Raw genomic sequence first — 57671 nt, 5'->3', positions numbered from 1 at the left:
TTTCGCACTTCTGCCGGCCAATTATTGGTCGTGAATTCGCAACTGATTCACAGCATCCACACGCATAATACGCCCGAAATCCGGGCATTATCGGTCATCTATCCCTACGATTACGTGCGGCGGCTTTATCCTAAGATTGAGACCGAAATTATCGCAGTCAACGACCCACACCAGTTTACCAGTGCGCAACAAGCGATGTATCTGAACTTACAAGGACACTTTGACCAGCTTTATTTGGCCTTGCAACGGCCGAGCGCGGTGACCAATTTACGACTGGAAGCCGAAACGGCGCAAATCTTAGCAGATCTTTTAACTTATTTTACCAGCGCCAAAGCCAGTACCGGTGTGATGTACGGCAAGGATGCCCTGGCAGTCGAGCGCATCCAGAAGATCAGTACCTACGTGGCCCAGCATTACACCGAGCCCATCAGCTTAACGGACGTGGCCCAAAAGATCAACGTCACCAAGGAATATCTGACGCGCTTCTTCAAAAAGCAGATGGCCATGACGGTCGGCCAATACGTCAACCTGGTCCGAGCGCAACATGCATATGAAGACTTGCTTGGTGAGCGGGGCAACCTGACGACGATTGCCTCGATGAACGGCTTTGCCAGCACGCGGGCACTCAATCGCGCCTTCCAAACGGTGTATCATCAGTCCGCTGCCGAAATTTATAAAACGAAACATACTTGGGATTAGATTCCGGCATCAGTGAACTAGCAGGTTAACAATTGCACCTTGCACGAAAGGTGGTGGTCCATCATTAGCCCGCTGCTGTAATTTTCAAAGGGAGGCAAACTTGGTATCCGCGTCGACGGCTAAGGCGGACCAGCCAGCAGTGAAGCGTAAAGATTGGTGACTATCACGAGAAGGCACTCAAGCAACGAACCACAAACAAGCTAAGATTGAACGACTAATTGGTTGATTTCGCACTATCAACTGGTGAGTCGTTCTTTTATGATAAAGGCAATTAATGGAGGCGCTTACAATGACTGAAAAAGACTTAAAGCAAGCAATTATTGAATTACGGACCGCGTTTAAAACTAATGATGATGCACGTGATGCCGGTTTGCCACGAGAAGTCGCCGGTGTTGAACGGTTAGACGACCTGAGTTACGGTCCCGACCCAAAGTGGCACTTACTCGACTTGTATCGCCCGACGGATGCACCGCGGCCCTTACCCGTGATTATTAATATTCACGGTGGCGGCTGGTGCTATGGGACGAAGGAAACCTATCAATTTTACGGGTTAAACTGGGCACAACGGGGCTTTGCATTCGTCAATCCCAATTATCGCTTAGCGCCGGATGCCGTTTTCCCTGACGAATTGGATGATGTCGATCGTTATATCCACTGGGTGGCCGACCATGCCGATGAATATGGATTGGATCGGAATAATGTCTTCCTATTGGGTGATAGTGCCGGTGGTCAGATGGCTGAACAGTACGCCGCCATTTTGACCAATCCGGACTATCGCGATTTATTTGGCTATCAACTGACGGATTTGCATTTTCGGGCCGTCGTATTGAACAGTGTCGCCGCCTTTCCACTCGATGAAGGAATGGTCACGGGTGCGGTAGCCGCTTACTTCACGCCGGAAGCGATTCAGAAACAACGCAATCAAATCGAAGCCGAACGGTATATTCAAGCGAACTACTTGCCGACCTTCATTTGTACGGCGACGGAAGATTTTATTCGCAATAATTCGGCCAAACTCGACGGCTTTTTGACCGCGAAAGGGATCGAGCACGTCTTCAAAATGTATGGCGACGAAAAACATCCGCGCGGGCACGTCTTCTTAGTCAGTCAAAAGGATGACATTGCCAAGCAGGCGACGGATGATGAAATGGCCTTTTTGAACGCTCATCTGAGTAAATAGGAGGCGACGACCATGAAAGCAAAACAAGATCGATTTATTTTCAAGGCCTCACTGCTGTCAATCTCGTTATTTTTGATGATGGCGCCACAGATTGCATCGGCCTTACCGCCGATGTATCACGCGTTCAAAGGGGTACAGGCAGCCGGGGTGCAGACCTTATCGACGATTCCTAATTTCGGCATCGTTGCCGGCTTGCTGATCAGTCCGTTCATGGTGCGGTGGTTCCATGAACAAGCGACGATTATCATCGGCCTGTTAGTGACTTTGATTACCGGGACTTTTCCGATGTATGCGAGTGCTTACGTGCCAATTCTGATTTCACGTTTTCTGATTGGCCTGGGCATTGGATTGTTCAATTCGTTAGCGGTCAGCTTGATTCCGCAATTCTACAAACGGGATGAGGATGAGCTAGCGCGGATGATTGGCTACCAAAATGTGATGGGCAGTGTTGGTGCGGCGATTGCATCGTTCTTAGTGAGTTATTTAGTGACCATCAGCTGGCACGCGGCCTTTGCGATTTATTTGTTGGTGATTCCAGTTCTGATTCTATTTGCGCTGTTTGTACCGCTACCACACGCGGCGGCCGCTCGTCAGACCAACCAGACTGAAACAAAAGCGACCGGAAGTCACCAAATCAATCGGCCGGTGGTTGTTATTTCTATTTTGATGTTCTTAGTGTTTACGTTCTATATGCCATTTTCTTATGAATTACCGAGTCTGATCGTCAATGAAGGACTCGGAAATGCCAGTACCGCTGCTTTGATTGCCGGTTTATCAACCTTGGTCAGTATCCCAATCGGTGCCAGTTTTGGCTTCTTTTTCAAACGCTTACACGACCGCATCTTCCCGTTAGGCTTTGTCCTCGTGGCTGTCGGCTTCTTGCTGATTGCGATGGCAACTAACATCATCTTCCTGTTCATTGCCGTTATTATTTTAGGCTTTGGATTTGGCCTCGGCGTCCCTTATCTGTATAACTGGCTGGATTGGGCCGCACCTGAACAGTCGTTGAATCTGGCGACGACGATCGTCTTGGTACTCGTCAACATCGGGTGTTTTGTCTCGCCAACGATTATGGATGCCTTGGCTGGCGCGGTTGGCCATGGCACACCTCGTGGCATGATGGTGCTCAGTGGTGCCGCCTTCATCTGCATCGCCATTTACGCAGTTGGGCACTATCTGCATGTGCATCGCACCCAAGCAAACGTGGCGGGTGATTCACGTGACTAATCAATACCTGTGTTTTGATATTGGCGGCACGAACTTGAAGGCCGGACTACTCGATGCAAATGGGGGCCAGATTCAGCCGGCCACCAGCGTCCCGACGGCTCAGGATTTGGCCGCATTTTGGCAACAGCTGTTTGACATCGCTGACCAGTACGTCGGTCAGATTGCGGGCATTGCAGTTAGTGTTCCGGGCCAAGTTGATCCGCAGACTGGCATCGTTTATCATGGCGGTGCGTTGCCGTTTTTGGACCAATGCCCTTTACAACAAACTCTAGCGATGCGGTATCAGTTGCCAGTCGCCGTGGAAAATGACGGTAAGGCGGCGGCCCTCGCTGAAAATTGGCGGGGAAGTTTGCAGGGCTGCCAAAATGGCCTAGTCTTGGTACTCGGTACCGGTGTGGGTGGTGGCTTGATCATTCATAACCAGCTGTATCGCGGCAGTCATTTTCAGGCTGGCGAATTAAGTATGATGTTAGCGGCCAGCACATCTGCGCCCATTAAAATAACCGGGCAGACGGGTTCAGCAGTTGGGATGATCAGTGCGATTGCGCATGAATTGCAGCTGCCAGATGAACATGACGGTCGGCAAGTGTTTGCGGCGTTGGCAGCTGGTAACCCAAAGGCGCTGGAAATGTTCAACGCTTATGGTTGCCAAGTGGCTCAGATTATTTTAAACGTTCAAGCCGTAATGGACCTGAACGTAGTCGCGATCGGTGGTGGCATCAGTGCCCAACCGCGTGTGGTTCCCATGATTCAGCAGCAGTACGACGCACTACTCGAACAATTGCCAATGATTCGGGATACGTTATCACAACCCCGAATCGTGGCCGCTAAATTTCATAATCAGGCTAACCTGATTGGGGCGTTGGCGGCGCTGCTGGGGATGGCAACTGTTTAAGTAGGGTTGCAGGACACTAGTGATGCGATGCTAATTCGATGAGTGACGCTGGCTGTGGTCTTAATCTGCATGCAGCTTGGACTTGTTGAAGTATCTCCAGTCTGCGACTGAAGTTCAGTGGAGGAATGCTGCGACTGGTGAGTAACCCGTGCGTCAATGATTGGGCCAATCATTGCTGATGTTTTTGTTCAGAAAGTAAACCGCCACAACTACTAGAATGGTTAAATTGAAAGCCGACTAAAAATCTGCGTTTGAAGTGTCCGAAGCAGGCACTCCAACGCGGATTTTTAACGTGGCAATCTTTAGCTGCACGATGACCATCATCACACAGCGCAGTCAGTTTCAAAACAAACTATAAACCAAATAAATATTCAAAATCGTAATAATTCCCGCCAAGCCATACCCGAGCCAAGTCACAGCGGGGCGATTGACGTGCGCCCCCATCAGCTGTCGATTATTCGTTAACGCGACTAACGGCAATAAGGTGAAGGGCAGGGCGACGCTAAGCGCAACTTGCGCATAAATGATCAGATTTTCAAACGCGGCATCACTGAAGCCAACCATAAAGCCAATGATCAAGATTGGAATCAAGGTGACCGCCCGGGTCAATAGCCGCCGTTGCCAGAGCGGTAGGCGGATGTGCAAGTAGCCTTCCATGACGATTTGGCCGGCGAGCGTACTGGTGATCGACGAAATCAGGCCGGTGATGAGTAGCGCGAGTGCGAAGAGCCAGCTCATGAACGGACTCGCCAGTGCACCCACGATGGCCGGATTTTTCAACCCATTGAAGACCGCTTGCAGACTTGCCAGTGCAGTGGTGTGGCCGAAAAATAAGGTCCCACCGAGCACGAGTAGTAGCGCATTGATGAGAAAGGCGGCAATCAAATGAACCGTCGAGTCCCAGTTAGCAAAACGTAAGGCCTCGTTGACTTGCAGTGGGTCGTGATAATCGTAACGGCGACTCTGTGCGAGCGACGAGTGTAAGTATAAGTTATGCGGCATGATTGTTGCGCCTAAAATACCGAGGCTGAGCACCAGGGCGGTATGATTTTTAATAATCAAGCTATTTGGAACAAGCCCGAGCATCACTTGACCGACTTGGACGTGCGCGCGACCGACTTCCAGCCCGAAGATGATGCCGACACTAATGATTGCGGCTAAGACTAAGAATTCGACGCGTCGAATCCCAAAACGTAAGAATAGCAAAACCACGAGCACGTCCGCAATCGTCAGTAAAATTCCGGCTAATAATGGCAACCCAAATAATAGTTTCAATGCGATCGCCGTCCCGATGACGCCGGTCATATCAGTCGCCATCATCGCGACCTCATTTAATATCCAGAGCGCATAGCGGATGGGACGCGGCAACTTGGCCGCAATCGCCTGCGCTAAATCTTGTCGAGCGACGACGCCTAACTTGATGGCCAGCGCCTGCATGAACATCGCGACGATAATTGCCAGCGCCAGCACCGTCAGTAGGCGATACTGGAACTGACCGCCACCTGCCAACGAGGTCAGCCAGTTGCCCGGGTCCATGTAGCCGACTGCGACCAGCGCGCCGGGTCCGCTGTAAGCGAGAAATTTACGCCAAAATGCGGTCTGGTGCACGTCGGGGACGGCAACACTCTGATTGATTTCTTCCAAACTCTGGCGGCTACGTGGTTGCATGGGCACGCGCCTCCCACTTTTGAACCGCTAAATCAGCGAGTAACTGACTGAATTGGGGGTCCGTATTCATTGGTGGCACGAGTTCGAACCGGTCACCGCCGCTGGACTTGAAGGTCTGATAATTTTGAACATAATCCTCTTCTAAAGTTTCCAGACAGTCGACGACAAATGACGGGGTCGCAATCAACACGTTGCGTTTGCCAAGTTCGACCAGTTGCATCAGTTCATTGCGCAAGTAGGGTTTTAACCACGGCATTGGGCCAAACTTGGATTGATAGGCGGTGACGACCTTGTCCGCCGGTAATTCAGGCAGCTGCGCCAAGACGGCCGCGGTTGTCGCTTCACACTCCTTTTGATAAGGATCGCCGTGCCGAACCATCGCTGTCGGAATGCTGTGATAGCTGAAAATGACGGCATCAAAATCGTGCTGCTGATAGCTTTCCCAGACTTTAGCGGCGAGTAGTTGAATATACGTGGCGTTATCGTAGAAGTGGTCGATGAACGTATGTGGTAAACCGGTCGCTTCGACTTGCCGGTGAATGCCGCCATGGGTACTCTGCGTATACTGAGGAAACAGTGGCAGCACGATTGGTTGTTTACAGCCGTCCGCCACCATCGCCTGCAACGTCTCGCCAATGTCTGGTTGGCCATACGTCATCGCCAGTCGCACGTCCCAATCAGGGAGGTCAGCTTGGACCTGTTCACAGATTTTTTCACTATAAACGATCAGCGGTGACCCTGCCGGCAGCCAACTGTCTTGATAAAAGGTCGCCGAGCGCCATGAGCGTGTCGGTAAGATGATGCCGCGAAGCAATGGTTGCCACAGTGCAACTGGCATTTCGATGACGCTTGGGTCACTTAAGAATTCTTGTAAGTACGTTTTCACATCCTGCGTTGTCGGGGATGCTGGGGAGCCTAAGTTAACGAGTAATAATCCTGGATGCATTGAAACCCCTCCCATAATCTTGTTAAATTAATCATAGCATAATTAATCACTAGTATACGGGGTCAATTATTTATTAATTCGATTATCGTGTGATAACCAATTAGTCGTCCTGATTTGAAATTGCGGGGATACGGGCGGATGTGAGTGTGCGCGCGGATTGCTTGTCTGAGCCGCGCTGTGGTTAGGTCGTTCACCTTACAGATCTGATTTGGCAAGCTGCTTAGAGCTAACGAGAAAAGACCACGTCACTCAAGGTTGGATTACGGATGCAACTGAGCGTTGATGATGTGAGCACGTGTCGCAGACTAACTGTTCGTCTGCGCGTGTACGCCATCGTCCGATTACGGCGCCGACAAGCCGGATCAGGCGTGACAATCACAGCAGGTTTAAGGCCAGCGCGCACTGTTTTCAGTGGTGCTGAGCCGGCTACTTTTAAACGACAAAAACGGCAGCCGTTCCTCAATGAGAATGACTGCCGTTTGGTTGGTATGATAATATTAATTTCAAATCTTGAGCTTGAATTCGGCTGACAGCACGCATGCCATCACGGTCATTGACACGTTACTTCTCCGTATCCGTAGCCGGATGCCGTTTGAACTTGCGGCTGAGGTAATAGCCGAGGTAACAAATCGCCACGAATGGCACCGTATAGTAGAGGGCAATTCGCTGGTTAGGGTCGAACCAAATCAGCAAACAGGACAAGCCACTCAAAATGAACGCGAGCCACGGGACGACCGGATAACCCGGTGTCTTATAGGCTAACTTGTCTAACGATTGCCCGCTTTTGAGGTAAGCTTTGCGGAAGTTGATTTCAGATAAGGCAATTGCCATCCAGACGATGACCACCGCGAGACCTGAGATTGACACGAGGACCAGGTAGACTGAACCGGCAGCATAAACGCTGGAGAGTAGGGCTAAGATGCCGCCCAACATGCTGGTGATCAGGGCGACCAGTGGCACGTCGCGTTTGGTCGTCTTTTTGAAGACCTGCGGAATCGTGCCTTCGTTGGCCAGTGACCACAACATCCGCGTCGAGGCGTACAAGCCCGAGTTGGCCGCGGACATAATCGCCGTCAGCACGACGAAGTTCATTAAGTCGGCTGCATACGGAATCCCAATTTCTTTAAAAACGAGCACGAAGGGACTTTGTGTGACGCCGGCTTGTTTGTATGGAATCAGCGCAGCCATCTCGAACATACTGCCGACAAAGAAAATAATAAGGCGCCAAAGGGTGGTCTTGATGGCAGTCGGAATCGTGTGGGCGGGGTCCTTGGTTTCACCGGCCGTGATCCCAATCAGCTCGGTCCCTGAAAAGGCGAAGTTGACGGTCAGCATGGTGGTGAAGACGCCGCCAAAGCCGTTTGGAAACCAGCCGTTGCGCGTATAATTCGTTAGTAGCGGTGCGCTGGCATGCCCGTGCAGCGGTAATAGGCCAATCATTGCTAGGGCACCTAGCACGATAAAGACGACGATGGCGACTACTTTGATACTAGCAAACCAAAATTCGGCTTCGGCGAACCACCGAACGGAGAGCGCGTTGACCGTAAAAATCACGACCATGAAGACGAGGCTCCAGATCCAGGTGGCGATGTGCGGAAACCACGTTTGCATGATGAGCCCAGCGGCAGTGAATTCGGAACCGAGGGCAATCGTCCACGTCAGCCAATACAAGATGGCCACCGTGAAACCAGTGCCGGGGCCGATGTATTTTTTGGCATACACGTGAAAGGCCCCGGTATAGGGCATGGCGACTGAGAGTTCTCCCAGGCACAACATGACCAGGTACACCAGTACAGCGCCAATTGTATAGGCAATCAGCGTCCCAATCGGCCCGGCTTGATGAATCGTATAACCGGAACTTAAAAATAGTCCGGTCCCAATCACACCGCCCAGCGAAATCATGAGCACGTGGCGCGATTCCATCTGGCGGCTAAGGTGGGTTTGTTTTGACATAATGTTACGGCCTTCCTTACTTGCAGAATATATATGATTAGACTATGATTAGAAAATCAGCAATGCTCTAAGAATAACATAATTACAGCCAAGAAAGGAAGACAATCATTCGGATGATTTCATTAACTGATTTACTAACTAAGGGTCCAGTCGTCTCAGATGGCGCGATGGCTACCGAATTGGAAAAACGGGGCGTGGCGACCAACAGTGCGCTGTGGTCGGCAACGGCGATGCTTGATCACCCCGCAGCGATCCAAGCCGTCCACCAAAGTTACTTGGATGCTGGCGCGCAAATCATGACGACCAATACCTATCAGGCCAACGTGCCAGCCTTTGAACAGGCGGGGATTCCCGCTGAACAGGCGCGGCAACTGATTCAAAAGGCGGTCACTGTGGCCCACGATGCTCGGGATGCCAGTGCGGCCACTGGCGCTGTGATTGCCGGCAGTATTGGACCTTACGGGGCTTATCTCGCGGATGGTAGTGAGTACACTCGCGATTATCAGCTATCTCCAGCGGCCTATCAGGCATTTCATCAGGAACGACTCGAATTAATGATTGATGCGGGTGTTGATGTCTTAGCACTAGAAACAATGCCGCGACTAGATGAAGTTCAGGCACTAGTCGATCTGGTGACGACCCGGTGGCCTGATCAACCGTACTGGGTCAGCTTCAGTATCCGCGACCCACAAAGGTTATGTGATGGCACATCCTTAGCGACCGCCACACAGTGGGTCGCAGCCCAACCTAACGTGGTGGCCGTGGGGGTCAACTGTACCGCATTAGAAAATATCGAACCCGCCTTGAAAACGTTGCGGGCAGCAGTGACGATGCCACTGATTGTTTACCCCAATTCGGGTGACCAGTACGATCCAGTCACGAAGACCTGGCAGCCAACCGATTTAAGTCACCAGTTCGCGAGCTTTGTGCCTAAGTGGCTGGCAGCGGGTGCGCAGATCATTGGCGGCTGTTGTCGAACAACGCCAGCTGATATTGCGACCGTGGCGCAGGTGGTGGCGCACAGGTGAGTTCACGTGGTTAGGGTACGGATGCACGCTGGGTGATTTCCGTACCTGCTAAGTCATGCGTCTTGTTCATGAGAATTGTAAGCCGTGAGATTGAAAGTTTGGTCGATAATCATAAATCGATGATGGGTTAAGTCAGTCAACTGATAGTCACGGAGTACCATGTGCTCCCAAAAGCGGTGCAGGTCAGTTTAACTTGATTCGTTTTGGATGCAAATATAAATCAATGTCTATGATAACGATATGCAAATCGCATATTCTCTAAATCGGCACGATGTCCGGCAGTCTGTGTTGTCAGCACAGGCTGCTTTTCTGCGTCTTGTCAATTGATGTGCGGTTAGGGCGAGCCATCGCTGGTGGTCATTAGCATCTAAATGTGATACTGTAAAGATAGTATATGGTTATAATAGATAACCGGGTCAATGAATGTGGGCCGTGCAGGATGTTTGATTTGATTCAATCATTGTAATATGGGTTTCTAGCATAACCACACCGCATCAGAATTGTAGAGGGGATGGCAACGGATGTATTATTTTGTGGGTACTGGTTTGGGTCAAAAGCTAACGGGAATTGAGAAGGCGCAGCTGAATCGGTTGTCATTATTCGAGGCAGCTGGGCTTCAGGCCAAGTGTGTTTATGTGGATTATAATCCACGGTTGAATGAGCATGCCAAGCGCTTTGGTGCCCTGGGTAAATGCTTTAGTCTTTATGACTTTTTTCAAGAAACGATGCCCGAAATGGTTAAAGCCACAACGCATGATTGGCGAAATTACTGGCAATCGACGTGTCATTTTAAGCTCGTACGGGTGAGCAAGGCCAATGACTATCGAATTTTTGATGCGGAAGGTCGGTATTTGATGTATGCCCATTTCGTTGATCCAGATTTTCAGCAACTCGATTACGTTAATTATTTCGACAGTCATGGGGTCAAAGTTCGGCGTGAGTTTTATGATAATCGGGGCTTCTTAAGTCGCACTAGTTTTTTGGTGAAACACCAGGAGGTCCACACAGAAGTCTACTACAATCCACAGGGTCAGATTAAGTTGATCAAACAATACGATATTTCTCAGCCCGAGCCACGTTTACGACTAATCACGTTAAAAGATTACCATCACCGTGACTTTTTCTTTGATTCTGAACAGGCCTTGCAAACGTTCTTTTTTGATGAATTAGCGAATGCGGAAGATGTTTATTTTTGTGATCGCAATCGGCAAACGGCTGCTGCACTGAGTCAAACGAGATCAGAGGTTCGAGTCTGTTCAGTCCTACATAGTACCCATTTACGTGCGGGGGCGGATGTTGTGACTGGCCCGCTAAAATCGGTATATCGCTATGTCTTAACGCATCCCGACCAGTTTTACCGAATCATTGTTTCCACAGAGCATCAAAAGCGAGATTTACTAAAGCGGTATGATAACTTGCCACCGGTAGTTGTGATTCCAGTGGGTTATACGAACGAACATCCAATACAGCGAGCCGGGCGCAAACCTAACCGAATTATCAGTGTTGCACGTTACTCCCCAGAAAAGCAATTACCACATCAATTGGAATTAGTGCGGCGCCTTGTTCCTGAGTTTCCAGACTTGACCCTCCAATTGTTTGGGCATGGGTCCAAAATTGAACGACAAATGCGTCAGTTTATTCATACCAATCATTTGGAGCAGCACATCTTTATTCGCGGCTTTTTACCAGATTTGGCCGCTGAATACCAGCAGGCCAGTCTCGCGCTGATGACGAGTGTCGAAGAAGGCTTCTCGTTAGCGACGATGGAGGCTGAAAGCTATGGTGTGCCCGTCATCGGTTATCGTATCGCTTATGGTCCTGAGGATATTATCGAGGATGGCATCAATGGCTACTTAATCACCCCAGATGACATCGATGAACTCACTGATAAGGTCCGGTACTACTTGCAACACCCAGAGATTCACGAGCAATTTTTGGAGAACGCCTATCGTTCTTCGCAGCGGTTCAGTAAACAGTCGGTCATTGAAAAGTGGCGGCGGTTCACTCAGAATTTACAAACGAAAGCTTGAGCTAATTAAAACGCACGGTCAGCGGCATCAAACGGATGCGACTGTCCGTGCGTTTTTATGGCCTCAATCAATACAGCAAGAACATCAAAATCAGCTGAACCCCGACATTGATCATCAAATGGCGGCGTGTGCGGCCATACGACTGCTGACTGAACCAGACGGCAATCGTAATCAAAATTGCGAGGATCGTCTGCCAGGTCAACGGTTGTAAAAAGATGGTGATGACCAGCAGCGCACCAGTGATTGCGGAAATCAACTGATTGATTTGACGCTGATGGCTGAAGCTCGGGACGTAGAGGAACACGTAACTTGCTAACATGGGCACTAGTTTCCAGAGGAAGGTCGTGGACAAATAATTATTTTGCAGGTCAAAGACCGCCACTGGAATCGTGTAAGTCATAATGACGCCGAAAACGACCAGACCGAAGTAGTTTTGCATACCGAACCTGGGGACGGCCATGATGAGTAGCCATGCGCTACAAGTCAGTAAGAGATAGAGCAGTTCTGACTCCTTAGCGATGATATTGGTGAAGGCTAAGGCGACCGTAATCCCAATGGCAATCAGACTCCACTGCGGGGCGATGCGCCGGTCCAGGATGATGAAGACCGCCGCTGCGACAGCTAAGGTGTACCCAATCAGGGGGAGCTGCGCGGCTGAAAAGGTTGCCGTTTGAAATGACCGGCCGTAATCAAGCGCCGCCCACCAACTGATGATACTCTGGGCAATGGCATAGACGGCCAAAGCGACGTAATCGCGTTTGAGATGTAATTTTCCGATTCGAATCATTTTGTCAACACTCTCTAATTAAGATAATGCTTTAATCGTACCGGTCGGGGGTGCCGGCGTCAATAATTTCACGGAATTCTTTAAAAAAAACGGTGATTGTGATAACCTTATATAGTTATGAGCCGTTCCCGAAAGGATAAGTAACGTAAGTTTTATCGACTTACGATGCTTAGATGCCTTGTAACCGAAATTATCAAGGGGGAATTTATTGTGAGTGAAAGACACTTATTTACATCTGAATCAGTCTCTGAGGGTCATCCAGATAAGATTGCTGACCAAATCAGTGACGCCATCCTCGACGCCATGTTGGCGCAGGATCCGCAAGCACGGGTCGCCGTTGAAACCTCGGTGACGACTGGATTAGTGCTGGTCTTCGGTGAAGTTTCGACCAAGGCCTATGTTGATATTCAAAAGGTCGTGCGTGACACGATCAAGTCGATTGGCTACGTTGATGGTCAATACGGCTTTGACGGTGACAACTGTGCCGTCCTTGTCTCATTGGATGAACAATCACCAGATATCGCGCAAGGGGTCGATGACTCACTAGAGACGCGGACTGGCGATGCTGACCCATTAGATCAAATCGGTGCTGGTGATCAAGGGATGATGTTTGGCTATGCCATTAACGAAACCCCAGAATTGATGCCACTGCCCATCGCATTAAGCCATCGCTTGATGCGTAAAATCGCCGCATTGCGCAAGGCCGGTACAATCAAATGGTTGCGGCCAGATGCTAAGGCTCAAGTGACGGTTGAATATGACGAAGCCAATCAACCCCAACGGATCGACACGGTCGTCCTATCGACCCAGCATGATCCGGACGTTGACCTGGACACGATTCGTCAAACGGTCATCGAACAAGTCATCAAGGCAGAATTACCTGCTGAATTGTTGGACGACAAGACCAAGTACTTGGTCAACCCAACTGGTCGGTTCGTCATCGGGGGTCCTCAAGGGGATGCCGGTTTGACTGGTCGGAAAGTGATCGTTGATACGTACGGTGGTTTTGCCCATCATGGTGGTGGGGCCTTCTCTGGCAAGGATGCCACCAAGGTTGACCGTTCAGCGAGTTACGCGGCGCGCTACATTGCCAAAAATGTGGTTGCAGCGGGCTTAGCTGACCAAGTTGAAGTTCAGTTGGCTTATGCTATCGGGGTTGCAGAACCCGTTTCAATCGCCGTAGACACTGCCGGAACCGGTAAAGTCAGCGATGAAGCGTTGATTGCGGCTATCCGTAAGAACTTCGACCTGCGTCCAGCAGGTATCATTAAGATGCTTGACTTACAACGGCCAATTTATCGCCAAACGGCTGCATACGGCCACTTTGGTCGGACCGACATTGACTTACCATGGGAACACACGGATAAGGTCGATGCCTTAAAAGCAGAATTTAAATAACGCGGTAACGGTTCGCCGTTACGGTCTGTAGGTACTCGACGCTAAAAGCGACCTTTTATTCAGGGTCGCTTTTTTTTGCGGGCTACTTTTGTGAATGGTATTGACGGCAACAGAGAATAAAGGAGAATTAATGAACATGCAACAACGAAAAACGAATGTCGTGGCGGTGACGATTGCCATTTACGTCGCGACTTTTATGAGTGCGATTGAAGGGACCATCGTCTCGACGGCCTTACCGACGATCGTTGGGGACCTACATGGCGTGTCACTGATGAACTGGGTCTTTTCGATTTATTTACTGACCAACGCCATGATGACCCCAATTTATGGCAAACTAACGGACTTGGTTGGCCGTAAGCCGGTCATGCAAGCCGGCCTGATTATTTTTATCATCGGCTCAATGATGAGTGGGCTATCCAACTCGATGCCTGTGCTGATTTTTTGGCGCGCGATTCAAGGGATTGGTGCTGGGGCACTGATGCCAGTGTCAATGACGATCATTGCCGATATTTATTCGTTCGAACGTCGGGCCAAGGTACTGGGCTTCAATAGTTCGGCGTGGGGGATTGCCTCCGTATTGGCGCCACTGATTGGTGGGCTGATCGTCGATAAGTTGAGCTGGCACTGGATTTTCTTCATTAATGTGCCGGTCGGCCTGATCACACTGTTCCTATTCCAATTCTATCTACGCGAACCTAAGCGCCACAATGACGTCAAAATCGACTATCTTGGTAGCTGGTGGCTAATGCTCTTCCTACTATGCTTGATGTTGAGCTTCCAGTTGTTAGGTAACGCCACGATCAGTTGGACCGCGGTCATTGCAGCGTGGGTCATCAGTGCGTTAAGCTTGTGGCTATTTATTCGGCGCGAAAGTCGGACTGATGAACCCGTGATTTCGATGGACTTATTCAAGAATCGGACTTTTGTGATTCAAAACGCGGTGGCGGCGCTCGTGAGTGGCTTCTTAATGGCTGTGGAAGTCTACATTCCAACCTGGACGCAGGGGATTTTAGGCGTACCAGCCTCGTTAGCCGGATTTGCGGTGACACCGAGTTCATTGATGTGGATCGTTGGTTCATTTGTCACCGGCCGCTTGTTAGCTAAGTGGGCCCCACGGCGGATTCTCTATCTCAGTCTGGCATTCATCTTAGTCACCAGCATTTGCTTAGCTTGGCTGCCAGTCACGACTGCCTTCCCATGGTTCTTCCTTATCACGGCAATCGGTGGGATCGGCTTCGGAATCACGATTACCGCGACAACGGTGACGTCCCAGCATTTAGTCCCTGCAAAAAACGTTGGGGTGGCGACGTCGTTCAACACGCTGAGCCGGACGATTGGTCAAACGTTGATGATTTCCATCTTCGGGATCGCGTTGAACGTCGGCATGAACCAGGGGATTCAGCAGCACCCAGCGACGAACATGGCAATGCTGAACAAGTTAATTAATCCGCAAACGGCGACTGAATTACCACAACACTTATTGCCGACCTTGCATCGGATTCTCTACACCGGGCTACATTGGGTTTACCTGATTGGTCTGGGGTTAGTCATCTTGGCGTTATTAGTCAACAGTTTGGACCGCGGTGTTCAAAAAACGGCGGCCGAACATGCGGCGGATTTAAATCACAATCATGGTGAATTGTAAACGAGTGACTAGTAGACCAATTGCTTTTAGATTGAAATAATTGTGTGAAAGCATTACCAAATTTATCAGTATAAATAAATTTCAAGAAAAAATCACAAAAAATTCACAATTTATTTTGTAGAACCAGTATTAATAATATTTAAGTAAACTAACGAGTGTCATGGGCTTTTCAGCGCCTATGACACTCGTTTTCATTAATATTATTTATTTAATAAAAACATCATGCAGATAAATGGCGTGAGGGTAACAAGATTGACCCGGTTAACTATTGGCAATTGAACCTAATCATAGTATTATTAACTTAACATCAAACGGTTAATGGTGTATACCAATAACAATATATATGAATGCACGCTATCATATATGAATGGGTTTGATTAGGTTTAAAGAAGGAAGGCTAAACCATGAAATTTCTGAGACATAAATCTTTTAGAGGAGATCCGAAAGTCCACTACAAGATGTTCAAAGTTGGTCGTACTTGGGTATTTACGGCCATGGCATCTTTTGTATTGACTGGTGCACCACAATTGGTATCCCACGCGGACACGGTTGCGGCGGACACATCTAGTGATGCCACTAGCAGTACGACTAGTGCGGCGAGTTCGGAGTCGAGTTCATCGACCTCATCAGCAGCAAGTGCGGCGGCACTGGCTGCTGCCACGGCCAGCAGCTCGACTAGCGAGAGTACGTCAACGTCAAGTAGCTCGGCATCTTCTTCCAGTGAAACTGAGAGTAGCAGTAATTCCGATAGTAGTTCGTCAAGTAGTTCAACCAGTTCGAGTAGCTCTGCAGCGAGTTCGGCAAGTAGCACGAGTACGACTAGTGCCACGTCAACTTCCAGCACCGCAAGTAGCAGTGTAAGCAGCACGACGTCAACTTCAAGTGCAGCTAGTGACAGTAGCACTAGCGCTTCTAGTGCAAGTTCGAGCGAAACCACAAGTTCAACATCGAGCAGCTCTAGTTCAGACAGCAGTTCCAGTGCTGACACTAGTTCTAGCTCAACGGCCAGCTCCAGTTCAACCAGCACGTCCAGTGCAAGCACTTCAAGTTCAAGTTCTGCCAGTTCTAGTACTGCCACAAGTTCAGCATCGAGCAGCTAGGCGAGTTCGAGTACAGCGACTCAATATGCGACTATTGCGGCATATTCAGCTACAACGACCTCATCCAGCGCCAATACGGATAGTACGGCCGCAAATGCTGCATCATCCTCAGCTTCATTAGCTGATTCATACGCGACACTTGCAAGTAGCTATGCTAGTTTGGTCAACGACTTAACGACGCAAGCTGCAGTGAGCGCCGCCCAAAGTGCCTATCAAGAAGCAATCTACGCTGCTGACTTGGCACGCCACTATAATAGTTTGGCAAATATGTACTTAGATGCAAATGATAATGAGGTTGGTAACGCTGCAAGCAATGCCGTTAACTACGCAAAAGCGTCATCTTCGGCTACTTCGGCAATGACTGCAGCTAGTTCATACGCTGTAGCTGCTTCAACTGCCGCATCGACCGCCAGCAGTGCGGCAACGCAAGGGCTGGTTAGTTTAGCAAGCAGTACTTACACTGCTGCCTCTAGTGCAGCAAATACCGCAACGGAAGCTGCTAGTTCAGCTGCCGAAGCCGCTAATAGCGCTTACTTAGCAATGCAGTATGACAAGACCAGTACCACCGTTTCATCTGCGTATGCCGTTGCTTCTAGCACGGCCGCAGCTGCAGCTTCATCAGCTTATGCAGCCGTAAGTAGCGCCGCCGCCAACGATGATTATGAAGCCACCAGTACGGCCTATGTTGCAACGACCTCAGCCGCAACGACTGCAGTAAGTGCCGCAACAGCTGGGAGCACTGCCGCAAGTACGGCAACTTCAGCCGCGAGCCTTGCAAACAGTACGGCAATCAGCGATTTAGCAACTGCCGCTTCATCTAGTGCCACGGTTGCAAGTAGCGCGACGAGTACTGCTTCGAGCGCAGCCAGTGTTGCTGCTACTCAAACTGGGACGCAAGCGGCGGCTTATGCTTCTAGTGCCGCGACAGCAACTAGTTCAGCTTCATCAGCTTATGCTGTTGCTAGTTCCGTTGCAGTCGCTGCCGTTAGCGCCAGTGATCCTGGTACGGCTGATTCTTATGCTCGGGTTGCACAGTCTGCGTCATCATTGGCAAACAGTTACGCTGCAGTTGCAACTTCAAATGCCACTTTGGCTGCGAAGTTCTCAACTAATGTTAGTGGACAACAAACTGCGAGTTCAAATGCAACATTAACCACTTCAACGACTACGGAGAGTGTATCTGTTGGGGACACGATTAATATTACCAACTCACTTAATGTTGATACTGGTCTCTTGGGTGTTGCTGGATCCGCTACGTATACTTGGTATTATTCAACTGACGGCGCTGATTGGGTTGTGATTACTGGTGCTACTTCAAGTACTTATTCCACAACGATTAGAGATGCAGGAACCTATTATTACCAAGCGGTTGCTGCTGGTTCACTAAATGTAATTTCAAAATATCAGGCAGCTGGTAACGTGATCACCATTGTCGTTACGAATCCAGAAGGGACCTACACGGAAATTGCCAGCAGCTATGCAAGTACCGCAAGTAGCGCTGCTTCAACTGCGACTTCACAAGCTAATGCAGCCAGTGACGCCATCAGTTTGGCCAATTCTTCCGCTAACTTGACGGGTTCATTGGCAACTTACTATACGTCGCAAGCAACTTCTTCATATAATGTTGCTAATTCGTATGCTTCATCAGCAGCTATGATGGCTAGTTCAGCAGCTTCAACCAGTGCCTTGGCTTCTTCCTATGAAGCTGAAGGTGCATACTCCAGTGCCAGCTTCGAGGCATCGGTCGCTGCAAGTTATGCCAGCTATGTAACAGGTTTTTCAAGCCTTGCAAGTAGCGCTGCTTCTGCCGCCATGGCTAGCCTCAACACGGCGCTTGAAAATGCTGTTACTGAAGATAATGATTCCTCAGCGGCAGACTATCTAGGTTCGAGTTACGCTAACTTGGCTTCATCATCTGCAACCGAAGCAGGGAGTCAAGCCTCATTAGCTGCATCGTATGCCGCTAATGCCGCTAACGCTTACAACGTTGCGGGATCATCGTTTAATACGAGTGCCACTAGCAGTTATAGTACGGCAGCTAGTTCGGCTGCAGCCGCAGCTAGCTCATACGCAGCCGCAGCCAGTGATGCCGCTAGTTTGGCCGCATCGTATGCTGCAGATGGTGAGTATAAATCAGCTGCTTTGCAACAAAGCTATGCCGCACTACGCTTGACTTATGCGACTGATCAAGTTGCTGCAGCTTCAAGTGCCGCCAGTGCAATGACTGAGACAGTTGTTGAAGCGCAGTCTAGTTACTACAACTCAATTGCAACTGCAGCTTCAAGTGCTGCCAGTGCAGCTTCTTCAGCCGCGACGACCGCCTCGAGCGTTGCAAGTTCATTGGGTGCCAAATACACGTCAAACACGGTGTTGGGTAGCTCATATGTTGCCGACACGAATAGTTACGCAACCAGTACTTTAGGGGCTGCCGCAGCTGCAACATCTGCAGCCGCAATGGCAACTCAGTATACCAGTCAAGCTTCCTCAGCAGTTGCTGCGGGTGACTATGCTGCTGCAAGTTCGTATGTCACCAATGCTTCAGCTGCAGCGAGTGAAGCAACTTCCTATGCTGCTCTTGCAACAAGTTATGCGGCACTTGGCTCCACGGCCGCTTCTTCAGCAGTCGCTTATTCGAATGATACCAGTTCACTGCAATCATCAAACATAGGCGATGCAATCAGTATCTGGGGTATCACCATTTCGGGTGGGGTGACCTCGCAGCCGTCAACAGTTACGTCAACGGTTACTGGGGGAACTGTAACATTATCAGCCGCAACTGCAACTGGTTTGTTCTCCGTGGCCACTACTTCGTCAGGAACTTGGTATGTACAGATTAATGGGACTTGGCGGACATTGTCCTATGCCACTAGTAACGGTTATGTAACGCTTGTCTCAAGCAGCTCGTCAAATAATGCGACGACCAATACGAGTTCAATCACGTTTACGGTTCCAAATACCGGAACATTGCTATTCCAGTATGTTTCAAACTATTCATTCCTTGGAATCGTCGGCACAACCACGTTTGCAAGTAACATTGCAGAAGTTGACATTTACGAGAGTGATATTCCAGCAACGGATATCAGCATCTCAGGTGATGATTACGTTGTTAACCCAACGACGAGTTCGACTTCAAGTAGCTCAGTGACAAGTCAATATACCTCAACGACTAATCCATCGAACGCGACTGGCGAAATCACATGGACAACTAGTGATTCTAGTGTTGCAACGATCGATGATTCTGGACTTTTGACCGTTGTTGCTGATGGTACGGTGACGATCACCGTAACAATCACAAATGCGGATGGGACAACCTATTCGGCTTCGAAGACCGTTACGATCGGTAATGGACTTGATGACGAAACTGCCGATGCAGGTAGTGATCTTACCTGGACACCAAACGGTAGTTATACCAGCGATACTGGTGATAGCACGTTTACGTATCAATGGTACTATTCTTCAACTGCTGATGGCACTGGTACCGCATTGAGTGGCCAAACTAGTGCGGAGTTACAGTTGGATGACTTAACGACTAGCGAATCCGGTTACTACTATCTAGTTATCACAGGTACCAGTGGTTCAACGACTTCGACAGTAACATTAGGCCGGGCATATTTGACCGTTAACGCAGTTCAAACTTCAGCAGCTGATTCCGCTGCAAGTGAAGCAGCTGACTACGCTAACCAAGCCACAGAATACGGATCGGTTGCGAGTTCATATGCGACTGTTGCTAACGAATACGCAAGCAGCAATTCAACTGCTAGTTCTTATGCTGAACAAGCAGCTGCAGCTGCATCCGAAGCACAATCAGCTGCAACCGCAGCTTCAACTGCAGCTTCAAATGCGGCAACCGCTCAATCAAGCGCTGATTCCGCAGAAGCTGCTGGTGACAATTCAGCCGCTTCAAGCTATGCAGAAGAAGCTAAGTCAAAAGCTTCCGAAGCTTCAGAGGCTAAGAAGAAGGCTTCCAGTGCTGCGGATGATGCAGGGTACTATGCTGATTTAGCTGCTAATGTTGTTGAGGATGATTCTGACTCGGATAGTGATTCAGATTCAGACAGCGATTCGGATAGCGACAGTGATTCCGACTCGGACAGCGACTCAGATTCTGACAGTGATTCAGATTCCGATAGCGACTCAGACTCAGACAGCGATTCCGATTCCGATAGTGATTCAGATTCAGACAGCGATTCCGACTCCGACAGCGATTCAGATTCTGACAATGACTCAGACTTCGATAGTGACTCGGATTCCGACAGTGATTCCGACTCAGACAGCGATTCCGATTCTGACAGCGACTCGGATTCCGACAGCGATTCAGATTCCGACAGCGATTCAGATTCCGACAGCGACTCGGATTCCGACAGTGACTCAGACTCGGACAGCGATTCCGACTCCGATAGTGACTCGGACTCAGACAGCGACTCAGATTCGGATAGTGACTCTGACTCGGATAGCGATTCTGACTCGGATTCCGATAGTGACTCAGATTCCGACAGTGATTCCGACTCGGACAGCGACTCAGACTCCGACAGCGACTCAGACTCTGACAGCGACTCAGACTCTGACAGCGATTCGGATAGCGACAGCGATTCAGATTCTGACAGCGACTCAGATTCTGACAGTGACTCGGATTCCGATAGTGATTCCGATTCGGATAGCGACTCAGATAGCGACAGCGATTCCGACTCCGACAGCGATTCTGACTCAGATAGTGACTCGGATTCGGACAGTGACTCAGATAGCGACAGCGATTCAGATTCCGACAGTGACTCAGATAGCGACAGCGATTCCGACTCCGATAGCGATTCTGATTCTGACAGCGACTCAGACTCCGACAGCGATTCAGATTCGGACAGCGATTCCGACTCCGACAGTGACTCCGACAGCGATTCCGATTCGGACAGCGATTCCGATTCTGATAGCGACTCAGACTCTGACAGTGATTCCGACTCAGACAGTGACTCTGACTCAGATAGTGATTCAGATTCCGACAGCGATAGCGACTCAGATTCCGATAGCGACTCAGATTCGGATAGCGACAGCGATTCTGACTCAGATAGCGACTCAGATAGCGACTCAGATAGCGACAGCGATTCCGACTCAGACAGCGATTCCGATTCGGACAGTGACTCAGATAGCGACAGCGATTCCGACTCCGACAGCGATTCTGACTCAGATAGTGACTCGGATTCGGACAGCGATTCCGATTCCGATAGTGACTCGGATAGCGACAGTGACTCAGATAGCGACAGCGATTCCGACTCGGACAGTGATTCGGATAGCGACAGCGACTCAGACAGCGATTCAGATTCCGATAGTGATTCGGATAGCGACAGCGACTCGGATTCGGACAGCGATTCAGACTCGGACAGTGATTCAGATAGCGACAGCGACAGCGACTCCGACTCAGATTCCGACAGTGACTCGGATTCCGACAGCGATTCCGATTCTGACAGTGATTCTGACTCCGACAGCGATTCTGACTCCGACAGCGATTCCGATTCAGACAGTGACTCAGACTCGGATAGTGATTCCGACTCCGACAGTGACTCAGATAGCGACAGCGATTCTGACTCGGACAGCGATTCCGATTCTGACAGCGACTCCGACTCGGACAGCGACTCAGATAGCGACAGCGATTCCGACTCTGACAGTGATTCAGATTCTGACAGTGATTCAGATTCTGACAGTGATTCAGATTCAGACAGCGATTCCGACTCCGACAGCGATTCCGATTCGGACAGTGACTCAGACTCCGATAGTGACTCGGATTCCGACAGCGATTCAGATTCTGACAGCGACTCGGATTCCGACAGTGACTCAGACTCGGACAGTGATTCAGATAGCGACAGCGATTCAGACTCGGATAGTGATTCCGATTCTGACAGCGACTCAGATAGCGATAGCGACTCGGATTCCGACAGCGATTCAGACTCCGATAGTGATTCAGATTCAGACAGCGACTCAGATTCTGATAGTGATTCTGATTCGGACAGCGACTCCGATTCGGATAGCGACTCGGACTCAGACAGCGATTCCGACTCCGACAGTGATTCGATTCAGATTCCGATAGTGACTCGGATTCCGACAGCGATTCAGACTCCGATAGTGATTCAGATAGCGACAGCGATTCAGACTCTGACAGTGATTCAGATTCTGACAGCGATTCCGATTCGGACAGTGACTCAGACTCCGACAGCGACTCAGATTCCGACAGTGATTCTGACTCGGACAGCGACTCCGATTCCGATAGTGACTCGGATTCCGACAGTGATTCCGACTCCGACAGCGATTCAGACTCTGACAGCGATTCCGATTCAGACAGTGATTCCGACTCGGACAGCGATTCCGATTCTGACAGCGATTCAGATAGCGACAGCGATTCTGACTCGGATAGTGACTCGGATTCTGACAGCGATTCCGACTCCGACAGTGACTCAGATTCCGATAGCGACAGTGATTCCGATTCCAACAGCAACACCGGATCTGGTTCTGGCAACAATTCCGGCAGTAACTCCGGTAGTGGATCGGATACTGAGACTGACTCAGATAGTAGCTCATCTGACTCGAACAGTGGCTCGACTAGTGGAACAAACAATACCGGTTCAACGACGAATACTGGTTCTTCTACTACTAGTTCAAACAGTAGTACTTCAACTGGAACGTCAAATGGTACCGTGGCTTCAAGTTCAACTAACTCGACGTCGGCTTCAAGCGCTAGTGCATCAACTGTAGCTGCAACGAGTGGTGTTTCAGCCACAGCTGCTACGTTGGCAGTTGCATCGCCATCAAGTGATGGTGCAGCAACCACGTCAACGACTGCTGCAACTCCAGTAGCTTATGCGGCTGCAAGTGCGCAGAGTACGGCAACCACTGATTCTGAAGATGGGACGACTTCAACATCATCTGACTCAGACACTAAGGGCTCAGATAGTGATGATTCGGATACGGATGATAAGTCCACTGATACCGACAGTACGAATGATAAAGTTGGTACAGGCAATACAGATGAGAATGGCAAGACTGCATCTGACACAAGCAATAACGCTGGAACGATCTTTGGCGGGTTGCTTACAGCAGCTGCAGCGGCCGGACTCGGCTGGTGGTTCTTCTTGTTCGGCCGTCGTCGTAAGAAAGATGATGACGAAGATGAGGATCAACAAAAATAGTTTAAATTCAAAGTAACTTTGTTAGCACTGTAAACGAAACTCGGTGTAAAATTAAACTATTGACCAAAGCGGGCTGAATAGGCCCGTTTTGGCATACATATAAAATATAAAAGAGGTCGTAACATGCAGAAATCAGTTGTGAAAAAGCTAAAACAGGCGCTTATTGATATTGGTAATCTACAGAATGATGCAAGTCAAAAAGTGACTTTGGCATTGTCAGTTTCAGACAAGCGACATCGTGCGAGTGTGAAATTTTATCGTGGTGATACATTTAACGATGTTTGGCAATCCATCGCAAAGGTACTGGGCGCAACGTCAAATAATAGTTGGGTGCGCTTGGATATCGTGCAAGGAACTCAAGTGCTAGCACGTAAACTTTTTGAAGAAAAGCTTTTCAAGATTACTAAAATGAACTTTTGGCGCTATGGCGTTAGTTTTGACGCTGATTTTAGGACGGCATTGCTTGAAACCGAAATTAACGGCCAAGCATTCTTCAAACCAAGCAAGGAGTCTCGCGTTGGTGACGGACATGCTAATTCATGGGCTGATTACGATCGCATTGCCGATTATCTGAAGACGCGTGAGCCGGATTTGGACGTCGATATTGCGCAGGCGTCACATGTGTGGAGTTTTACGACAAGTGGGGTGTTCTTTGACGGCCAGCAGATTCATACGCTAGAAACGGATGGCTATCTGGAAAAAGGCATCCGCAAGATCACCAATGAACGTGAGACAATTAACCAGGTCATTTCCGAGGGTGAATCTTATTTAATGCGTCAGCTTGATGATGCCGGAAAGTTTGTCTACGGATACTTTCCAGCATTACAACGTGTGTTGACCAGCTATAATTATTTGCGTCACTTTTCGACCGTCTATGCGCTACTGGAGGCCGCTGAACAGACAAAGCGTTCAGCAGATTTTCCACGAATTAAACGAGCGCTGCAGTGGGGCATCGATCATTCACTTCTTAAAGTGGATGACGCCGTGTATTTGAGCGATAAGGACGAATTGAAGCTGGGCAGTCAAGCGATGTTAATTCTGGCACTTTGCAAGTATCAGGAATTATCGCTGGATCGAACTTTTGCACCAGTTCTGCAGCAGGCGTTCAATGGCATTAAGAAATTCTGGAACTCCGAGACTGGCTTTATCCATGTGCTAAACGAGGACTTAACGCTCAAATCCGGATTCCGAATTATCTATTATGATGGTGAAGCCGTGTTTGCTTTATGTCGGTTGTATGAGTTACAACCCAATGATGAGACGAAGCAGTTGGTTCGTGAAATGTTAGATCGAATGGTCGCTAACGATTATGGTCAGTTCCACGATCACTGGATTGCTTATGCCATCAATGAAGCACTTTCGGTATTTCCAGACAACCAAGATTATATGAAGTTGGGCATCAAGAATGTGTTTACGCATTTTAACTATATTAAGAACCGGGTCCATGCTTCGCCAACCTTGCTAGAGTTATTGGATGCTTCCCAAAAAATGGTGGACCGCATTCAACGTTCTGGAAACGACGAATTGTTGGCTGATTATGAGGTTCCAGTTCTTCATCAATTGATGCATCGTCGGGCCCTTTATGAGATTCAAGCCGGTGCTTGGCTACCAGAAATTGCGATGTATTTGTATCGGCCGGAAAAATTCGTCGGTGGCTTTTATGCCCGTGATGATAATTTCCGTACCCGAATTGACGACTCTGAGCATTTTCTTTCAGGTCTGGTTAATTATTACAACTACACATATCGACAAGCATAATGTGAACGGAAGAAAGGGTGGACTGTATGTTTTACTTTATCAATGAATATATTTTGGGTAAGAACTCGAGCGTTGAACACGCGGCAATTAATCGGGTGAAACTCTTCAATCATCATAAGGCACCAGCGAAAATCGTGACGAAGATGTATGATCGGTTATTACATCAAACGATGGGTACTTTTGGATTAGCCAATGAGCAAGTACTCAATATGTTTGACTATTTTCAGGGAACGACGGATGTTCCGGTCAAAGTCTTACATACCGAAGATATGCGGCTACCTAAGGAATATGCCGTAGAAGTCGGCGCCAATTTTAGTAAAGTCTTCAACGGCGATGACTTGGTCAGTAACGTTGGCTTCATTCCAGGGACAATTGGACGTGTCTTCTATCAAGAATTTTTCGATAATCAAGGCAATTTGACGGCCACGGACCTTTGGGATTGGCGGGGCTTTAAGTCGAGCACACTGTATTTTGGCCAGAACGGCAAGTTGGTTTTGGAACGCTATTACAATCTACAGGGCCAGACCGTCATGGAACAATATTTCGTTCCAGATACGAACGGTAATCCGTTAGCGTCTCGTTTTATTCTGAAGAACTATCGCGGCCAAGTGGAGCGGTTCTTCCAGGATGCAAATCAGTTATTCCGGTTCTTCTTAGCTGAATTAAGTCATGAGGATCAGGACACGACGACGTTTATCAGTGACCGCCCTGGGACTAGTGTGGTGCCATTACTGGAACTTCAAGACGATTCGCACAAATACGTGACCGTGCCGATTTATCATGCCAAGGACATCAACGATCCGGTCCACGCACCACTGGACGGCTTCTTAACGCCAGCTTTTGATAACTTACAACACTTTGATGGCTTTATTACAAGTACGGAAAGTCAAGCGCAACACCTCAAAACGCGGTTTAGTAAGGCGAACGTGACCGTCTTACCGGCAGTGACGACTAGTCCGATGGCGCAAAGTAAGCTGCGGCCAATCTTAGAGCGGCCCAAAGAGTTGTTATACGTTGGCCGAATCGCACAAGACCGGCAGCTTGACCAGTTGATCAGAGTGATTGCACTCGTCAAGCAACAGCTACAAGACGTACAGTGTGATTTTTATGGTTATGGGGATCCTGAGTACATCAAGACGTTGACGAAATTAATTGAAGAATTGAAATTGACCAATAACGTTCATTTATTGGATTATCATCCCGACTTAGAAAAACGGTATGACGATTACCAAGTCCTATTGAATACCGACTTAGTGGATGGCGGCCCAATGAGTATGCCTGAAGCCATGAGCCACGGAATTCCAGTCGTTAGTTATCGCTTCAATTATGGCCCTAAGGACTTTATTAACGATGGACAAGATGGGTTCGTCGTGGATGCCGGAAATCAGTTGGCAATGCGCGACCGGGTCCTGGAGTTGATGACGGATATGAAGAAGTTGACGGCGTTTAGTGAAGCAGCCTTTAAGAAGATGCACACCTCCCAGACGGAATTGAAAGTTTGGCACCGTTGGCAACAATTATTAGGGCTTAAGTAGGAGGGACGCTTATGTATTATTTCTTAAACGACAACATGCAGTTTTCAAAATCAGGAATCGAACAAGCTGAGATCAATCGGCTGAATTTATTTAAAAAGAATCAGGTCGCGGCTAAAATCGTGACACGAATCTTTGCCATGAATCTGCACGACGTTCTCGATGGCGCGCAGATTGCGGATGACGATTTTGTCAATCTCTTTGACTTCTTCAATGGCAGTACCAGTGTCAAACGCCAGGCGTTCAACCTCGCTGACTTTGAAGTGCCCGCTGACGCCATTAAGACCCGCAAGGACAACCAAGTTCAAGTCGTTGAACATGGTAAGTTAATCATGATTATTTACCTACGGGCTGGGACTGAGGCCATCAGTAACGTTCAGTATTTTGATGTTAATGGTCGGACGCTCAAGATGAGCTGGTGGGATACGCGTGGCTTCAAATGTTTGGAACAGCTTTTTGATTGGGACGGTAAAATTGCCCAGGAAGCTTACTTTGGTCCCGATGGGTTGATTCATATCGAAAAGATTCACTTGCTCAACCATGCCGGCCAAGAACGGGTGACTTGGCGGGTACTGAACTATCACGGTCAAAGTCATACATTTAATGGAATGAACGAGTTGACCCGGTTCTTCTATGATGAGTTAAATCAATTAACGGATGAACAAAATGTCTTTATCTGTGACCGGACCGTGGAATGTGCTTGGGGACTCTTCAATATGAAGACGCCCGCCAAGAAAGTCTTGCACTTACATAACAATCATGTGAGTGATGCTAACGATATTCTACATTCAACGCTCAATAACAACTATGCGAATGCCTTAAATAACTGGCAAGAGTGGGACGCGGTCATCTCGGCAACGCCTGAACAGAGTAAGGACGTCGCTGCCCGGTTTGGGACCGCGATTCCAGCGTTTACCATTCCAGTCGGCTACGTGACCGATGCCACCTTGGCTGAACAACCAGTGGCCTTTGATCAGCGCCAAAAGCACCTAGTTGTGCATGTCGCACGGTTGGCACCCGAAAAGCAACAGAATCATTCAATTGAGGCCTTTATTGAAGTCCATAAGCAATTCCCAGATGCCAAGCTCGAGCTGTGGGGTTACGCTAACGGTGATATTGAAAAGCAATTGCACGCACAGGTTGCGGCGGCCCACCTAGAAGATGTCGTGCTGTTCAAGGGTTACACCACGGACGTCAATGCGGTCTACAATCGTGCCCAATTAGGATTGTTGCCAAGTCGCGCAGAAGGGTTCTCGTTAATGCTATTGGAAGCGCAAGCACACGGACTGCCAATGGTCGCGAATGACATCAAGTACGGCCCGAGTGACATTATCCAGAATCATCAATCCGGTGAATTAACGACTGACGGTGACGTTAAGCAGTTAACGGCCACGATTGTGGACTTATTGAAGGACCAAGATAAGTTGGCGAAGTACAGTGTTCAGGCTTATCAGAATGCCAAACGTTATTCGGAAGAAGCTGTGTTCAAGCAGTGGCAAGCGTTGTTGGATTATTTCGCACCTGCCAAAGTAACGGCTTAACTCGTTTTAGTGGCTAGGAGGACTAATAATGTTAATGATAATGACCATTTATGGGACTGTTAAAATGTTCACCCGGTTGATTGTCTATTGCGGCATTGGTGGCATTGTCCTGATCATTCGTCACCACAATCGTAAGAAGCGGCGCCAGGAGATGGAAGAAGGCACCAAAAAAATCATGCGTGAGACGCCTAAAGACGAGAACGGCAAGTATCCGTGGGAGAAGTGAAATCCAACTATGGATATGGCAAAAACCACTAAGTAAGAAATTAGCTTAGTGGTTTTTGACGTTAATATAATCGGAACGACCAATGACTTCACTGAAACGCGGATGGTAATCCATTAAGTGACTAGGCTAGCGAAGTAGCGTGACCAGATCGGACGTTCAGTGGCAATATGCCATGCAATTCATTTTACAAAATCAGCTCAATCAAAAATCAGGATTCACAACCAATTAAGAGTTGTGAATCCTGATTTTTTAGTTATTATCGTTTTTGAATCGCCAACAGATACGGTGGGACGTGGACCTGATTGACGAATTGGTACTGAAGGACTTGGAATTGATGCTGGTCCAGACTTGTGGCGTAATCTAAGACCGCCTTAGCTTCAGCGGCGCCACCGGGGTGACCAGCGTAGACCAACAGAATAATCAGGCCATTGGTCACGAGCCGTTCTTGAATCGCTTTGATGGCGGTTAACGTGGTCGTCGGTTTCGTAATAATCGATTTGTCGCCACCGGGTAGGTAACCGAGGTTGAACACGGCACATTTAATCGGTTCATCCGCGGCAATCTTATCCGCAATGTGTTCGTGGCCGGTCTGCCAGAGCGTGGCCTGATGATTAAAGCCAGCTGCGGTCAATGCTTTGGTTGTCGCAGCGATGGCAGCGGGCTGAATGTCGAAGCCATCCACGTGTCCCGTCGTGCCGACTAGCTTTGCGAGATAGACCGTATCATGGCCGTTACCGACCGTGGCGTCAATCACGTGATCACCAGGATTGACGACTTGATTCATTAGCGCGTGGCTGAAAGCTAATGCCGAACTGAGTTGAATGAGAGTGACCCCCTTGATTAATTCGTTTGCTTAAGATGGTTGCTTGAGTGGTCCGTGTCGATAGGGGCCGCTCAAACGCGTACTTATATATAGTAAAACACTTCCCAGTAAAAGACCACCAATTGTATCGCTCGGATAGTGAACGCCAACGACGACGCGGCTAATCATCATTAGCAGGATTGCCGCACAACCGAGCACTGCGAGCAGATTTGTCTTGGGCTGGCGATGCCAATAATCGAACGCGAGCACGAGCAGGCTACCGATTAAGACGGTCGTTGTCGTGGAGTGTCCGCTTGGGTAGCTGTAGCCGCCAATTTCTAGCAGGCGCCAGGCGGTTGGGCGTGGCCGCTGAATGACCTGTTTGACCAAGTAGTTGCCATAACCAGCCAAGATCCAGGTGTTTCCCCAGAAAAATAGGGTGGCGCGCTGGTCATGACGAAGCCAGATGGTCGCCCCAATCAGCAGTGTGATGAGCGTAATCGCGTGTGGATTGCCGAGTTGGGTGTAGCCGACCATTATTCGTTGAAACCACTGCGGACTCGCATGCCAGAAGTTGGCGACGTGGGTGTCGAATTGGACTAGCCAGGTGACCCGTTGCCAGACCGCGGCCGTCCAGCATAACCAGATGAGAAAAATCACGGCCATTGCCCAGTCGGAATGTCGCCAAGCGCGTTGTTTCAAAATGAATCCTCCAATGACTAATTTATTGAAATAATTATATCATTTTTGTGGCACACTTGATGATGAGTCGATGAGAATTTTTATGCCTGAGTCGGTCGCGACCCCTTGAAAAATGCGCGGTGGTTTGCTACTATGTAAACAATAACTTTACGACTCTGAGAAGGATTAGTAATCGGTGGTGTTTTACAGAAACTCCGTGGTGGTTGCAAACGGGGACTCACCAGCGACGAACTCACCTTTGAGTCATCCGGCTGAACGCACTTGTAGGCACGGACGTGGTTTCGCGTTAAGATTCCCAAGAAGCCACGGTAACGTGGAATCATAGGTGGTACCGCGGAACCCGTTTTCGTCCTATAAGCATAATTGGCTTATAGGATTTTTTTGTTTTTTAACGGGTATTCGCAGATACGCAACCGACAGCTCATCTCACCGTCGCAATGCTAGCTTTACATACAAGGCAGCAAGAAAGGGGCACCATTATGGCATACAACCATAAAGTCATTGAACGCAAATGGCAACATTATTGGAAGAAAAACAAAACCTTCAAAACACTCGACACAACGGATAAGAAGAAGTATTACGCCTTAGACATGTTCCCATACCCATCGGGCCAAGGGTTACACGTTGGACATCCAGAAGGCTATACCGCGACGGATATTATGTCACGGTTCAAGCGGATGCAGGGCTACAACGTCTTACATCCAATGGGGTGGGATGCATTCGGCCTTCCCGCAGAACAATATGCGCTCAAGACGGGCCACAACCCGAAGGACTTTACGGCCAAGAACATCAAAAACTTCAAACGCCAGATTCGCTCACTTGGTTTTTCATATGACTGGGACCGCGAAGTCAATACGACTGACCCTAGCTACTACAAGTGGACGCAGTGGATTTTTGAACAGCTCTACAAGAAGGGCTTAGCTTATGAATCTGAAACGTTAGTCAACTGGGCGCCTGATATGATGGGCGGGACCGTCGTTTCTAACGAAGAAGTTGTTGATGGCAAGACGGAACGTGGTGGTTATGACGTTTACCGGGTCCCAATGAAGCAATGGAGTCTCAAAATCACGGCTTACGCTGACCGGTTGATCGATGACTTGGATGACATCGACTGGCCAGAAAACATCAAGGAACAACAACGCAACTGGATTGGCCGTTCCGTTGGGGCTTCGATTCGTTTCAAAGTAGCCGACCAACCAGAAGACACGGAAATCGAAGTCTTCTCAACGCGCCCAGACACGTTATTTGGGGCCAGCTATATGGTCTTGGCACCGGAACACGACTTAGTTGAACAATTGACGACGCCCGAACAAGCGGATGCCATCGAAGCCTACAAGCAGAAGATCGCTAGCAAGTCTGACCTCGAACGGACTGACTTGAACAAGGACAAGACCGGGGTCTTCACTGGTAGTTACGGCATCAATCCAGTCAACGGTGAAAAATTACCAATCTGGATTGCTGATTACGTCCTGGCTTCATACGGGACGGGGGCGATCATGGCCGTGCCTGCTCACGATGATCGTGACTTTGAATTCGCCAAGAAGTTCGATTTGCCAATCAAACCGGTCATTGCGGGTGATAACGATTATGACCAACAAGCTTACACGGTTGATGGTGAACATATCAACTCTGGCTTTGTTGATGGCCTAGCTAAGCAACCTGCCATTGACAAGATGATCGACTGGTTAGGCGAACATCATGCCGGTGAAAAGAAGGTCAACTACCGCCTACGTGACTGGATCTTCTCACGGCAACGTTACTGGGGCGAACCAATTCCAGTTATTCACTGGGAAGACGGCGAGACGACCTTGGTACCTGAAGACGAATTACCATTACGTTTACCAGCAACGAAGAACCTGGAACCATCTGGGACGGGTGAAAGCCCACTCGCTAATATCGATGACTGGGTAAACGTGGTCGACGAAAATGGTCGGAAGGGTAAACGTGAAACTAACACGATGCCACAATGGGCGGGGAGCTCATGGTACTTCCTGCGCTACGTTGATCCACACAACCGCGAAGCTTTAGCTGATTATGACAAGCTGAAGTACTGGTCACCAGTTGACTTGTATGTCGGTGGCGCTGAACACGCCGTCTTGCATTTACTCTATGCCCGTTTCTGGCACAAGTTCTTGTATGACTTAGGCGTTGTCCCAACCAAGGAACCATTCCAGAAGTTAGTCAACCAAGGGATGATTCTTGGGGACAACCACGAAAAGATGTCCAAGTCACGTGGTAACGTGGTCAATCCAGATGACATCGTTGACCAATATGGTGCCGATACGCTGCGGTTATACGAAATGTTCATGGGACCGTTGGAAGCTTCAATTCCATGGAGTACCGATGGGTTACACGGTGCCAATAAGTGGATCGAACGGGTTTGGCGGTTAATGATTGACGAAAACAACCGCGTCCGCGACCGGGTCACGACCATCAATGACGGTAAACTCACTAAGGTTTACAATGAAACGGTCAAGAAGGTCACCGAAGACTACGAGGCAATGCGGTTTAACGTCGCCATCTCACAGATGATGGTCTTCGTGAACGAAGCCTACAAGGTAGACGATTTGCCAATCATTTATATTGAAGGATTCGTCAAACTCCTGTCACCAATCGCGCCACACTTGTGTGAAGAATTATGGTCACTATTAGGCCATGACGATACCATCACGTACGCGGCTTGGCCAACTTATGATGAATCTAAGTTGGTTGAAGACACGGTCGAAGTGGTCCTCCAAGTTAATGGTAAAGTCCGTTCCCACGCAAAGGTTGCGAAGGATATGGGCAAAGACGAGCTTGAAAAATTAGCGCTCGCCGACGACAAGATTCAGGAATTCACTGCCGGCAAGACTGTCCGGAAAGTCATCGCTATTCCTGGCAAGTTAGTCAATGTGGTTGCTAACTAGTTCGACTGAATGACGCTACAAGTAGATTGAATGAATCGTGGTACTGACCCGTTGGGGTTGGAACCACGATTTTTTGGATTGAATCGGGTGCCATTAGTCGGTATTCGCTACGCCTTTGTTCGGTGAACAATGGTTCGTTGGCTGGAATACGCCGGCTTTTACATGTGCCAGAGGTGCATTCGTTGGTCAATAGGTATCGACGCTACTATGCTGGATGTGGTGGTGTTGGGAGAAAAATGTGTTTGTTTTTAAGTATTGATGATGATTGAGAGCTGTCGATTACTAAGGTCAAGAACCGCCAGCTGAGAAAGACTGGAAACAGTGTGAGTTATTGTAAACCTACCGTGATAAGTTCGTCCTAGACTGGTTTTCAGGTATTCTGGTCAATGGACAAAACGTGGTGGGCACAGATTTAAGCCGACAACCCACGTCTTAAATACTGGTCTTTCACGTTAGCTGCAATATTGCCGAAACGTGTTCAGGTCAGACTGGGACTTCCGGTTAGCTATGCCAGAACGCCAATCGGAAGTTCGCCGCTAATCCTCAGTCCCAACCCGTCTGAACCTCACCGGCTGAAATTACTTGGCCTTGCCCAGAATACCTTCCAGCCGGGATGGTATTCGAAAGGCAGACGTGTGCGAACTCAACTTTTTGTTGGATTAGTCGTTGGTCCTTAGATACAGAGTCATTTTGATAGTCAACTGTCAGACTGGTTCTAACAAGTGCTAAATTTATATCCATGTTTTAAGGCTTCTAACAAGCAGTTTCACTGAACTCGTCAGAATTTTCTCTAGTCGTCTGAGATAACAAAGTTTTGAACTGTAAGCGAAGGCATTTTATCGACTAATTTCAACACTCGGTACCATTTAAATTAGTGAATAACGTTCAGGAAATCTTTTTAGTATACAAATGACACAAAGCATCATCAATACCAATTGAAAGTTTTCCTGAAGGGCCGGTCTCCTAATATTCAGTGGTAAATTGTACCCAGATAGGTAGTCGTTCATCCGCCATTCGAGCGGGTTCCCGACCGGAGGGGCTGGCTGACAATGCTCAAGGGCGAAATTCTTCTTGTCCGGGTGGGGTTCCCGGGCTAGAAGAAGACTCGTATTTGAAATTGCGCAGTGGGTTTCTGCGTGAGTTCAAATCGATGTCCGCCCTGTTCCAGCGTTGTCAGCCAGCCCCGGAGGTCGGAATATGGCGCGCCTCGGCTGACGAGCAGGAATCTAAACTGGCACATTTGAATCATGATTCAAGGGACACCAGTTTTCAATCGTAAGTGGTAACAAGTTATTCGGTATCATTAAAGTTCAGTTAAACTCTGGAATAAGGCTGGAATTGAATTGCAACTTGCTTGTTTTTCATCTAAAATGATTAGGATTGAATTAAGAAAGTGGGTTACGAACATGTCTGAGGAATCAAAAGCTAATCAGCCCAAGACAACACACGTGAACTCCGAAGCTGAAGCGCACCAAAAGATGGTCCGGGGCTCAGCTTGGATGACGGCTGGGAGCCTCTTTTCACGGGTTCTGGGAGCCATTTACATTATCCCGTGGGTGATTTGGATGGGCGCGGATTATACGCAAGGAAACGCCCTCTATGCCAAAGGGTATAATATTTATAGTTTTTTCTTACTGATTGCTATCGGGGGGATTCCGTCCGCGATTTCCAAGCAGCTTTCCGAATATAATGCGATGAACGAGTATGCGGTTGGTCAGCGGTTGTTCAAACGCGGTTTGTTATTGACGTCCGCGTTTGGGATCGTTGGCGCGATTATTTTGTGGTTCGGGGCCGGCGCGATTTCGACGGCGTTCGGGGGCTACGATGCCAACTTGATTCCAGTTCTACATGCACTGGCCATCGCCTTGGTCATCTTGCCATCGATGTCGTTGACGCGCGGTTTTTTCCAGGGGTACCAACAGATGGCGCCGTCTGCAATTTCACAATTTGTGGAGCAAGTGTTCCGCGTCATTTACATGTTGGGTGCCACTTACTTTATCATGCGCGTGGCTCACGGTGACTGGGTCGATGCGGTCACACAGTCCACGTTTGCGGCCTTTGTCGGTGCGGCAGCGAGTTTCTTACTGTTAGGCTGGTACTATTTCCGCAAACTGCCGGAACTGAACGCACTGGCCGCCCAGAGTGAGAACCAACTGGTGATTCCTGTCTGGCAGTTGTTCCGCGACATCATTATCCAAGCGATTCCGTTCATCGTCATTGATACGGCGACGACGGTCTTCAACTTGTTGGACCAAGCGACGTTCCAGCCAATGATGCGGCTCATTTTCCATTTGGGCAGCAAACAAATCGATACCTTGTACGCTTACTTTGCGTTTAACGCCAATAAACTGGTTATGATTATTGTGTCGTTGGCCTCCGCGATTGCGGTCACGGTCGTTCCGATTTTATCTGAATCGTTAGCCAGTCATAATATGCGTAATATTCGCAAACAATTGGAAGATTCCATTATCCTGTTCCTATTTATCATGATTCCAGGGGCGTTAGGGATGGCTGCAGTGGCGCAACCACTGAACACGTTGTTCTATAGTTACGACCAGATTGGCACGTTGATTTTACAGATTTCGGCGTTTACGGCGATTGCCCTCGGGTTCTTCACGGTGATTTCAGCGCTGATGCAAGGCTTGTCACGGAATCGGGACATTATCCGATACTATCTGATTGGCTTATTGGTCAAGATCATTATTCAGTTCCCATGTATTTACTTCCTGTCGACGGCTGGTCCATTAGTGGCGACTGCAATCGGAATGATGGTCGCAAGTCTGATGGCAATGTACGATTTGGAAGTCAACTTTGGGATTCGGTACGTCAAGTTATTGCCAAAAATCAACCGAATTTTGGTCTATTCAATTTTGACATACGCCACTGCACGGCTGGTCGTTTACGGTCTAAACTTCATTTTGAATGAACATAGTAAGACCCAGTCGTTCTTGATCGTTGCACTGGCGGTTATCGCCGGTGGGGCAGTCTACGTTTATTTGGCGTTGCGCTCACGGATGGCAGACTTGATGATTGGGACCAAGGCAGCCGGTTTACGACGGAAACTAAGAATTAAATAGGTGAATTATGCGAGTAGATAAATTTTTACATGCAATGCGAATTGGAACACGGACTCAGGTGCGGCGCTTGATCAAGGATGGTCATATCACCGCGAATGGCGAACCTGTGATTTCGGGCAAACAACAGATTGATCCCGGCAACGATGCGGTCTTTTTAGACGACGCGCCGGTCCGGTATCAACAATATTTTTATTATGTGATGAACAAGCCGATCGGGGTGATTACGGCGACGACAGATGCCTCGGCCAAAACGGTCATGGATCTCTTCAATACGACCGATTTCCGCGATGACTTATTTCCAGTCGGACGCTTGGACAAGGATACGGAGGGCATCTTGGTGATTACCAATGATGGCGCTTTGTCCCACGATCTCTTATCGCCCAATCACCACGTCACGAAAGTTTATCAGGCTGAAGTAACTGGTGAGATTACAGCGGCCCAACTGGCTGCATTTAATGACGGTATCACGTTAAAGGATGGCACTGAATTGCAGCCAGCTCAAGCAGAAATCATTCAGTTCCACGAGATTGAGAATTTTACCATGATTGAAATCAAGATTCATGAAGGTAAGTATCATCAAGTCAAACGCATGGTCGGGACCCTTGGTGAACGGGTCGTCGGTTTACGCCGCATCAAATTCGGGTCACTGACGTTGCCAGTTGGCTTGTTGGCGGGGAACTATCGCGCTTTGACGGACGATGAAGTCGCTGCTTTGAAGGCGGACGCGCATCAACCAGTCGGCGAATAAGTCGGGTACAGAGACCTATACGACACTGCGGGCTGTCCGTCAGATATTTTAATGAGAGACAAAAGGCCGTTTCAAGTGGGTATTCTTGAAACGGCCTTTTAGTCTGTCAGCGATAAAACTGTGTGTCAACATGCGAGCCCAAATGGCGCCCAGTACGCGACCGGTTCAGGTGATTAGTAGGCTGCGAGTGACTCGTTGTAGTCAGTGAACCCATTTGTAAAAAATGCAACCGGTTGCCCATTGGCACTAGGATTCGGCGGGGGTCTCCTGACTGAAACGGTGCATATAGCGCGGAATCTGGGCGCTGATTTGGTGCGGTAAGACGACGTAGCGGGTCGCAGCGAGGTCGTCGGCGATCGCACTGTGTAAGTAGACGGCGCTCAAAATAGCATTGGTGAAGTTGTCGAACTGGCCGACGAAGCCACCAATCATACCGGCGAGGGTGTCGCCCATCCCTCCCGTTGCCATGGCGGGCGTGCCACCCGGATTGAACCAGACGCGTTCGTTGGTGTAGACCGTTGTGCGGTGGGCTTTAACGACCGCGGTCACGCCGAGTCGTTGTTGGGCGTCATGGTTGGCGGTCGGGGTCTGATCCTTGATGGCAATGCCACTCAACCGTTGCCATTCCATCTGATGAGGCGTCACCACGATGTCAGTCGCTGGTAGCGCCCGCGAATGTTGGGCCAGTAAAGTGAGCGCTGAGCCGTCGAGCACGAGTCGCTGGGGGGCGTGTGTTGCCGTCAGCACCGTGCTGAGTAATTGATCGGCGACCGTATCCGTTCCTAGTCCTGGTCCAATCACGATTACGTCCATTCCAGCTAATAGTTGGAGCAGGGCATCCGTTTGGTGATAGTCCATGACCATTGCTTCGGGGAGTTGGGCGTGCAGACTCGTAAAGTTAGTTGGGTCGGTGGCGACGGTTACGAGTCCCGCGCCACTGTAAGTTGCGGCCGTCGCTGCCATGATGATGGCGCCACCAAAATTCTGGTTGCCACCAATCAGCATGACGCGGCCATAAGTGCCTTTATAAGAATCAGCCGGCCGTTTAATCATCGTCCGACTGACAATTTCAGTTGTAATGGGTTGCATCAGGTTGCCAGCTTTCTAAATTTGATTGAGATACGGGCCACGTTTGCCGATGATATTGCGACGTCAAAATGCAGTTGCGATGGCATTTAGTCGCATTGGTGGCCGCACCTGCGTATACTTTGAGTATACCATTTTCCAAAAGCCGTTACTTACGATTATTAAGTTACCGCGAGCTATGATAAAATTAAGATAACAACAGTGGTTGTGTTTTAATATGCTGAAGTGCGCGACCGAATATCTGGGAGGATTTTGACATGTCAGTTGATTGGAAAAATGAAGCGACAAAGCACCAAGAAGATTATTTAGCAGATTTGACCACGATGCTCCGGGTACCAAGTTTTAGAGATGATAGTCAGGCGACCGATGACGCCCCACTTGGACCAGGCCCTAAACAAGCGTTAACGACGTTTTTGGCGATTGCCGAACGGGATGGCTTCAAGACGAAGAACATCGATAACCTCGTTGGCTATGCTGAAATCGGTGAAGGTGATGAAACCTTAGCAATTTTAGCCCACGTCGATGAAATGCCTGCCGGAAATGGTTGGGATACTGATCCATTCGAACCAACCATCAAGGACGGCAAAATGTATGCCCGCGGTGTTTCTGATGATAAGGGTCCCGGAATGGCCGCCTATTACGGCTTGAAAATCGTCAAGGAACTCGGTTTGAAGCTCAACAAGAAGATTCGGTTCATTGTTGGGACGGACGAAGAAAGTAATTGGACTGGGATGAAACGGTACTTTGAAGTTGAACCTGCGCCAACCTTGGGCTTTTCACCTGACGCGATGTTCCCATTGATCAATGGTGAAAAAGGGAATGTGAGTCTGCAACTGCAATTCGGCCATGAAGATGGCGGCGACTTCAACCTCGTTTCCTTCGATGCTGGCTTGCGGGAAAACATGGTACCACGTGACGCCGAAGCTATCGTGTCAACGAGTGACAACGAACAATTTGCGGCTGATTTTACCGCGTTCTTGGACCAACAACCAGTCACTGGTGAATTGACTGTCGTTCCAGAAGGTGTCAAGTTGGAAGTGGTCGGCAAGGCTGCGCATGGGATGGAACCACGTAACGGCATCAACGCCGGCACTTATCTCGCAACTTTCTTAACCAACTATGCGTTTGGTGACGATGCGGCTGCCTTCCTCGACTTCATCGCGCACAAATTACACGATGATTCACGGGCTAAAGAGCTTGGATTAGCGTTTACGGATGACGTGATGGGTGACTTAACGATGAACGTAGGGTTACTCAGCTTCGACCATCAAAAGGGTGGCCAAGTAACCTTGAACTTCCGTTATCCTAAGGGCATCGAACCAGCTGACTTGACGGCTAAAGTGCAAGCCCAATTACCAGCTGGTGCGACGGTCAGCCAAGGCGATTTCATGGTACCACACTATGTTGATCCTGAAGACCCAATCGTTAAGGATTTAATGGACGTTTATCGCCGTCAGACCGGTGATACGGCTTCACAACCGCAAATCGTCGGTGGTGGGACTTACGGCCGGATGATGGCACGTGGGGTCGCTTTTGGTGCCTTGTTCCCTGATACCGAAGACACGATGCACCAAGCCAACGAGTTCCAGCCAATCGATGAATTAATGGCAGCGATGGCCATTTATGCGGAATCAATCGCCGTTTTAGCGACGGATAAATAAGCGCCGTTATTGATGCTCGGCTACCAAGTGGTTGCGGCAGATGCGTGTCGTTCACGGATAAATGATGAATTTGAAAGGAGTGTCGACGAATGAGTCTCGTACAGCGGATTTTAGTGGGCATTGATACCAGTCACCAATCTCAGTTGGCCTTGCAAAAAAGCAATTACGATTGCTCTTGAGCAACAGGCCGCGCTGGATATTGTGACGGTGATCAATACTGAAAAGTTTATCGGGCTGACTCAGGGGCCGATGGGTTTTGGCGCGACCACGCCGCAGTCATTGAATGAACTGACGACGATGTTGAAAGCCAACCTCGCAAAGGCCCGTCAGCAGGCAGTGGATGCGGGTGTCACGGATGTCCAGGTTCATTTGCATTCGGGTAATTCCAAGCTGTTACTGGCGACGACGCTCCCTGAACGCTATGGCACTGATTTAATCGTCATTGGCGCGACCGGTTTGAATAATGTGGCCCGGGTACTGATTGGCTCCAATGCGGCCTACGTGATTCGCAACGCCGCGTGTGATACGTTGGTCGTTCGAACCGACGAAGACCAGCAACCGGTCAAATTCACCAAGCGTTCGACGCGCCGACTTTAATTTAAATTAGCTTTACTGTTCACTCAAGAGTGGCAATCATTTCAATTTGAGATGGTTGCCACTCTTTTTTTGTTGAAACGCTGCGTGTCTACGACTGGTGACAAGTGTCGGCGACGCTTTGAAACGAGCGACTATCCAGAATTTGATTTGGGAGTGGGCACCTGAACTTTAATGATGTTTATGAAAAAAATACATAACCCATACGTTATTTTTACATTATGCTAACAGTTCTGATACGTTGGTCTGTCATGATTTAAGAGTAAGTTAAATTAATGACAAATCAAAGGGTAATGCGAGGGGATAACACTATGGGAATTGAGTTACAAAGTGTCACGAAAGCCTATGACAAGAATGAACAACCAGTCTTGCACGATGTTAATGCTGAGATTCAAGATGGCGAATTGTTCGTCATTGTCGGGCCATCCGGTTGTGGTAAGAGCACGCTGTTACGTATGATTGCGGGGATTATTCCAATCACAAGTGGGCGACTCCTGATCAACAACCAAGTGATGAATGCCGTACCACCAAAGGACCGCCAGTTATCGATGGTCTTTCAAAGTTATGCGCTGTATCCATTTCTAACCGTTGCCGACAACGTGGCATTCGGATTGCGCGCACGTAAAATGCCCGTTGAAGAAATCGAGCAACGGGTCAATGATGCCTTGAACATGGTCAACTTAACCGCCTTTCGTGACCGCAAGCCACGTGAATTGTCTGGTGGACAACGACAACGGGTGGCCCTGGCGCGTGCAATTGCCAGTGATTCTAAGATTTGTTTGATGGACGAGCCGCTCTCCAATTTGGATGCCCAACTGCGCGTTCGGATGCGCGCTGAGATTCGTGAATTACAGCGAAAGCTAGGCCTGACCTTGATTTATGTGACGCATGACCAGACCGAAGCGATGACGATGGCTGACCATGTGATGGTCTTGAATGACCACCATGTCCAACAAATCGATACGCCGTTAGATATCTACAATCATCCGGCCAACCATTTTGTGGCGCAATTCTTTGGGACGCCCCAAATCAATTTGTTAACCGCAACCACGATGTCGAGCAAAGCGACCCGTGAATTACAAGTGGCGGAAGGGTTCCAAGTGACCTTAGAACGGCCAATCACCGTCGGCACGTACACGGTCGGGATTCGGCCTAATCAATTGATTGCGACCCCAGTTGACGCAAATGAAGGTAATGCGACCGTCGTGAACGTGGAAGCTTTAGGCGAGACGACGATCATTGAAGCGATGGCTGACAATGGAAAAGCCCTGCGAATCGTCCAAGCTGGACAAGTTCAACTACCACTAGATCAGCGCATTGCGGTCACAGTCAGTGGTAAAGTCTTTATCTTTGATGAACACGAACAATTAATTGCAGAAGAAGGGGGTGCCACCAGTGATCAATTCGTTTCCGTCCATTAAGCGGCGTCCTAAACCGGGACTGTCACCAGAATCCAACGACCAGGCACAGGCCCAACCGGTCAGCTTTGAGCTCAAGCGCAACGATAAGTATTATGCATGGCTGTTTTTAGGCCCATCACTGTTGTTACTCAGCATCTTCGTCTTTTATCCGATGTTACGGACCTTTTATCTCAGCCTCTTTTTGACCAATTCATTTGGGGAACCGACCGTGTTCGTCGGGCTCCAAAATTACATTCATTTGTTGCGTACGAAGAGTTACTTGGCCAGTTTGCAGGCCACCGGACTCTACGTCGTTGGTGTGACGGTCTTTACCTTGATTGGTGGCTTATTGTTAGCGGCCGTCGCCAACCAAAAAGTGCGGGGTATCGAGTTCTTTCGGACGATTTTTACATCGACAATGGGGGTCTCGGTCTCGGTCTCAGCCATTTTCTGGTTATTCATGTTTAATCCGTCAATTGGGGTTCTCAACAAAGTGGCACTTTGGCTGCATTTACCGGCCGTTAATTGGCTGACGGAGCCACATTGGGCGATGGTCGCTGTCATCATGACCAGCGTCTGGATGCACCTGGGCTTTACTTTTTTGATTTTCTTTGGTGCGCTTCAATCAGTGCCCAAGACGTTATATGATGCTGCAGATGTGGCTGGTACGAATCGACGTTACCAGTTCCTGCACATTACGCTACCAATGATTTCGCCAACACTGTTCTTCGTCGCTGTGATCACCCTGATTTCAGCTTTCAAGAGCTTTGGCTTGATCGATTTGATGACTGCTGGTGGCCCAACCAACGCGACGAATTTACTCGTGTATCGTATTTATCAAGATGCCTTCGTGGACGGTAATTACGCCTTAGCAAGTACCGAGTCGATCGTCTTAGCGGTCATCATTGCCGCTATTACGGTAGTTCAATTCAAACTTTTAGCAAAGCGGGTGAACTATTAATGGAAAATACATTAGGCCATCAAGCCATCATTCGGCGGCGGGTGGCGTTAGTCTTAAAGTATCTCGTGCTCAGCGTGTTAGCCCTGATCATTATCTTGCCCTTTATCTTAGGACTTTGGACGAGTTTCCTACCAACGACCGCTATCGCCAAGGGCTCGTTGAGCGGGGTGATGTCTTGGCAGAATTACCAGGAAGCTTTTACTAAAACGCCGATTTTACGCTATTTGTTCAATAGTTTGGTAATTTCATTAATTCAGATGTTTGCACACTTGTTCTTCGCATCCATCGCGGCCTACGCTTTTGTGTTCTTAGAATTTAAGTATCGGGAGCAGCTCTTCTACGTGGTCCTGGCGACGATGATGCTGCCATTTGAAGCCGAAGTCATTCCTAATTTCCACACCGTCCGCGCCATGCACTTGTTGGACCACTATGCGGTGATGGTAATTCCATTTTTGACCTCCGCATTTGGGATTTTTATGTTGCGGCAAGCGTTCAAACAGATTCCATGGGACTTAAAAGAGGCCGCGGATGTCGATGGTTTATCCCACTGGCAATTTTATCGTAAGGTGGCGCTACCATATTCGCGAATCAGTCTATTGACGTTGGCCGCCTACAGTTTCTTAGGAAGTTGGAACCAATACTTGTGGCCAATGTTGACGACGTTCTCGAATCGTTTACGGCCGGTGCAAGATGGCCTGCGTCAATTGCATTCTGAAGAAACGGCGACTAATTGGGGCCTGGTCCAAGCCAGTGCTGCCATCGTCGTCATTCCAACATTAATCGTCCTATTCTGGGGGCAACATTACTTTAAATCTGGATTGAACGAGGGCTCAGTGAAATGATGAAAATGATGCACAAATGGCGGTGGTCCTGGCAATGGGGACTCGGATTAGTTGTTCTGGTACTCGCGCTGGGGGCCTTCGCCTATAATCGCAGTCAGGTGCAAGCCAATACTGGCCGCATCAAAGTCGTCTTTTGGCATGAAATGAAGGGACCCGGCCAAAAGGCAATCGACGCCTATGTCAAAGCCTTTAATCAGCAGCAGTCTAAATATGAAGTGGTCGCTGAATTCGAAGGCGGCTACAACGGCGTCATTCAAAAGATTCTCAATACGCACGGGACCGCGGCATCACCGGCGTTGTTCCAATCGATGGACATCTCAACGAGTCAGATGTATCATAGTGGTTTTACCACACCGATGCAAAAGTTCATCGACCGTGATGGCTATGATGCCAGTCAGATTATTCCAGGGGCCAAGGCCATCGTGATGCGTAAGGACCAATTATTAGCGATGCCGTTCAACGCCTCTCAGACTGCCCTCTATTACAATAAGGCGGTGTTGCGGAAGTACGGCATTACGCCACCGCCTGTCGACCCAACCTACGATGACATCACGCGGGTTGCCAAAGCGATTCATGATAAATCGCATGGTGAAGTGAAGGGGATGACCATGGAGGCCTACTCATGGCTCTTCGAACAACTCGTGGCCAATGCGGGCGTTCCAGTTGCTAATCATGATAACGGCCACACCGGTAATGCGACGAAGGTCGACTTTACGAGTCCCGCCGCCATCAATGCCATGAAGTGGGTCAAAGAAAATATTGATTACGGTGACTTCATGAACTTTGGTTCTGGTGGTAACGCGGCCGCCAATGAAGCAGCTTCTTTCTTGTCAGGCCACCTCGGGATCTTTATGCAGTCATCAGCGAAGACCGGCCAACTCTATCAAGTCTTGAAGAACGACCTCGGCGTCACGTATTTCCCACGGCCGAATGGTCAAAAGGCCAATGGAATCGCTGTTGGGGGTGCAGCACTGTGGATCGCGAATGACAAGCCTAGTGCCGTTCAAGACGGGGCTTGGGAATTCACCAAGTATTTGACTAGTCCGAAAGTCCAAGCGGATTGGCAGGCCAAGACCGGCTACTTAGCTGTTAATAAGGATGCCAAGGATGAACCAACACTGAAGAAGCTCTTCAAGAAGTCACCAGTGCTGGAAGTCTCTGGGAATCAAATGGCTCGCACCAAGCCTAATAATACCAACTCGGGTGTCTTCGTGGACGGATGGGTGCCTGCTCGGACCGCCATTCAAAATGCGATGCAACAAATTTTTGCGGGTCAAGATATTCGTAAATCTTTGCAAACAGCTGAAAATACCTACAATCAAGTGTTAGAATCAAATAACCGTGCAAACGGTCGTCATTAATCGAAAAGAGTTGAAACCACGTGCCAAATATGTCATTAATTTACGGTCATCGCGGCGTGCCCGTGAAGTTTCCAGAAAATTCCTTAGCGGGCTTCGCCTACGCCATTAACCATCATATCGACGGACTCGAATTTGATGTGCATCTGACCAAGGACATGGTGCCCGTCATCATGCACGATGAACGCATCGATCGAACCACGGATGGTGAGGGTGCCATTGCCGATATGACGTTCAAACAGTCACGTTACTTCAAGCTGGCTAACGGAGAACCCGTGCCATCACTGCAAGAGTTTTTGAGCCTCGTCAGTGGTGAGCCGGTACACTTAAACTTAGAGTTCAAGACCGACCGCCACTTCTATCCTGGTATCGAATGGATTGTACTGCGGATGATCAAACAGACAGATTTGGTCTATCCGGTCGTTTTCTCGTCCTTTAATTTGAAGAGCTTGAAGCGCGCCTATGCCATTGATGCCAGTCAAAAGTACGCTTTTTTGACCTCTGCACATTTGGGTAATCCAGATGAATTTGCCACCCATGAACATTTGGAAGGGGTGCATCTCGAGCATTTCCAACCGGTGAAAGAAGTTGCAGAACGCGTGTGGACCGTTGATGAGCCGGCAGTCATGCAACAATTGTTTGCAGCAGCCGTTAACGCGGTCATTACAAATAATTTTGAGTTGGCGCAGCAAGTACGAGCGGCCATGTAAGCGCAGCTCGAAGCGCGACATGTTAGTTCAAGCGAACTTACTAATTATTGATAGTTGTGATTAATTGTCAGCATAAGAAAAGGAGTGGATTTCCATGGCGGAAATCCACTCCTTTTTATCGTTAGAATGTTTAAACACTGGCTGGGTTACGAATCTTACCCAATTCAGCATCGATTTGTGCGAGTACGGCTTGTTGATTTTCAGGTTTCTCTAAGTCGTATTGTTGTAAGTCGATCTTCATCTTAGGACTCGCATCATATTCGTCATACCACTTGCGGTAGGCGGTCCACATCTTGTAGTAATATGATTCAAGTTCAGGATTGTTATCGAATTGTTCGTAGTCCCGACCCCGCTTCTTGATCCGGTAGAGGATCGTATCGAAGTCGGTTTCGGAGTAGACCATCAAGTCCGGCGCCTTTTTAGGGAGCTCGGTTAATTCGGTCATCATATTGTCTAATAGTTGCAAGTAAACTTTCAGTTCAGTGTCAGAAATATTACCCTCAGCGTTGTTTTCTTTGGTAAAGAGGGCATCTTCGTAGATGGAGCGGTCGAGAACATTGTTATCATCGGCCAATGCCTTCTTGATCATTGCAAAGCGCTTGTTGAGGAAATAGATTTGTAATAGGAACCCGTAATTCTTTGGATCCGAATAGTAAAGTGGCAGTACTGGGTTGTCGCCAACCGGTTCGTAAAATGCCTTCGTTCCAAGGTGGTCTGCAATCAGCCCCGTTAACGTGGTTTTGCCGACCCCAATCATTCCTGCTGTTATTATCACCATGATAGCCCCTCTTTATAAAAAATTGCACAATATATTGTATCTCAAAAAAAGTTGGAATACCATATAGACTTTTAATGAAAAATTTGCTTCGGTGCTATTTTGGGCTATTTTTTGGCTTGTTCCTTCAATAAATCACGGATTTCTTCCAAGTATTGCGCGGAAAGATCGACTTCTTCTTCATCCTCAGTTTCTTCCGGTTCATTTTTAACGACTTTATTAATAATTTTCACCAGAATGAACACAACGATGGCGACGATGAAGAAATTAATGATGGCATTCAAAAATGACCCGTACTTGAAAGTGGCATCACCGATACTGACTTTTAAGTTGGATAAATCGACACGACCTAGGAAAATCCCAATCAACGGATTGATCAAGTTATCGGTTAACGATTTGACGATGGCGGTAAACGCAGACCCAATAATGACCCCAACGGCCAAGTCAATCACGTTCCCACGAGCAATAAATTCCTTAAATTCTTTAATCATGTGACGAGCGCTCCTTTTTTGTTTAGCTGATAACAGTATAGCTAAAATCAAACGTTGACTCAATTGATATACGAGATGAATTTCGGGGCAATTGGTGGTTAACCACAGCATACGCGGTCGAATTTTGCCCGTACTAACGATTTGTTTCGTTTGGATAGTGACCTAATCTGGTGGGCGCTGTGCTTGAGGCGGGGGTTTGGATGGGGAGCACAGCTGCACGTTATCGGTGGCTAGTGACTAGGATTCAAGACTTCGGGAACATGGCACGACAAGCTCAAATCAACCCCAGTATATCGGTTAGTCGCGAAAAGCGTTCAGTTACTGACAAAATCGATACAAAAAACGCCCCAACACAAGTGTGCTGAGGCGTTATTAGACAGGTGGTCAATATTAAGCGGTGCACTGACCAATCATCATATTCGGTTAGTGTAGGTCGGGGCCATCGCTTGCTTTAGCTCGCAACCGACGCTGAATGTGCGTAGCTAGTTTGCTCTGGGTCGCTTTGAGGGCAGCCGGGTCGTCGAAATCAATTTGTGCGAGCCGTGGGTAACGACGCAGGAAGAACAGCCCAGTAAAAGCAACGAATAGCGTGAGAAACAGTGTCAGGATGGCCAGCTCACCAAGTGCGGAATTGCCAGTCATTAAGGTTTGTCGTAATCCGTTAACACTATAACTCATCGGTAACCACGGGTGAATCATCTGGAAAAAGCGGCCAGATAATTGAATCGGGTAAGTGCCGGCTGAACCGCCGAGCTGCAGGACCAGCAAGACCATGCCGAAGAAGGCACCGGCCTTACCGAAGACGAGGTTCAGCCAGGCGACGATCGTCATGAATAGGAGTGCCGTCAGAATCAGCACCAACCAGGTGGCGAACGGATGAATCGGTGTGAGCGCATCGATGCGCATCATTAACCCGAGCATAATGGTGCTTTCCATCAGTGAAAAGGCCAGCACTAGGATTGCCTTACTGCACCACCATTCGAAGGCGGATTTTGGATGCTTGCGTGGCGTATATAAATCAAACATCATGTTAAAGGCAAGCGCGCCGACAAACAGCGACACACTTAACATGTAGGGTGCCATGCCAGTCCCGTTGTTGGCAGCCTGATCCGAATCTGAATGAGTCGTCGTCACTGGTTTGGCGATTTGCTGATACGTCAAGCTGGACGGGTTGACCTGGCCTTGCTTGGCGGCCGACCCTAATTTGGTCGCCAAAGTCTGATTGCCACTTTGAATGGTCTGGTCAGCGGCCGTGACCTGGTTCGCACCGTTGGCAAGTTGTTGGGCACCGCTTGCAAACTGTTGATTACCATTGGTGAGCTGGGTGTTGCCAGTCGTTAAAGTGTTGCCGTTAGCGGCGAGTTGGTTGAGACCATTGCCGACACGTTGCGCCCCGTTTGTAAGTTGGGTAACACCAGTCGTGAGGCCGGGCAATTTGGTCTGAATTGTGCCAAGCCCAGTCGTGATTTGATTGCTGCCGTGGGTGAGCTGGTTGCCTTGGGTGCTGAGTTGGGCCGTTCCCGTCGCTAATTGTTGGGTTCCCGCTGCGACTTGACCGGCACCAGCGGCGAGTTGCTGGCTGCGTTGATTAAGTTGGTCGGTACCTGCGTTTAACGCCTGGAAGCCCTGGGTCAGCTGTGAGCTAGTGGTCGTGAGTCCGGCCGTTCCGCTAGCTAGTTGCGTTGCGCCATTGGCCAGCGTCGTGATGCCGGTCGTGAGCTGTGGTAGGTCGGTCTTAAATTGGGTCAAACCAGTGTTCAGTTGGCTGGCCGCTGTTCCGGCAGTTTGAATGCCGTTAGTCAACCCTTGTGCGCCGGTAGCAAGCTGAGCGACTGAGCCGGCGAGGGCCGTCTGCTGCTGATTGATGACGCTGAGGGCGTTAGTAAGGGCGGTCGCGTCAACAGTGGGCTGCTTAACTTGTGCGAGTGCAGTTGTCAAACTCGCAAGCGCGGCGTTGATGGCGTCCTGATTGGTGGACTGATCCACCGTCGCTAAAATGGCGGATTTTTGGGCAGCAGTTAGGTTTTGACGATCCGCCGTCGCGGCAACGTTGGCGCGGACCGTTGAACTAGCCTTGATGGCCGCTGACAGGGCGTTGAGTGCGCTGTTAACGGTGGTTAGGTCACTGCCCGTCGCTTGCTTTTGCAAGGCGGTCACAGCTGTGTTGAGTGCTGCCTGGTCGCTGGTCCGGTGTTGCAGCTGATTTTGAAGCTGTTGCAGTCCGGCAGTTAGTGTTTGACTATGTGAATCTAGCGTTTGAAGACCGGTGTTAAGCTGACTAGCGCCATCCGTAAGTGCGGTCGTTGCGCCAGTTAAACGGGTCGTTTGAGCCTGTAACTGGCTGGTGCCACGGCTAAGACTCGTGGCACCAGTATTGACCTGGCTCACACCGTCCACATAGCGATTCAGTCCCGTTCCAAATTGCTGCGTCCCAGTAGCTAATTGCGCCGTGCCATGACTGAATTGCTGAGCACCAGTCGCCACTTGACCGGCACCGTTATTAACCGTGGTGGTGCCGACGTTAACTTGCTGAACGCCGGTGACGTAGCGATTGACGCCCTGATTCAGCGCTTGAGCACCGGTATTAAGTTGATTGAATCCAGCGACCAGCTGATTACTTTTGACGAGTAGCTGCGTCAGTCCAGCGACGACTTGTTGATTACCTGCTTGCAGTTGGTCGACGCCGTTAATATATTGGTTTAAACCGATGCGCATCGTTTGACTGCCTTGTGCCAGTTTCAGTGAACTGGTGGCCAGTGTATCAAGATGCCCGGCGAGCTGCCGATTGGCCGATGCCAGTTGAGTGCCACCGGTGGCGAGTTTTTGATTAGTCGTCGCAGCGGTTTTGAGGCCGCCATCTAGTTGCTTGATAGCTGCAAACATTGTCTTGGCATAGCTAGTCGTAATCGTTTGCGCAACGGATGTCCGAATTGCGCCGACCGCGGAAGTTGCCATTTTGCTGGCGACAAAGTTATGGCCAGCGCTCGTGTCATAGTGCAGCACCATCGCTTGTGGGTGCCGATTGAGCAAGGTCGTGGCGTGCTGCGAGAAGTTTTTAGGAATCGTGAGGACCATGTAGTAGCGGCCATTTTTTAACCCGGTTTGGGCTTGGTCTGCCGTCATCGCATGAAATTCCAGCGCATCGGATTGCTTGAGTGTGTGCGTCAGGTCGTGGCCGATACTGAGTCGGTGACCCTGGTATGTGACAGCCTGGTCCTGGTTGACAACGGCGACTGGTAAGTGATTGAGCCGCCCATACGGATCCCACATTGACCGGAGAAACGTGACGGCGTATATCGATGGAATCAACATAATAATTGCCATGACGATCATCATAAATTTGTGGCGCTGCATGTAGGCCCATTCTGCTTTAATCATTGTCATTACTCCCCCTTGTGGTGAAAGGTGTCAGGTAACACCGTTGGAAATTCGCCTGTGCACCAATGAGAATAACAGGTTTTAAATGAAGTGCCACATCAGTTTCCCCGCGTGTGAGGCTTATGCCACACTTGGGGCGTAAGTGGGGTGTAAAACGGCGCTGACATTTGGAGATTGTTAGTATGACGAACAGATCACCCATTACAGATGGGAATAGATGGGGTCTATTAAAATTCAAGTATACTTCCGGATATAGTTGGATTAGAAATTGCGGATTTGCTTTCTTGAACATGAGCGTACATTTATAATAAACGCAAGGGTAGGGGAATTGTATTAACGCTGAAGTTATTATTGGCGGATAATCGAAAGGAATGGCTATTGTTATGAAAAATCCAATCATGTGTTGTGCCTTAGCCACTTTAGGGGTAAGTCAGGGGAAAATTGATAAGTTAGATCCCACCACTTGTCACTTTTATGACTTAATCAATGAACAGCACGTTGCATTATTGTGGGAACAATTAGTGGGTCGTAAAAGTGCCCAAGCGGTGAGTCAAATCGAAGCTGCTCAAGTGAACTGGCAGCAAAATCATCCTGATCTGGCTGATTCGCTGTACTTTCTAGCAATCGTGGGCGCAAGTGATAAGTTAATCCGAAGCTTGCAACGAAATGGGGTCAGAACGGTCTCGCAACTAGATGATATGATTAGGCAACAGATGAAGATGCCAACTGATTGGCGGAAAAATCCAATGGAAAATGCCGCCCTCGTTCAAGCCTATCTTGATTGGAAAGTCACCAATCAAGCGGAATTACAGCGGGAGCTTGAAACCAAGCCAGAGGTTGATTTGAGTGTGCGATTAGCGCAAGTTGCAAATCAGCAGCGAACCGCAGCAAAGCTTCAAAAGTGGTTTGGCGTTGAGAAAATTCCGAAGACGTTAATGGCATTTTTAACGTTAGACTTTAAGAAGAAAGACCTCCTAGTGAGTCGTTTGTCAGGGAAGACGTTACAAGAAATTGGTGATGAACATGGGCTGACGCGTGAGCGTGTTCGTCAGATCATTGCCAAAATGGTTCAGCAGCTTCCATTATTTGACGATGTTGAGAAATATCACAAATTAGTATTGACTTATGATATCCAACTCGATCAATTTTTAAACTATACTCAAGGGACTGAGGAAATATATACTTATTTGACTCTTAAGTACAAACGCCCTAAAACGCTGGCGTCATTGGACCAATACTTACTCGCACTGAATAAAGTGGCACCGGATGCTTTAGGGGCCCGATTGAATCAGCACGGAAAATTCATTAATCACGCGAATCAAGTGGTTCCTTTTTCGGCCGCCAATGTGATTGATGAAATTCTGTTTAACAATCGACGGGTCTTTGATAATGATGAAATGGTCGTTCAAATGGAAAGCTTTTTTGAAGCTCATGGTCAAATGCAGGCGACTGCCATTTCGGCTCGTGCGGTACTGGCCCAGATCGAACGTCAAGCACATATTATTCAACGAACGAATGGCTACTTTCGGTACTATGAGTTGGATCTGCACGATATACTGGACTATCTGGACGAGTTGAATGCACTATTTGATGTTGCAGATGGCATTTATGGGATTGATTACTTTTTTGACCACAATCAGTCGCTGATGGCCGAACTAGGGCTGCAAGAAAGTTCTGAGTTAGCTAATTTGTTAAAAGGCTTGGGCTATGAGCGGTTTGAGCGCTTAAATACAATTGTTCGTCAGTCGCAGGTTTACATTGGGGCAATCAAGAATGATACCCAGTGCAAGGAGCAATTTTATCTTGGTGTTTTTTCACAGTTTGACGGGCAATCATTGGCAGATACCGTTGACTACCTTGAAGCTAATTTTGCGCTTCAGCGTCCAACGATGTGGTCATACTTGGGAACAACTTATAAGCCATACATTCATCGCAATATGATCAATATGAATGTTAAGTTGCCCAGTGATGTAGATTTTTATCGTAAAATGAAAGTTGTTCTCAATGAACCAATATATCCTTATGACCAGGCTGCAGCGATTATTAAGCTAGTTGATCCGTCGATACAAGTGTCACCATTACTGATGGATCGACTCGGTTACATCGAGCGAAGTGCCCTGTTAATGCAAAAATCTTATGCTTCTTTGAATGATGCAATTAGAGCACTGTGGTTGGCGGATGACGAAATTTCAGTTGAGAAGGTTCAAGCTTATCCGAACAACTGGTTTAGATTCAAGGCGTATAATTTGGAATTGCAACATGACCTGGTTGCGATAGATTCGACCCGTTACTTGACGGCGAAGGGATTGGGTCGCATTGGCGTGACCAAACCGGATATTGATCGGTTTCTGCAAGAAATCATGTCATTTATTGAGGATGACGTCTTTTTCACTTGGAAATCGTTGCTTGATTCAGGCTTTGAAAGTGATTTTATGGCTAAATCTCAACTGAGCGACTTTGCGTATGAACGGTTGATTTTCACCATTCCGTCCATTAGGACCATCAAGACGCGAGGTTCAGTCTATGTTAATCAGAGTCATCCGACACCAAAATGTCCGCCATTAAATGATTTTTTTGCACAAGAACTGGGTGGGCAGTCACGTGATATCGACGATTTTTTACGTGAGCTGAATCTTAAATTCGGCCTGGATGTGACTAGAACAAGAGCACTTGAGAAGTTGGCTAAGGGCCAATTAGCGTATTCAACAGAGACTAATCATATCTATCCAGATAAATTGAGTATGTATGAAGATACTTACCAAGAATTAGGAATCGATGTTTAATGAGCGCCATAAACGGTTCAAAAGCTACTCATGACCAATAAATCAACGTTTATTTAATCAAAAAATTTATTTTTAATGAAGAAATTTAGATGAAATTAGGCTGACTAGTCCCAACGGAGACCGGTCAGCCTAATTTTTTGATAGTTATGATTTGACGCGAATTACGCCGCCTTCTACTGCGCTTATTTAGCGGATGTTGCATATCAAGAAGAAGTACGAGTCACAACTTGTTTTTAAACGCCAGCCACTTCAAATAATGGTCATGCGCCTTTTTCATTCGCCGATAACGTTGCGGTTGCTTGCGGTAGAAATTCTGATGGTAATTTTCAGCCGGCCAGAAATGATTTAGTGGTTCGATTGCCACGACGATCGGTTGTTTGTAGCGCTTTGAATCAATGACGGCTTGTTTAGACGCCGTGGCAATTGCCTTTTGGCTTGGATTGGCGTAGAAAATGACCGGACGATATTGGTTGCCGCGGTCATTAATCTGTCCAAACTGGTCGGTCGGGTCGATCAGTTGCCAATAGAGTTTGACAAGTTCTCGATAAGACGTTTTACGGGCATCATACCTGATTTCGACCGCTTCCACGTGGCCGGTGTACTGACCACTAACTTGCTCGTAGGTGGGTTGTGCCCACGAACCGCCCGTATAGCCCGAAGTGACGGCAATAATTCCGGGACGTTGGTCAAAGGGCTCGACCATGCACCAAAAACAGCCGCCGGCAAACACGGCGCGTTCTTCATGGCTAGCATCGATTTGTGGTGTGTCAGAATAATCTGATTTGGGCACCACGGACCCGTTGCCGGTCAGTGCCAAGTAGAAATCCATCACGTCCGGCGTGAGGTTATCACGAGTCGCGAGTGGCCGTAAATCGGCTTCCAACTGCTTCAATTGACCAGTTGGGGATAATTGTTGCGGATTATCTTTGGCCTGAACGAGTAAATGCCGCTCCCAGTCGCGGGTCGCAGGATTTAAGATTAGGTTGTATAGGTCGCGCATTAACGCGGCATTATTTGTTTTCATGATTAATCACCCGCTGCTAGTTGATTGACTGTGTTGGTGAGATGCTGGGAGTTAAGATTGTTTCTGGTTCGCTTCATTTTTGTTAGATTCATCAAACTCAGGTCCATTTTAGCATGGTGCGGATGCATGCACCTAACGTCATGATTGGAAGTGAGATAGTTTAGGAAAAAGAAAGAGTAATTTTTTTCGTATCGATAATTAATAGAACAGGGAACATTGGCTGGCTTATTACAATTTAGGATATTAGGTGCCGTAGAACTGATCCGTCACCTATTACGACAGATAATCGACGACGATATGAATGAACCTTTTCTGATCAGGTTGCAACTGTTTATTCCAAAATAAAGCGGTTGCATTTCCCTCAATCTTTCGCTAGAGTGGAATGGTAAGCCTAAACTGACCGAGGATGGTCGTAGTGGACTGGATGAGAGGGACGATTGATATGTATAAAATGATTGTTTGTGATTTAGATGAAACATTGATGAATGATGACGGGACGCTGTCAGCTAAGAATACAGCGGCCATCAAAGCGGCGGCTGAAAAGGGCGTGTTCTTCGTGCCAAATTCAGGGCGGAGTTATACCTCTTTTCAAAATGATTTGGAAACGATGGGGCTTCGCAATCAACCGCACCAATATTCGATTTCATATAATGGTGGCTTGATTTTGGAAAATGCCGGTAACAAACCGCTGGCCGTTAACGCCATGCCTTACGAACTTGCCAAGGGCGTCTTTGAAGCTGGGGTGGCCGATGAACGCGCAGCGACCCATGTATATACGCAAGATAAACTGTACATTTATAATCCGGTTGCTAGTGATTCCGCCTACCTTGAAAACCGTGGGGTGACGTTTGAAGTAATGAACGAACCTGATTTTTCACGCTTCAAGGATATGAATATCATGAAGATCATCATGGCCTTGCCAACGATGGCTGACCGCAAAGCAATGCGGGCTGCGGCTGAACAACGGGTTGACGCCAGCAAGTTAGCCGTCACCTATTCATCGGACCGGTACGTGGAATTCAATCCCGCCGGCGTGAATAAGGGGAGTGCGACCCTACAATTGGGTAAATTACTCGGCATCACCGCGGATGAAATCATTGCAGCCGGTGATAACGGAAATGATCTGCCAATGTTAAACGCCGTGGGCCTGCCAGTCAGTGTTGCGAACGGGATTGATACCGTCAAAGCAGCAGCGAAGTATGTGACGGCAGCGGATAATAATCACGATGCGTTAGCTGAAGTAATTAATAAATTTGTATTATAAACCGATTTTTATCGTCAAAATGAAAGATACCATTTGGATTTCAATATTTACAAGTGGTATCATGGTAATTGAAAATGTGCTAATATGAGATAAATTATTTGTTACAAATTACCGAATGGGGGAACACGCATGAGTGCGATTCGCGACGATTTAGCTAAGGCGATTAAGGATAAAAACCTCGTTGAGATTTATTCCAAGGGAACCAATGAGCAATTTAGTGTCGGCTATGTCATTCAGCAGGACGAAAAGTTTGTGCTGGTTAAGGCCGTTAATGTCGATGGTGAACTAGATGGGCTAGTGGTTTTTCGTAAAGCATCGTTAGCCCGCGTGATTAGTGACACTGATTATTTGAAGAGTATGACGACTATCATTACACTCGCCAAGCAACGCGGGTACTTTGATGTCTGGAATACGGAACGGTTGGTCACTAAGTTGTTGAAGAAACAAAGTAAGACCAAGCATTCACTGCTCAAGACACTATTGAAGCAGGCCTTTCGCCACGACCAAGTCATTCAATTGTCTGGTCGCATCAAGAAACACGGTGATAGTTATGCCGGCTTTATTCACAGTGAACACAAGAAGTACATCGAATTCAATTACGTTGATATGTTTGACCTCAAAAAGCGGCCGCAAATTGCGATTCGCTATGCCGAAATTGATGAGGCCAGTTTCCACAGCTTTGAGACCTTTAACACCACCGCGGTGATTGAAAGTTTCATGCCCGGTGATTTTCATTAATTAAACTAATCAAGCGACGCCAATAGTGTATGGGTGTCGCTTTTTTGATGCGGTCATAACTGTTGGCCGCAGGGGTGGCGATCGGCTATCAAAAGGCCTGGATGCCATGGGACGACCGGTTTGAGGACGATTTTGTTAGAAGTCAGTGATTCGATAAAGATTGTTAAGTTTTTATGCTGTAAATATACAAACCGAATTAATTTCGCTACAATGGTAGTATTGAGCTGAATGTGGGGAGGGGAGCAGTTATCGTTTACGTTTATTGGTATATCGCGGCGTTTGACCATTGGTACTCGGTCATGCTGGTATTTTTACTACAAATACTGATCAATCGCGAGTTACGCCAGAAAAGGGTGTATGCCAGTATCGCGGTGATGTCCGTGCTCCTGACCGCGATTTATATGCTATACGACGACTATTCAGATATTATCACCTTTATGGTCAATATGGGGCTGCTGGCGTTTGTGCGTCGTAAAAAGTACTTCATTGTCACCAGTCTGACGGCGACGTTAGCTTACATTCTATTTAGTTTCTTTGGCAATTACGCCACTGAGTCGATTCTGCACCTGCTCAATCTCGGATTGAATGATTGGAGCGGCTGGTTATTTGAATTGATTGGTGAGACGATCGTAACTGCCTGCATGCTGGCGGTAGTGGTCAGTTTTAAAATTTTACAAAAACGTTACCCACGGCAATTTAGTGATGAAGTGACCTTGAACGTGATCGTCAGTGCTTTGGTCGTCGTGGCAGTGGCCTTTTTCACCATTACGACTGTTGCCGATAATTACAATATTGGCTCCGGCTTTTTAGGCATCTTGATGTTGATACTAGTGGCGATCTTGATGATCAATGCCGGCACGTTTATTTACTTATTTTATAGCTATACGATGCGCCTTCAGAGCAATCGGCAGGCCCTCGAGCGCAAGCAGTATGATATTTATGTTAAAAATCTTGAAAGTAGCTACCAGAATTTACGTAAGTTCCGCCACGACTACCAGAATATTCTGTTGTCGTTGGGCGAATACATCCATACGGCGGATGACCCTGAATTGCAGACCTATTTTGATCGGGTCGTCACCAAGTCCCAGCAGAGTTTGAGCCGCGATTTTGGTCATTTTGATAATTTAGAGCAGATTAAGGACAAAGCCCTCAAAGCAATTGTCCAGAGTAAGTTTTCGGCCGCGCGCCAAGCGGGGATTCAAGTCCGGCTGGAAGCCAATGACCCCGTCGCTGCGTTGGCCATCGACCCGGTGACCTTAGCGCGGGTCAGTGGGATATTATTGGATAACGCCATTGAAGCGGTCAAAGGACAGAGTGGCGGCCAAATCACCGTGGCAGTGGTCAAGTATCCGAAGATGGTCGAATTGATATTTGCCAATTCACTGGCGGCGCCCATCGAACGATTGGACCAATTGATGGTGGCCGGTCATACATCCAAGGGCGCGGGTCACGGACAGGGATTAGCGACTGTCCGTGAACTATTAGACCCATTGACCAACGTGACTTATGAAGTCAGTTCGCGCCACCGATTTGAGTTTATTATTAGCATTGAAAGTGAGTGAGCAGCGTGTTAAAAACCTTTGTTGTGG

The 57671-nt window shown here is 48.4% G+C and carries 41 protein-coding genes, 1 riboswitch and 1 other annotated feature (2 of these 43 running past the window's edge); of the genes, 30 read left to right on the top strand and 11 right to left on the bottom strand.

Annotated elements, in window-relative coordinates; translation table 11 throughout:
• The 4 genes from KGF70_RS03085 to KGF70_RS03070 form a co-directional block, all read left to right on the top strand.
• Nucleotides 1–699: the 3' portion of a helix-turn-helix domain-containing protein gene (locus KGF70_RS03085; protein ID WP_367114990.1), read on the top strand. 183 nt of this gene lie to the left of the window's left edge; the window shows 699 of its 882 coding nt (coding positions 184–882); its start codon lies beyond the left edge, outside the window; its stop codon occupies nucleotides 697–699.
• Nucleotides 700–988: 289 nt separating this feature from the next.
• On the top strand, nucleotides 989–1879 hold the full coding sequence (locus tag KGF70_RS03080) for an alpha/beta hydrolase (protein ID WP_216786411.1): 891 nt from the start codon (nucleotides 989–991) through the stop codon (nucleotides 1877–1879).
• Between the two features lie 12 nt (nucleotides 1880–1891).
• Nucleotides 1892–3106: an MFS transporter gene (locus KGF70_RS03075; RefSeq protein ID WP_216768442.1), complete on the top strand. Its 1215-nt coding sequence runs from the start codon at nucleotides 1892–1894 to the stop codon at nucleotides 3104–3106.
• Complete coding sequence (locus KGF70_RS03070; protein ID WP_216768443.1) at nucleotides 3099–4001, top strand: ROK family protein; 903 nt, start codon at nucleotides 3099–3101, stop codon at nucleotides 3999–4001. The genes KGF70_RS03075 and KGF70_RS03070 overlap by 8 nt, the downstream gene beginning before the upstream one ends.
• A gap of 342 nt (nucleotides 4002–4343) precedes the next feature.
• On the opposite strand, the gene KGF70_RS03065 is transcribed toward KGF70_RS03070, so the two are convergent.
• The 3 genes from KGF70_RS03065 to KGF70_RS03055 form a co-directional block, all read right to left on the bottom strand.
• Nucleotides 4344–5669, bottom strand: coding sequence for an Nramp family divalent metal transporter (locus KGF70_RS03065; protein ID WP_101873789.1), 1326 nt, complete (start codon nucleotides 5667–5669; stop codon nucleotides 4344–4346).
• Nucleotides 5656–6615, bottom strand: coding sequence for a ferrochelatase (hemH, locus tag KGF70_RS03060; protein WP_216768444.1), 960 nt, complete (start codon nucleotides 6613–6615; stop codon nucleotides 5656–5658). Before hemH ends, KGF70_RS03065 begins: the two co-directional genes overlap by 14 nt.
• A gap of 561 nt (nucleotides 6616–7176) precedes the next feature.
• Nucleotides 7177–8568 carry an amino acid permease gene (locus KGF70_RS03055; protein ID WP_216768445.1) on the bottom strand — a complete coding sequence of 464 codons (1392 nt, stop codon included), beginning with the start codon at nucleotides 8566–8568 and terminating at the stop codon, nucleotides 7177–7179.
• A 113-nt stretch (nucleotides 8569–8681) separates the two neighbouring features.
• Here KGF70_RS03055 and mmuM point away from each other — a divergent pair, with 113 nt between their 5' ends.
• Together mmuM and KGF70_RS03045 are read left to right on the top strand one after the other, a co-directional pair.
• Nucleotides 8682–9596 carry a homocysteine S-methyltransferase gene (mmuM, locus tag KGF70_RS03050; RefSeq protein ID WP_216768446.1) on the top strand — a complete coding sequence of 305 codons (915 nt, stop codon included), beginning with the start codon at nucleotides 8682–8684 and terminating at the stop codon, nucleotides 9594–9596.
• Between the two features lie 521 nt (nucleotides 9597–10117).
• Entirely contained in the window at nucleotides 10118–11626 is a 1509-nt protein-coding gene (locus tag KGF70_RS03045) for a glycosyltransferase (protein WP_216768447.1), read from the top strand.
• A 67-nt stretch (nucleotides 11627–11693) separates the two neighbouring features.
• Here KGF70_RS03045 and KGF70_RS03040 read toward each other — a convergent pair whose 3' ends face one another.
• Nucleotides 11694–12413: a hypothetical protein gene (locus KGF70_RS03040; protein WP_050340212.1), complete on the bottom strand. Its 720-nt coding sequence runs from the start codon at nucleotides 12411–12413 to the stop codon at nucleotides 11694–11696.
• Between the two features lie 110 nt (nucleotides 12414–12523).
• Nucleotides 12524–12626, top strand: a riboswitch (SMK box riboswitch).
• On the opposite strand from KGF70_RS03040, the gene metK reads away from it, so the two are divergent.
• From metK to KGF70_RS03005, 9 genes are all read left to right on the top strand, one after another.
• On the top strand, nucleotides 12624–13811 hold the full coding sequence (gene metK / locus KGF70_RS03035) for a methionine adenosyltransferase (RefSeq protein ID WP_050340213.1): 1188 nt from the start codon (nucleotides 12624–12626) through the stop codon (nucleotides 13809–13811). It overlaps the preceding riboswitch by 3 nt.
• Before the next feature lie 136 nt (nucleotides 13812–13947).
• Nucleotides 13948–15456 (top strand): MDR family MFS transporter, encoded by a 1509-nt coding sequence (locus KGF70_RS03030; protein WP_088769743.1) that lies wholly within the window; start codon nucleotides 13948–13950, stop codon nucleotides 15454–15456.
• A 404-nt stretch (nucleotides 15457–15860) separates the two neighbouring features.
• A complete protein-coding gene (locus tag KGF70_RS17730; RefSeq protein WP_367889990.1) occupies nucleotides 15861–16556 on the top strand; it encodes a KxYKxGKxW signal peptide domain-containing protein in 696 nt (231 codons plus the stop codon).
• 159 nt (nucleotides 16557–16715) lie between these two features.
• Complete coding sequence (locus KGF70_RS03025) at nucleotides 16716–23291, top strand: lp_1303a family serine-rich repeat glycoprotein adhesin (RefSeq protein ID WP_301554440.1); 6576 nt, start codon at nucleotides 16716–16718, stop codon at nucleotides 23289–23291.
• On the top strand, nucleotides 23234–23725 hold the full coding sequence (locus tag KGF70_RS17565) for a hypothetical protein (RefSeq protein WP_263852152.1): 492 nt from the start codon (nucleotides 23234–23236) through the stop codon (nucleotides 23723–23725). The genes KGF70_RS03025 and KGF70_RS17565 overlap by 58 nt, the downstream gene beginning before the upstream one ends.
• Before the next feature lie 123 nt (nucleotides 23726–23848).
• Nucleotides 23849–25483 carry a glycosyl transferase family 1 gene (locus tag KGF70_RS03020; RefSeq protein WP_216768449.1) on the top strand — a complete coding sequence of 545 codons (1635 nt, stop codon included), beginning with the start codon at nucleotides 23849–23851 and terminating at the stop codon, nucleotides 25481–25483.
• A 26-nt stretch (nucleotides 25484–25509) separates the two neighbouring features.
• On the top strand, nucleotides 25510–27018 hold the full coding sequence (gene asp1 / locus KGF70_RS03015) for an accessory Sec system glycosyltransferase Asp1 (RefSeq protein ID WP_216768450.1): 1509 nt from the start codon (nucleotides 25510–25512) through the stop codon (nucleotides 27016–27018).
• Nucleotides 27019–27029: 11 nt separating this feature from the next.
• Nucleotides 27030–28556 (top strand): glycosyltransferase, encoded by a 1527-nt coding sequence (locus tag KGF70_RS03010; RefSeq protein ID WP_216768451.1) that lies wholly within the window; start codon nucleotides 27030–27032, stop codon nucleotides 28554–28556.
• A 28-nt stretch (nucleotides 28557–28584) separates the two neighbouring features.
• Nucleotides 28585–28782, top strand: a complete 198-nt coding sequence (locus KGF70_RS03005; RefSeq protein WP_088769739.1) for a hypothetical protein — start codon at nucleotides 28585–28587, stop codon at nucleotides 28780–28782.
• Nucleotides 28783–29038: 256 nt separating this feature from the next.
• Here KGF70_RS03005 and KGF70_RS03000 read toward each other — a convergent pair whose 3' ends face one another.
• Both KGF70_RS03000 and KGF70_RS02995 read right to left on the bottom strand, forming a co-directional pair.
• The gene (locus KGF70_RS03000) at nucleotides 29039–29566 is read right to left on the bottom strand and encodes a class I SAM-dependent methyltransferase (RefSeq protein ID WP_050340223.1); all 528 of its coding nucleotides are present in this window, start codon (nucleotides 29564–29566) and stop codon (nucleotides 29039–29041) included.
• A gap of 69 nt (nucleotides 29567–29635) precedes the next feature.
• Nucleotides 29636–30286, bottom strand: a complete 651-nt coding sequence (locus KGF70_RS02995; protein ID WP_216768452.1) for a phosphatase PAP2 family protein — start codon at nucleotides 30284–30286, stop codon at nucleotides 29636–29638.
• Between the two features lie 146 nt (nucleotides 30287–30432).
• Nucleotides 30433–30643, top strand: a binding site (T-box leader).
• Nucleotides 30644–30765: 122 nt separating this feature from the next.
• Between KGF70_RS02995 and leuS the strand changes: the two genes are divergently transcribed.
• From leuS to KGF70_RS02980, 3 genes are all read left to right on the top strand, one after another.
• Nucleotides 30766–33192, top strand: coding sequence for a leucine--tRNA ligase (leuS, locus tag KGF70_RS02990; protein ID WP_216768453.1), 2427 nt, complete (start codon nucleotides 30766–30768; stop codon nucleotides 33190–33192).
• 1406 nt (nucleotides 33193–34598) lie between these two features.
• On the top strand, nucleotides 34599–36269 hold the full coding sequence (locus KGF70_RS02985) for a polysaccharide biosynthesis protein (RefSeq protein WP_216768454.1): 1671 nt from the start codon (nucleotides 34599–34601) through the stop codon (nucleotides 36267–36269).
• Between the two features lie 7 nt (nucleotides 36270–36276).
• Nucleotides 36277–37017 (top strand): pseudouridine synthase, encoded by a 741-nt coding sequence (locus KGF70_RS02980; RefSeq protein WP_216768455.1) that lies wholly within the window; start codon nucleotides 36277–36279, stop codon nucleotides 37015–37017.
• Between the two features lie 246 nt (nucleotides 37018–37263).
• Here the strand turns inward: KGF70_RS02980 and KGF70_RS02975 are convergent, their stop codons facing one another.
• The gene (locus KGF70_RS02975; RefSeq protein WP_216768456.1) at nucleotides 37264–38106 is read right to left on the bottom strand and encodes an NAD(P)H-hydrate dehydratase; all 843 of its coding nucleotides are present in this window, start codon (nucleotides 38104–38106) and stop codon (nucleotides 37264–37266) included.
• A 254-nt stretch (nucleotides 38107–38360) separates the two neighbouring features.
• On the opposite strand from KGF70_RS02975, the gene pepV reads away from it, so the two are divergent.
• The 7 genes from pepV to KGF70_RS02940 all read left to right on the top strand — a co-directional run bounded on the left by pepV (nucleotide 38361) and on the right by KGF70_RS02940 (nucleotide 45629).
• Entirely contained in the window at nucleotides 38361–39764 is a 1404-nt protein-coding gene (pepV, locus tag KGF70_RS02970; protein WP_021336284.1) for a dipeptidase PepV, read from the top strand.
• Nucleotides 39765–39884: 120 nt separating this feature from the next.
• Nucleotides 39885–40361 (top strand): universal stress protein, encoded by a 477-nt coding sequence (locus KGF70_RS02965; protein ID WP_253954807.1) that lies wholly within the window; start codon nucleotides 39885–39887, stop codon nucleotides 40359–40361.
• A gap of 308 nt (nucleotides 40362–40669) precedes the next feature.
• Nucleotides 40670–41779: an ABC transporter ATP-binding protein gene (locus KGF70_RS02960; RefSeq protein ID WP_216768457.1), complete on the top strand. Its 1110-nt coding sequence runs from the start codon at nucleotides 40670–40672 to the stop codon at nucleotides 41777–41779.
• Complete coding sequence (locus tag KGF70_RS02955) at nucleotides 41754–42719, top strand: carbohydrate ABC transporter permease (protein ID WP_088769734.1); 966 nt, start codon at nucleotides 41754–41756, stop codon at nucleotides 42717–42719. Before KGF70_RS02960 ends, KGF70_RS02955 begins: the two co-directional genes overlap by 26 nt.
• Complete coding sequence (locus tag KGF70_RS02950) at nucleotides 42719–43561, top strand: carbohydrate ABC transporter permease (protein ID WP_216769622.1); 843 nt, start codon at nucleotides 42719–42721, stop codon at nucleotides 43559–43561. The genes KGF70_RS02955 and KGF70_RS02950 overlap by 1 nt, the downstream gene beginning before the upstream one ends.
• Nucleotides 43558–44922 carry an ABC transporter substrate-binding protein gene (locus KGF70_RS02945; protein ID WP_050340233.1) on the top strand — a complete coding sequence of 455 codons (1365 nt, stop codon included), beginning with the start codon at nucleotides 43558–43560 and terminating at the stop codon, nucleotides 44920–44922. The genes KGF70_RS02950 and KGF70_RS02945 overlap by 4 nt, the downstream gene beginning before the upstream one ends.
• 20 nt (nucleotides 44923–44942) lie before the next feature.
• On the top strand, nucleotides 44943–45629 hold the full coding sequence (locus tag KGF70_RS02940; protein ID WP_216769624.1) for a glycerophosphodiester phosphodiesterase family protein: 687 nt from the start codon (nucleotides 44943–44945) through the stop codon (nucleotides 45627–45629).
• A gap of 130 nt (nucleotides 45630–45759) precedes the next feature.
• Here KGF70_RS02940 and KGF70_RS02935 read toward each other — a convergent pair whose 3' ends face one another.
• The 3 genes from KGF70_RS02935 to KGF70_RS02925 all read right to left on the bottom strand — a co-directional run bounded on the left by KGF70_RS02935 (nucleotide 45760) and on the right by KGF70_RS02925 (nucleotide 50273).
• Nucleotides 45760–46407: a deoxynucleoside kinase gene (locus tag KGF70_RS02935; RefSeq protein WP_003638386.1), complete on the bottom strand. Its 648-nt coding sequence runs from the start codon at nucleotides 46405–46407 to the stop codon at nucleotides 45760–45762.
• Between the two features lie 104 nt (nucleotides 46408–46511).
• Nucleotides 46512–46895, bottom strand: a complete 384-nt coding sequence (mscL, locus tag KGF70_RS02930) for a large-conductance mechanosensitive channel protein MscL (protein WP_003638387.1) — start codon at nucleotides 46893–46895, stop codon at nucleotides 46512–46514.
• Nucleotides 46896–47318: 423 nt separating this feature from the next.
• Nucleotides 47319–50273, bottom strand: coding sequence for a YhgE/Pip domain-containing protein (locus KGF70_RS02925; RefSeq protein WP_216768208.1), 2955 nt, complete (start codon nucleotides 50271–50273; stop codon nucleotides 47319–47321).
• A 383-nt stretch (nucleotides 50274–50656) separates the two neighbouring features.
• Between KGF70_RS02925 and KGF70_RS02920 the strand changes: the two genes are divergently transcribed.
• On the top strand, nucleotides 50657–53056 hold the full coding sequence (locus KGF70_RS02920) for a sigma factor-like helix-turn-helix DNA-binding protein (protein WP_216768207.1): 2400 nt from the start codon (nucleotides 50657–50659) through the stop codon (nucleotides 53054–53056).
• A 220-nt stretch (nucleotides 53057–53276) separates the two neighbouring features.
• Here KGF70_RS02920 and msrA read toward each other — a convergent pair whose 3' ends face one another.
• Entirely contained in the window at nucleotides 53277–54080 is an 804-nt protein-coding gene (gene msrA, locus KGF70_RS02915) for a peptide-methionine (S)-S-oxide reductase MsrA (protein ID WP_216768206.1), read from the bottom strand.
• Nucleotides 54081–54522: 442 nt separating this feature from the next.
• Between msrA and KGF70_RS02910 the strand changes: the two genes are divergently transcribed.
• From KGF70_RS02910 to KGF70_RS17725, 4 genes are all read left to right on the top strand, one after another.
• Nucleotides 54523–55344 (top strand): Cof-type HAD-IIB family hydrolase, encoded by an 822-nt coding sequence (locus KGF70_RS02910; protein WP_105961915.1) that lies wholly within the window; start codon nucleotides 54523–54525, stop codon nucleotides 55342–55344.
• 129 nt (nucleotides 55345–55473) lie between these two features.
• Entirely contained in the window at nucleotides 55474–56082 is a 609-nt protein-coding gene (locus KGF70_RS02905; RefSeq protein ID WP_088769725.1) for a hypothetical protein, read from the top strand.
• A gap of 230 nt (nucleotides 56083–56312) precedes the next feature.
• Nucleotides 56313–57644 (top strand): sensor histidine kinase, encoded by a 1332-nt coding sequence (locus tag KGF70_RS02900; protein ID WP_367114988.1) that lies wholly within the window; start codon nucleotides 56313–56315, stop codon nucleotides 57642–57644.
• A gap of 5 nt (nucleotides 57645–57649) precedes the next feature.
• Nucleotides 57650–57671, top strand: the beginning of a protein-coding gene (locus KGF70_RS17725; RefSeq protein ID WP_050340244.1) for a response regulator transcription factor. The gene runs 746 nt beyond the window's last position; the window shows 22 of its 768 coding nt (coding positions 1–22); its start codon is at nucleotides 57650–57652; its stop codon lies beyond the right edge, outside the window.

It is taken from the genome of Lactiplantibacillus sp. 7.2.4 (assembly GCF_018991185.1).
GTDB classification, from domain to species: Bacteria; Bacillota; Bacilli; order Lactobacillales; family Lactobacillaceae; genus Lactiplantibacillus; species Lactiplantibacillus pentosus.
Note: the sequence above shows the minus strand (reverse complement) of the source record. Positions and strands in the feature narration are given on the sequence as shown.

Coding starts and splice junctions, on each gene's coding strand:
- KGF70_RS03065 (WP_101873789.1), bottom strand. CDS start 5,669: ATGCAACCACGTAGCCGCCAGAGTTTGGAAGAAATCAATCAGAGTGTT.
- KGF70_RS02950 (WP_216769622.1), top strand. CDS start 42,719: ATGGAAAATACATTAGGCCATCAAGCCATCATTCGGCGGCGGGTGGCG.
- KGF70_RS03030 (WP_088769743.1), top strand. CDS start 13,948: ATGCAACAACGAAAAACGAATGTCGTGGCGGTGACGATTGCCATTTAC.
- mscL (WP_003638387.1), bottom strand. CDS start 46,895: ATGATTAAAGAATTTAAGGAATTTATTGCTCGTGGGAACGTGATTGAC.
- KGF70_RS02945 (WP_050340233.1), top strand. CDS start 43,558: ATGATGAAAATGATGCACAAATGGCGGTGGTCCTGGCAATGGGGACTC.
- KGF70_RS03080 (WP_216786411.1), top strand. CDS start 989: ATGACTGAAAAAGACTTAAAGCAAGCAATTATTGAATTACGGACCGCG.
- KGF70_RS02980 (WP_216768455.1), top strand. CDS start 36,277: ATGCGAGTAGATAAATTTTTACATGCAATGCGAATTGGAACACGGACT.
- msrA (WP_216768206.1), bottom strand. CDS start 54,080: ATGAAAACAAATAATGCCGCGTTAATGCGCGACCTATACAACCTAATC.
- KGF70_RS02920 (WP_216768207.1), top strand. CDS start 50,657: ATGAAAAATCCAATCATGTGTTGTGCCTTAGCCACTTTAGGGGTAAGT.
- KGF70_RS02975 (WP_216768456.1), bottom strand. CDS start 38,106: ATGCAACCCATTACAACTGAAATTGTCAGTCGGACGATGATTAAACGG.
- KGF70_RS03005 (WP_088769739.1), top strand. CDS start 28,585: ATGTTAATGATAATGACCATTTATGGGACTGTTAAAATGTTCACCCGG.
- KGF70_RS03000 (WP_050340223.1), bottom strand. CDS start 29,566: ATGAATCAAGTCGTCAATCCTGGTGATCACGTGATTGACGCCACGGTC.
- KGF70_RS02960 (WP_216768457.1), top strand. CDS start 40,670: ATGGGAATTGAGTTACAAAGTGTCACGAAAGCCTATGACAAGAATGAA.
- mmuM (WP_216768446.1), top strand. CDS start 8,682: ATGATTTCATTAACTGATTTACTAACTAAGGGTCCAGTCGTCTCAGAT.
- KGF70_RS02925 (WP_216768208.1), bottom strand. CDS start 50,273: ATGATTAAAGCAGAATGGGCCTACATGCAGCGCCACAAATTTATGATG.
- KGF70_RS03020 (WP_216768449.1), top strand. CDS start 23,849: ATGCAGAAATCAGTTGTGAAAAAGCTAAAACAGGCGCTTATTGATATT.
- KGF70_RS02985 (WP_216768454.1), top strand. CDS start 34,599: ATGTCTGAGGAATCAAAAGCTAATCAGCCCAAGACAACACACGTGAAC.
- KGF70_RS03010 (WP_216768451.1), top strand. CDS start 27,030: ATGTATTATTTCTTAAACGACAACATGCAGTTTTCAAAATCAGGAATC.
- KGF70_RS02910 (WP_105961915.1), top strand. CDS start 54,523: ATGTATAAAATGATTGTTTGTGATTTAGATGAAACATTGATGAATGAT.
- KGF70_RS03055 (WP_216768445.1), bottom strand. CDS start 8,568: ATGTCAAAACAAACCCACCTTAGCCGCCAGATGGAATCGCGCCACGTG.
- KGF70_RS02905 (WP_088769725.1), top strand. CDS start 55,474: ATGAGTGCGATTCGCGACGATTTAGCTAAGGCGATTAAGGATAAAAAC.
- KGF70_RS03075 (WP_216768442.1), top strand. CDS start 1,892: ATGAAAGCAAAACAAGATCGATTTATTTTCAAGGCCTCACTGCTGTCA.
- asp1 (WP_216768450.1), top strand. CDS start 25,510: ATGTTTTACTTTATCAATGAATATATTTTGGGTAAGAACTCGAGCGTT.
- KGF70_RS17730 (WP_367889990.1), top strand. CDS start 15,861: ATGAAATTTCTGAGACATAAATCTTTTAGAGGAGATCCGAAAGTCCAC.
- pepV (WP_021336284.1), top strand. CDS start 38,361: ATGTCAGTTGATTGGAAAAATGAAGCGACAAAGCACCAAGAAGATTAT.
- hemH (WP_216768444.1), bottom strand. CDS start 6,615: ATGCATCCAGGATTATTACTCGTTAACTTAGGCTCCCCAGCATCCCCG.
- leuS (WP_216768453.1), top strand. CDS start 30,766: ATGGCATACAACCATAAAGTCATTGAACGCAAATGGCAACATTATTGG.
- KGF70_RS02935 (WP_003638386.1), bottom strand. CDS start 46,407: ATGGTGATAATAACAGCAGGAATGATTGGGGTCGGCAAAACCACGTTA.
- KGF70_RS03045 (WP_216768447.1), top strand. CDS start 10,118: ATGTATTATTTTGTGGGTACTGGTTTGGGTCAAAAGCTAACGGGAATT.
- KGF70_RS03040 (WP_050340212.1), bottom strand. CDS start 12,413: ATGATTCGAATCGGAAAATTACATCTCAAACGCGATTACGTCGCTTTG.